Genomic DNA, 56,382 nt, shown 5'->3' on the forward strand with positions numbered 1-56,382 from the left:
GGAGCCCGTGCAGGCACATGCCGGTGCGCGGATCGTTGTCCCGACCCAACTGCTCGATCCCGAACCCGCCGTACCTGAGACGGTCTATCTTACGTCAATCGACAAATCCGACCTTTCGCGGGATGCGATCGCCCTGCCGGAGGTCGGCAGCTTTGACACAGACACCCCGTTTGAGCAGGTCGCAAACCCGACCAAGCCCGGCACGCGTTTCGATCTGGACGACCGGGGGCTTGTTGCGGCCACAGTGGACGGCACACTGAATCCCGATGGCATCGTGGTCTATTTAGGGCGTCCAGCGAAGGTGCCGCCAGACGTTCCGGTACGCTTTGAACAAGAACCCGTCGTCGAAGAGCTGACCTCGCGCTTGGCAGAGTTACGCCCGAAACCCCGGCCCAGTGACTTGATTGAGCGCTTCGAGCGTCAGCAATTGGGTGGACGAACGCGCGAAGAACTGGCCAGCGTCAGGCCCAAGCTACGTCCCAAATCTGTTCAAGAGCGGCCACAGGTTGATCACACGCCGACGGCGCTGGCGGTGGTGCGCGTACCGCGCCCCAAACCGCGCCCGGCAGGGCTTATTCAGAAACCGGAAACAAATACGGCCCGGTTGGGGTCAGCCGCAGCAATTCCACAGAATAACGATGAGGCGGGTTCTTTCCAGGCACGGGCCGTTGCTCCGAAAATTCCGTCTTCTGCATCGGTTGCCCGTCAGGCGACAATCGACAATGCGATCAACCTGCGCAAACTTAATCTGATTGGCGTCTACGGGTCCCCAGCAAACCGGCGCGCGCTGGTACGGCTTCCCAGTGGCCGCTACAAAAAGCTGAAAGTTGGGGATCGGCTGGATGGTGGAAATGTGGTCGCCATTAGTGACAGCGAGTTACGCTATCAAAAACGCGGCCAGAACGTGACCCTGCGAATGCCACGAAGCTGACGAAAAGGCTCAGAGGCTGGATCACACCCTCTGAGCATTACGTCGGCCAGCCTTTTTAAGCTGCGGAAATTTCTCCGCTTTCGATCTGCTCACGCTCGATGGATTCGAACAGGGCCTGGAAGTTACCTTCGCCAAATCCATCATCGCCTTTACGCTGAATGAACTCGAAGAAGATCGGACCGATGACGGTCTTTGAGAATATCTGAAGCAGAATGCGGGTCTCGCCCCCATCCAGAACACCTTCTCCGTCGATGAGGATTCCGTGTTTCATCATCTGGTCCAGTGGCTCTTCGTGGTCGGCGACCCGATCCGTAGACATCTTGTAATAGGCTTCGTTCGGACCGGGCATGAATTTCAAACCCTTTTCCGCAATTGCGTCGGTTGAGGCGTAGATATCTTCGCTGCCCACGGCGATATGCTGAATGCCTTCACCCTTGTACTTTTTCAGGTACGACACGATCTGGCCCGTTTCGCCACGATCTTCATTGATCGGAATGCGAATGCGTCCACAGGGCGACGTCAATGCGCGGCTGAAAAGGCCCGTGAACTTGCCCTGAATGTCAAAGAAACGAATTTCGCGGAAGTTGAACAAATCGCCGTAGAACTTGAACCATTTGTCCATGTTGCCCTTGTAGACATTGTGCGTCAGGTGATCGAGGTAATAAAACCCGTCACCGCGCGGCTTTGATTGCTTGGTCCACGTGAATTCTTCGTTATAGGGCGAGGTATCGTAATACTGATCAATAAAATAGATCAGCGACCCACCAATCCCCTTGATCGCCGGGACGTTCATTGTCTTGTCTTCAGCGTCATAAGGCTCTGCCCCTTTGGACACAGCGTGTTCATACGCTTTTTGGGCGTCCACCACCCGCCACCCCATCGAAGGGGCGCAGGGGCCGTGCTCGGCCACAAATTTCGCGGCATAGCTATCTTCGTCTGCATTCAGGATATATGTCACATCCCCCTGCTGCCACAGCTCAACCGCCGGTTTGTCCTTGTGATGCCCAACCAGTTCGAACCCCATCTTGGCGAACAGGTCACGCAGTTCCTGAGGGTCGGGGTGAGCAAACTCAACAAACTCGAACCCGTCGGTTCCGGCGGGATTTTCAGAGCTGATGACAGATTTCGGGGCGTTGTGCGGGAAAGGACCCATGGCGCATCTCCGTAAATAACAGGAATTTCTTTGCTGATTCCAAAATACGCCTTATCCAATGCTTTTTCTGCGCATTGTTTTCGTGTAACCTAATAAAGAACGCGCGATTTGCGCATGGTTTACGAATATTTTAGAGAATTTACGCATATGCTGGACTCCACCGACACACGCCTTTTGTCCGAGCTGCAGAAGAATGCGCATCTGACTGCGCATCAGTTGGGGGAAATGTTGAACCTGTCGCCCAGTCAGGCAGGGCGGCGACGACAAAGGCTTGAGGCTGAAGGCTATATCACAGGCTATGCTGCCCGGCTGGATCCGCTGAAATTGGGGCTACAGGTTCAGGGCTTCATTCAGGTTCATCTGGGCACCCACGGTCCCGAGCAATCCGAAAGCTTTTCCCGCATGGTCGACACCCGCCCAGAGATCACCAGCGCGTGGACGATGACTGGAGAAGCGGATTATTTGCTCCATGTTTATTGCGACGATCTTTCTGCCCTGAACCGCTTGCTTCACCAGGTGATACTGCCGCATCCTGCAGTAGCCAGAGTGCAAAGCCAGATTGTGATGGACCAGCTCAAGCGCGACGCGCCGCTGCCCACCTGACCCGAACGAAAGGACCAAAATGGACGACTTCCTTTATCAGGCGACAATCTATCTGGCCGCCGCGGTGATCGCCGTGCCTTTGTCGGCCCGTCTGGGTTTGGGATCTGTTCTTGGATACCTGGCAGCCGGGATTGTGATCGGCCCAATGTTCGGCCTTGTCGGGGCTGAAACAGAAAGCCTGCAGCATGTCGCTGAATTCGGCGTCGTCATGATGCTGTTCCTGATCGGGCTAGAGCTTGAGCCGCGCGCCCTTTGGGATATGCGGGACAGGCTGTTGGGCTTGGGCGGCCTGCAAGTCCTGCTATCGACGGCCGTGATCGCAGGCGTTGCTGTTTATGCAAATCATCCGTGGTCTGTCGCCTTGGCCGTGGGGCTGACTTTGTCCTTGTCTTCAACGGCGATCGTCTTGCAAACCCTTTCGGAAAAGGGGCTGATGCAAACGAACGGGGGGCGCGCCACCTTTTCCGTGCTTTTGACACAGGATATCGCGGTTATCCCAATTCTGGCGTTGCTGCCGCTTTTGGCCCTGCCTGCCATGCCCCATTTCGAAGATGACGGCTCTATCGACCGTGGGGTGAAGGACCTTCACGACACCGCGCATCACAGCTTGTCGCTGGTTGAAGGGCTACCGGGTTGGGCCGTGACGCTTGTCACCATCGGCGCGGTTGCATTTGTCATTCTTGCCGGGATCTACCTGACACGGCCCCTGTTCCGCTTTATCCACGCCACCCGTCTGCGCGAAATGTACACCGCGCTTGCGCTTATGATCGTCGTTGGCATTTCCTTCCTGATGGCCCTTGTGGGCCTATCCCCTGCCCTTGGCGCGTTTCTGGCCGGCGTTGTTCTGGCCAGTTCGGAATTCCGTCACGAGATGGAAAGCGATCTTGAGCCGTTCAAAGGCCTGTTTCTTGGCCTGTTCTTCATCACGGTCGGCGCCGGAATTGATATCGGTTATTTCTTCAATGACCCGTTTGATCTGATCGGGTTGGCCTTGCTGGTCATCCTGGCCAAAGGGATCATCCTGTATCTGGTTGGCCGCGCATTCAAACTGCGGGGACGGGATCACTGGCTGTTCACCTTAGGTCTGGCGCAAGCTGGTGAGTTCGGCTTTGTTCTTCTGGCCTTTTCGACCCAGCAGAATGTGATCCCCCCGGACCTGTCGCAAAAACTGTTGATGATCATCGCGTTGACGATGCTGATTACACCGCTTTTGTTTATCATCTTCGACCTGCTCTCGCGGCATATCGGCGAAGGAACACCAACCCCTGAACCCGACGAGATCGACGAGAAAGGCCCAGTGATCATTGCAGGCATCGGTCGCTTTGGTCAGATCGTGAACCGTTTGGTGCGCGCCAGCGGTTTCAAGACGATCGTTTTGGATCACGACATCGAAACGATCCAGCTTATGCGCCGCTTCGGGGTCAAGGGGTTCCTAGGCGACCCCACCCGACCCGAACTTTTGCGGGCCGCAGGGCTTGAGAAAGCTGCGGTTCTGGTTGCGGCGATGGACGATCCCAAGACGGTTACCCGTCTTGTCAGTTTTGCACGCCGCCAGCGCCCCGACCTGCACATCGTCGCGCGCGCGCATGATCGTACCCACGTTTACGAGCTGTACCAGGCCGGCGCAGACGATATTGTCCGCGAGATGTTCGACGGATCACTACGTGCGGGCCGGTATGTCCTAGAAAACATCGGACTTAGTGAGTACGAAGCGGCCCACGCCGAACAGACCTTTTACCACCACGACCGGATGTCCGTCCGCGAGCTTGCTGAACTTTGGGTTCCCGGAATGCCGACGGCAGAAAACAAGAAATACATTGAACGCGCACAGCAACTGGAAAAAGACCTTGAGACCGAATTGCTGGAGCTTTCGGAAAAGCACGCGAAAAAGTCTGCCTGATCCGTCATGGATCAGGCTGCTTTGATCAACCGTCGGATACGCCCGCTTCGGCAAATGTCGCCATTCCGGAATGGCAGGCCACCGCGCTTTTCAGAATATTGATTGCCAGCGCCCCTCCGGAGCCTTCGCCAAGACGCAGGCCAAGATTCAAGAGCGGCTCTTTACCCAGCTTTGCCAAAACGGCCCCATGCGCGCCTTCGGCACTTTGATGGCCTGCTACGGTGTGGTCCAAGGCGCCTTTGGCTGTCTCAGCCAGACAAGCTGCGGCAGCAGAACAGATGAACCCATCCAATATGACAGGAACACGCAATACTCGGGCGGCAGCAATAGCTCCGGCCATTGCCGCGATTTCCCGCCCCCCAAGTCGGCGCAGAATTTCCAGACCATCGCCCGTGCCTGCATGCAAGGACACACCTTCGGCAACGACCCGCGTCTTGTTTGCCAGACCCGCATCGTCAACGCCGGTTCCACGCCCGGTCCAATCGGACGCCTCGCCGCCGAACAACGCACACGCAATCGCAGCCGCCGGGGTGGTATTTCCTATCCCCATCTCACCAACAACCAAAAGGTCAGCATTGGGGCTCACAGAGTTCCACCCGGCCTGCAACGCCTGCAGCAGCTCATCTTCGGACATGGCTGGTCCGGTTGTGAAATCCGTTGTTGGGACATCCAGATTCAGCGCGTGCACGTCCATGGTGGCACCTGCGGCCTTAGCCAATTGGTTGATCGCCGCTCCGCCATGTTCAAAATTCGCAACCATCTGAACGGTCACTTCGGGCGGAAAAGCTGATACACCCTGCGCGGTGACCCCGTGATTGCCAGCAAATACGATGACCTGGGGCGCGGCGATCTGAGGGCGCGAATCCTGACGCCATCCGGCATACCAGATCGCCAGATCTTCCAGCCGCCCCAACGCTCCCGGTGGTTTTGTCAATTGACCGTTTCGTTCAGCCGCACCTTGCGCGGCATCACCGTCAGGACCGGGGGCCCCGCTCAGAGCTTGACGAAAGGAATTCAGATCGGTCAGTTCGGGCAGCATTCAAAGCCTCGTTGCATCAGAGTGGTCCTGCGTGTTTAACCAAAGCGATCAATCCGGCAAGACCCAGAAAGGCATAGGAGTGCAAAAAACCGACACCAACCTCATTTCCAGATGGGATATTCCTGTGGCGCTGGTTCTTTTGACACGCCTGCCGCTTCCCCGACTGCCTGAACACGTTTTTGAACGCCAGGCAGATGCGGCTTGGGCCTTCCCTGTTATTGGACTGCTCGTCGGCCTACTTGCCAGCGCTATCGGGTGGGCCTGCGTTGCAGTAAACCTTCCGCCCTTGGCAGGTGCGATACTCGTCGTTGCCGTTCTGATACTTTGCACGGGTGCCATGCACGAAGATGGGCTAGCGGACACGGTAGATGGGTTTTGGGGAGGGTTCACCCCCGAACGCCGGCTTGAAATCATGAAAGACAGCCAAATAGGGACCTATGGCGTCCTCGCTCTGTTGATATCGCAAAGCCTGCGCGTCGTTTTGATAGCGGCACTGCTGTCCCAAGGTGGCTTTGGAGGCATCTTAGCCGCATGCATCGTTTCCCGCGCAGCGATGCCGGTTTTGATGGCCTCACTTCCAAATGCACGGCCCGCGGGCCTCAGTCACTCGGTCGGGGCACCCAGTGCTGGTTCAGTCGCTTTGGGCGCGTTGGTTGCACTGGTATGCGCAATGGTTTTGGTCGGTGCCCCAGCATTGGCCGCGATACTGGTTATTGCCATATGCCTGTTTGTTGTCGCTGTTGTCGCAAAAGCCAAGATCGGAGGCCAAACCGGAGATGTTCTGGGCGCGACGCAACAAGTGTCCGAAATCGCATTCCTTCTGGTTCTGGTCACAGCGTCCTAAGAAACGCCTCCGGTTTCGATTTTCAGAACGTCGCCGCAATGCTTGCAATGCACTGCGTCGGGATCATGGCGAAACAGACCACAGCTTGGGCACTTGTGACGAACTTTCTGCGGCATAAAAATCGCTTGCGCCAATCGAACGAACAGCGCGACGCCAACGACCATAATGAACACTGAGAACAGCTTCCCCCCCGGTGTCACCAAGGTGATGTCACCAAACCCGGTGGTCGTCAGCGTTGCCATCGTAAAATACAACGCGTCGATATAGGCCGTCTGACTGTCCTCGGGGATAAAAAAGACCAAAACGGCAGTAGAGGTCACGAACACAAACACCAACAGGTTAATGGCCGCTATCACGGCGTCTTCGTGGGTTCGGAAGAACTCAACATCTCGGCGCAAATCCCTGAGCAGGTGATAGGAGTGAATCAACCGCAACGCGCGCAGAATACGCAGGAACGCCAGATTGCCGGAAACGAATGGATCCAGCATCAGCGAAATGATCACGACCAGATCGGCAAGCGTGTAGACCTTGAAGAAAAGTTTCCACCGGTCTTTTGATATCCATAGCCGCGCCGAGAAATCGCACAGGATCAACAGACCGATGAACAGGCTCAGAACCGTCAGCCCCGGCCCGTGCGGAACATGGGCCGTAGCGACAAAGAACACGATCGTCACCAGATCAAACAGGATCAGCCCATAGCGGAACCAGACGGAAATCGGATCGCGCCCGATATAGAGATACTTGAGGGTCTGCTTTACCTTGGCCATGTACCCGCCTCTGTTTACAGAGAAATTACCCGCAATCAGGCAATTCACCAAGCGCTCGGGCACGAAAAAGGCCGCCCAGTTACCAGAGCGGCCTAAAATCGACATTCTGCGAGGTCAGGCGGCGGCTGCGCGCGAGGTCAGAACCTCATCCACTTGTTTGGCGGCAGACACTTCGCCGGCGCCAGAAACAGCAGCAACTTCGCGGGTCAGACGCTCCAGCGCGGCTTCGTAAAGCTGACGCTCGGAATAGCTCTGCTCACGCTGGTCGTCTGTGCGGTGCAGGTCACGGACCACTTCGGCGATCGAGATCAGATCACCCGAATTGATCTTTTGTTCGTATTCCTGCGCACGACGCGACCACATGGCCCGCTTTACCTTGGCCTTACCCTTTAGGGTCTTCATCGCCTGACTGATCACATCGGGCGAACTCAGCGAGCGCAAGCCGGATTCAGTGACCTTATTGGTTGGGACCCGCAGGGTCATTTTGTCTTTTTCAAACGAGATGACGAACAGCTCAAGCGAGTATCCCGCGACTTCCTGTTCTTCGATCGAGATGATCTGACCCACGCCATGGGCAGGGTAAACAACGTAATCGTTCGGGCGGAACTCAAGCTTTTTCGACTTAGACATACAGGTTCATCCTTGTTTCCAGAGCGAAGGACAGACAAAACAACACACCAGCCCGCGCCATCTTCGGCCCGGTCAGGCGGTGTATTTGTCAATAAATCAGAACTCCAAAGCGCACATACTTACGGAGCACATCCCCAACTCAGTCATCATTCAGCTTTCGAGTATATCACAAAACTGAGACATACGAAAGCAGCACAATTCAGGTGCCTTACAAAACTATTTGTATCCAATAGTTTAGGTGGCAATTCCGATATTGACTGACCGGTTGATAAAAACGAATCGGTTAGCCGCCCTCACCCGGAGCTTCAGAGAAATACTTCTCCATCTTACCTTCTTCGCCATCACGTTCTTCGGCCTCGGGCAGCGGGTCTTTCTTGGTCACGATCACCGGCCACATTTCCGAGTATTTCCGGTTGAACTCGACCCATTGATCCATCCCCGGCTCGGTATCGGGACGGATGGCGTCTGCAGGGCATTCGGGTTCACACACGCCGCAGTCGATGCATTCATCGGGATGAATGACCAACGTGTTCTCACCTTCATAGAAACAATCCACCGGGCATACCTCGACACAGTCGGTGTATTTGCAGCCAATGCAGTTTTCAGTGACAACGTAGGTCATGGTCGGATTCCCGTTTGCGCTTTGGGCGTCTAGCTAAATCAGTCTGGCGTCAGCTTCAAGATAGGATCAGCTATCTTGGGTGCGAGAAAGATCAAGAGCACGCCGATCTTTCTTAGTTGGACGACCTTTTCCCTCGAACCCGGGATTTCGTGGAGGTGTGTCCTGTTTTTCGGTCAAATCAGCATAAAGCGTTTGGGCTTCGGTCGCAGGTCCGCGACGATCACCCAGCTTTTCCACGCGGACAACCCGAACGATGCGGCCCTGCGGGAAGGTCAGAACGTCACCGGGGCTGATGGCTGTCGCCGGTTTCAGCACCCGGTTGCCGTTCACGCGAACATGGCCGCCGCTGACCTGTTTGGCAGACAGGCTGCGGGTCTTGAAGAACCGCGCCTGCCACAACCATTTGTCGATCCGCAGCTTGCCCTCGGACATCCGCGCTTAGTTGCCGTCCTTCAACCCCATCAGCGCAGCGGCGAAGGGGTTGTCGGGATCAATGGCTTTTTCTTTCTTGGGCGGACGGGCCGAGAAGGATTTCGCGCCCTGCGGCTTGCCACCCTTCTTGCCGTGGGGCTTGCCACGACCGTCCTGAGGTTTGCCACGTGGCTTGCCCTTACCCTGCCCCTGCTCGCGGCGCGGACCACGGTTCGGCTGGCGCTGGCGACCCCATGTGAAGGTGTAGAACACCTCGACCTCGGGCTCATCGCTCGCGGGTTCTGCGGCCGAAGCTTCGGTTGTCGCCTCAGTGCTGTCGGTGGCCTCAGCTGGTGCCTCGGCGGGTACGGTTGCATCGTCTGTCGCGCCCACATCTGCCGGGGTTTCTTCGGCGGCAGGTTGCTCGGACGCATCTACCGTAGATTGTTCCGCAGGCGTAACTTTGATCTTTTCACGCTCGCCACGCTCGGCCTTGTAGCCAAGACCCTGCATCAAGTCCGCGAACTGATCCAGCGTCATGCCGGTGATCGAGAGCATGTCGGGCTTGGCTTCAAAGCCGCCCCGGCTGTCCTCAGAGCGCAGCATATCGGCCAGACGCTCCAGCATGTCGATGCGGATCGAGCGTTCACCTGCGTCACGATAGCCGCACATGGTGTCATAGCCCTGCGGCGCATCCTTGGCGACGGGTACAGTGACCAAGCCCGGAGGCGGCGCTTCGGGGAATTCCTGCAAGCCGCTGGACAGCGCCCACAGAACCAGACGCAGGCGCGTCGGGGCGGGTTTCAGCAGCAGCGGCATAAAGATGGTGAATTGCCCGAACCGGATACCGTGTTTACGCAGCGCGCCGCGGGCATCCTGATCCAGATCCTTCACCTCTTGCGCAACCTGCGCGCGGGGCAGCACGCCCAGCGCCTCGACCATGCGGAAGGCAAAGCCTTTGGCCAGACCGGACAGTTCTTCATCCCGCGATAGGTTCAGCAGCGGCTCGAACAGCGCGGCCACCTTGCGGTCGATGAAATGCTGCAACCGGCGCTGCACCTTTTGTTCGACATCGGGGCCTGCGGCTTCGTCCACGAAAACCTCGACCATGGGCTTGAGCGGTTCAGCCCCGGCAACCAGTTTGCCGACGGCGTATTCGCCCCACATCAGGCCACCTTGTTCGGTGAAATCAATTTCGGTATCGGGCGCGTTGTAGAAGCGGTCGGCACGCAGATGGAATTGCGGCGCGAGAGCCTGCAAGGACGCCGATTTCAAGGCTTTCGCCTCGGTCCCCTGCGCGGCTTTGTCCGGAATAAACCGGAACCCTTCCAGACGACCGACGAATTCGCCTTCGACGGTCACTTCACCCTTGTCATTTACTTCGGCCAAAAGGGCCTCCTTCTGTTTGAGCCGCCGCAGCAAAACGGATGTGCGCCGGTCCACAAATCGTTGGGTCAGACGGTCATGCAGAGCGTCCGACAGCCTGTCTTCTACAGTGCGCGTTTCCTCACGCCAATGGGATTCGTCACGCACCCATCCGTTTCGTTGCGCAACATATGTCCAGGTGCGAATATATGCTAGCCGTTTGGACAGTGCATCAATATCTCCGTCTGTCCGGTCAATCCGGCGGATTTGCCGCGCCATGAAGTCGTCGGGGACCGAGCCGCGTTCGTGCAGATGGCCGTAGATCACCTCGAGTAGGCTGGCATGTTCGGCATGGCTGATGCCGCGAAAATCGGGGATTCGGCAGACATCCCACAGCAGACGGATAGATTGCGGATCGCTGGCGCGGGCCATGACCTCGGTCACTTGTGACAGCGATTTCAGCGCGTTCAGGTCGTCGGCCGGGCGCGCCTTGAGCAGGTTTTCATTGTCCGGGCCAACCTCAAGCGATGTGATCAGCGCCTCGATCGAGCCAAACCGCAGGGCGGCATTCCGCCAGTTCAGCTTTTTCATCGGCGTAAAGCGGCTGTCCATGATCGCCTGCACCACACCTTCATCCAGCGGCGGGGCCTCGCCTGTGACGCCGAACGTACCGTCCGACATGCCACGCCCTGCCCGGCCAGCGATCTGGGCCAGTTCGTTGGGGGCCAAGGGCCGCATCCGCCGACCGTCGAATTTGGTCAGCGAGGAAAACGCCACATGATTTACATCCAGATTCAGCCCCATGCCGATGGCGTCGGTGGCGACCAGATAATCGACCTCGCCATTCTGATAGAGGTCCACCTGTGCATTCCGCGTGCGCGGGCTAAGCGCGCCCATGACGACCGCCGCCCCACCCTTTTGACGGCGCAGAAGTTCCGCAATGGCATAAACGTTATCGACCGAGAACCCGACGATGGCGCTGCGTGGGGGCATCCGGCTGATTTTTTTCGACCCGGCATAATCAAGCTGAGACATGCGTTCGCGCCGCACAAACTGCACCTCGGGGACCAACGCCGCGATGGGACCGCGCATTGTGTCCGAGCCCAGAAACAGAGTCTCGCTTGTGCCACGCGACCGCAGCAAACGGTCGGTGAAAACATGGCCGCGCTCGGGGTCGCTGCAGAGCTGGATTTCGTCGATGGCAACAAAATCAGCACCCATGCCCTCGGGCATCGCCTCAACCGTACAGACCCAATACTGGGTGCGCGGCGGCACAATCCGTTCCTCGCCCGTGACCAGCGCCACGACGGACGGCCCGCGAATGGCGACGATCTTATCATAGACCTCGCGCGCCAGCAGGCGTAGCGGCAGACCGATCACACCTGTCCGGTGACCCAGCATCCGCTCGATCGCGTAGTGGGTTTTACCTGTGTTCGTCGGGCCAAGTACGGCCACAATTCGGGATGACCCGCTCACTCTTGCCCCCCGCCCCTTAGAGGGCCGAGCCCTCGACCTGAGGCTTCAGTCGATTCACGGCATTGGTTACTTCTTCGTGATGGGGATGTATAGCCAGAGCGCGCTCATAAGCCGCAAGTGCCTTATCAGGCTGGCCGACAATCTCGAAAATCAGACCCAAGCCGTAAATCGCCTCGTAATTGTTGGGATTCAAAGTCAGGGCCTGCTCCAGATCGGCCGCAGCCATTCCAAAACGCTCGATCCCGAAAAACGCCGAGGCACGGACATGCCAGCCCTCTGCGAACTCGGGCGCGTGGTCGGTCAAAGCCGTCAAGTGATCAATTGCTGCCTTTGTGTCACCGTCATCCAATGCCTCACGCCCGCGTTCCAGCAACAGGTCCGCCGACGCAGACCCGGACAAAGCCCACAGCGCCTTAAGCTGCCGGTCTAACCCTAGCGCCTGTTCCGGCGTCGACTGCGCCAGTTGTTCAAGCAATTCGGTTTCATCCCGGGAATCGGCGGTCTGAGCGACACAAGGAATGGAAAACGTGACTAGCATTGCGGTTGCCGCAACGATACCTTTGAGATTTGTGTAATTAGTGCCCATAACAACGTTCAGTGTAGCGTAGCGCAGAAGGATGTCCATTCCTCGCGCTCAAATCAAAGTGAGGAGAATCATGAGCGACACTCTGGAGAAAGCCGCAGCAGCGCTGAACGAAAAACTGGACGGCAGCGGTTTTGGCGCATCGGCCAAATTTGCCATCGAAGGTCTTGGTTCGATTGTTCTGGACGGCAGCGGTGCACGCGTTGGCGATGAAGAAACCGACGTAACCATGAGCGCGGATGTCGACACGTTCGAACAAATTCTCAGCGGTGAGCTGAACCCGACCGGCGCGTTCATGGCCGGAAAACTCAGCGTAGATGGCGACATGAGCATCGCCATGCAGCTGGCATCGGCTCTGGCCTGATGAAAATGTCGCCGGCCCCTTTGTTTGAAGACGTGGCCGGCGCACCCTCCGGCGGTGTGGCACACTGGCTGGACACCGAAGATGGCGTACGCATTCGCGCCGCTCACTGGTCGCCCAAAGACGAAGCCCGCGGAACGGTAATGATCTTTCCTGGGCGAACAGAATATGTCGAAAAATATGGTGAAGCCGCATCCGAGTTTGTGGGCCGTGGGTTTGCCGTTCTTTCGGTTGACTGGCGCGGTCAGGGGCTGGCGGATCGCCTGCTGGATGACAATCGTGTTGGACATGTGGACAAGTTCACCGATTACCAACACGACGTAAGGGCCGTTCTTGATCTGGCCCAGCATCAGAACCTGCCAAAACCCTGGTATGTCATCGGCCACTCGATGGGCGGCGCAATCGGTTTGCGGGCAGTAGTGGAAAACGACAGCTTTGCCGCCTGCGCCTTTACCGGACCGATGTGGGGGATTTTCTTTACGCCCCTGATGAAACCTCTTGGCCGATTGACGGCTTATTGGGGACCTCGTTTTGGCCTTGGTGAAAAGACACCTCCAACCACGTCGCTGGAAAGCTATGTTCTGTCCCAACCCTTTGACGGCAATGTACTGACCCGCGATCCTGACATGTACAAGATGATGCAGGATCAACTGGTCGCGCATCCTGAGCTGACCTTGGGCGCGCCGTCGACCATCTGGCTGCGCGAGGCGCTGGATGAGTGCTCGTGGCTGATGGCGCAGACCGCCCCTGCCACCCCTTGCCTGACCTTCCTTGGCTCGCATGAGCAGATCGTCGACCGCAAGGCGATCCGTGCGCGTATGGCGAATTGGCCAAATGGAACTCTGGTCGAAATTCCAGACGGTGAACACGAAGTGATGATGGAAGCGCCGGATGTCCGCGGCCCCGTATTTGACCAGCTTGCAGCCCATTTCAGCGCAGCCGGCACCGACCCTGAGGCAAAAGCCGCCCTGTCGAGCTAAGACCCTGCTTGTGATCCTTGAGCGTCGCGCCTAGATGTTTGCAGATGCAGATTTTCGAGGTGATCCATGCGCGACCTTCCCTTTCCCGTCCGTGACGCAAATGCAGTCGGAGGAGCTGACAATCTTGGCGACCTGCCGGAATGGGACCTGACGGACCTTTACAGCTCTGAGGACGCGCCTGAACTGGCCGCCGATCTGGAATGGCTGGAAGGGGAATGTACTTCTTTCGCCGTCGATTACGAAGGTAAGCTGGCTGATCTGGATGCCGATGGCCTGCTGCAATGCGTGCTGCGCAACGAAAAGATCAACGCGATAGCCGGACGGATCATGTCCTTTGCCGGGCTTCGCTATTACCAACTGACCACAGATGCCGAACGTGCAAAGTTCCTGTCGGACATGCAGGAAAAGATCACGATCTTCACCACCCCGCTGGTCTTCTTCACCTTGGAAATCAACCGCATCGACGACGATGCGCTGAAGACGCATTTCGCGGGGAATGCTGATCTTGCCCGGTATGAGCCTGTTTTCCGCCGTATCCGAGCGATGAAACCCTACCAACTGTCTGATGAAATGGAAAAGTTTCTGCATGACCTCGGTGTGGTTGGCGATGCGTGGGAACGGCTTTTCGACGAAACCATCGCCGGGCTGATCTTTACGGTCGACGGCGAAGAACTGAACATCGAAGGGACGCTGAACTTCCTGACCGAGCAGGACCGCAACAAGCGCGAAGCCGCAGCGCGAGAGCTGGCCTCGGTCTTTCAGGACAACATCAAGACCTTTGCTCGCGTTCACAACACGCAGGCCAAGGAAAAAGAAATCGTGGACCGCTGGCGCAACATGCCAACTGCCCAAACTGGACGCCATCTGTCAAACGACGTCGAGCCCGAGGTGGTCGAAGCGCTGCGCGAAGCGGTTGTGGCCGCTTATCCCAAGCTGAGCCATCGCTACTACGAGCTAAAACGCAAATGGCTGGGGCTGGACGTGATGCAGGTCTGGGACCGCAACGCACCGCTGCCGATGGAAGACACACGTGTCGTAGGCTGGGACGAGGCCGAGAAAACGGTGATGGACGCCTATAACGCATTCGATCCCCGCATGGGTGAGATCGCGGCCCCCTTCTTTTCTAAGGGCTGGATCGACGCGGCGGTTAAACCGGGCAAGGCACCGGGCGCGTTCGCGCATCCGACCGTAACCGACGTGCACCCCTATGTGATGCTGAACTATCTGGGCAAACCGCGCGATGTGATGACGCTCGCGCATGAGCTGGGCCACGGTGTTCATCAGGTACTGGCCGCAGATCAGGGTGAGATGCTGTCTTCGACCCCGCTAACTCTGGCCGAGACAGCGTCGGTGTTTGGCGAAATGCTGACCTTCCGCAAGATGCTGGATCAGGCCGAGACGCCAGAACAGCGCAAGGTGCTGCTGGCTGGAAAAGTCGAGGATATGATCAACACGGTCGTCCGCCAAATCGCGTTTTATGACTTTGAATGCAAACTCCACGCAGCCCGCCGCAAAGGTGAGCTGACGCCCGACGACATCAACGCCCTTTGGATGAGCGTTCAGGCCGAAAGCCTTGGGCCCGCATTCGAGTTCATGGAAGGGTACGAGACCTTCTGGGCCTATATTCCGCACTTCGTCCACTCACCCTTCTACGTTTACGCCTATGCGTTTGGCGATGGTTTGGTGAACGCTCTCTACTCGGTCTACGAAAACGGCTCGGACGGATTTGAGGACAAGTATTTCGAGATGTTGCGCGCAGGGGGATCAAAGCACCACAAAGACTTGCTGGCCCCCTTCGGGCTGGATGCAAGCGATCCAAAGTTCTGGGATAAAGGTCTAAGCATGATCTCGGGCTTCATCGACGAACTGGAAGCGATGGAAGACTGATCACGTCTGTTTCTTGGTCGTCAAAAAGACGGCGACCACAATCAGCACAGCACCTGTGGCCGCGATTGGCGTGATCGCGGCCCCCAAGAATATCGCCGCATTGATGAATGTGAACACAACCGAGGCCGCGAACATAAGTGTCGCGGTCAGGGTAGAGACACGCGCAGCAGCCTCGTACCATAGGTAATAAGCCAACGCCGTCGGTAGAACGCCAAGAAGGATCAGGAACAGCAGATCCGTTGCTGTCGGTACTTGCAAAGACAAAGCCGCCAACGGCAGCAACAGAACACCCGAGCACAGAAAAATTCCAAACAGAAAGTTCAGACGCTCGCCAGTGGAGTTCGAGTTTCGCATTGCCCGGCTGCTTGTGATGAGGAATACCGCCCAGCTCAGGCCCGCGCCGATTTCAAGGAGATCGCCGAACAACGGTTCGCCACCGCCCTGGAAGTCTTGAAAAACCGTTAGAAACACGCCCAAAATCGCGAGGCCCGTCGCCAGAACATCGGTTCGGGTAACCGGTGTTTCGGCGAAAAAGTACAAAAATACCAACACGAAGAACGGCGCCGTGTTCTCGAGCACCATGGCATTTGCGGCCCCGGTATGTTCCAGACCTATGTGAAAGAGGATGTAGTTGATAACGGTCGACAAGACAGCAAGCTGAAAATAACGGTCGCGCCATCGGACCGACACCGGAACGTTCAAAACACGAAGCAGGCCATAGATCGCCAGCGCAGCAATAAACAGGCGTGACACGGCGATCTGCATTCCACTAAGATCGTTGGTCAGAAACCGGACGATGACACTGTGCGTGCCCCAGAGGAACGCCGCCATGAACCCCAGACACAGCCCGTTTTGCCAAATCGACTGCTGGGTACGGATGTCGGACAAGCGGTACCTCCGCCGTTATTTAAGCTGGCTGTCTTTCGACCCGCGCCGATTGATCCCGGCGCGCGACTTGTAGGTCCCGTCGCGATCTTGCTGACAGTCCAGACACAGTTTCACGCCCGGTATGGCGACCCGCCGCTTTTCAGGGATCGGTTCTTCGCACTCGGCGCAATGGGTCAGGCTTTGCCCCGCAGGGCGCTTTTGGGCCTGCATACGGGCGAGCTCGTCTGAAATTGACGCCTCGATCTGTTCACTAACAGCGCCATCGCGCGCCCAGCCGCCAGCCATTTGCACCCTCCTGACCCGGTACCTGTCAGGTTAGTCCAGTTGGGCGGCGGCGTGCAAGTCAGAGGGGTTCCGCGCCCTCGAAAACACGGTCGATAACCTCTTGCGTGCCGCGTGAAAACTCAAGTGGGCAAGGGTAATCCGCCTCGTCACGGACTGAGCGGCAGAACGCTTCGACCTGCAGCTTGTAGTGATCATCGCCGGGGAAACGCGTGACTTGCACTTCCAGACCGGGGCGATGCAATTCCACGCGCGCCTCGCCGAAAACCCGCGCGTTAAACGGTGCCGTAAGGCGGATTACACCCCCTTCGCCGTGAAACACCATTTCCTGATGCGGGTGCATTCGGATGGAGACATAGCTGGAATAGGTGAAATCCGGGAACTGCGCACGAATTTCGGTAAAGGCATCAATGCCGTCTTCCCAGCGGATCGCGGACTGCACCGAAACGGGTTCCTGCCCCGTCGCAAACCGGGCACTTCCAATCACGTAAACGCCGATATCGCGGAGGCCACCGCCGCCAGTCTCGGCCCGATTTCGGATATTTCCGGTGTCGGTTCGATTGTCGAAACTGAATGCGCCGGTCACATGCGCTAGCTTCCCGATCGCTCCATCCGCAATGAGCTTTCGCGTGAACTGCCACTGGGGGTGGTGCACGATCATATACGCTTCGGCCGCGAGCAGCCCAGTTTGGTCACGTTTCGCAATCAACGCATCGAATTCAGCGGCCTGCATCGTCATCGGCTTTTCGCACAATACGTGCTTGCCAGCTTCAAGTGCCTTCAGGCTCCAATCCACGTGCAGATGATTGGGCAGCGGTATATAGACGGCCTCGATGTTCGGATCCTCCAGCAGGTCTTCATAGTCGTCATAGATCTTCAGATCGGGGCAAAACGCCTGAAACGGTTCGGCCTTTTCTGCGCTGGACGTGGCAAGCCCGGCTAAACGCGAACCGTTTGCCGCATGGATCGCCGGAGCCATATAGCGACGTGCGAAATTGGCAGCGCCCAGAACGCCCCATTGAACAGGTTTTTGCATGTGTCTCCTCCCAATCCAGTCTCAGCCGGTCAGTACCGCCGTGACCTCTTTATCAACCAGTGGACGCTAAGTCAGGCTTTTCTCGGCAGGCATTCTCCGTAACCTAGCCGCCAATAAGGAGAGGGAGAGCAAATGCGCAGGTTTTTCAAATGGGTTGGTATTCTGATCACCGTCACGGTGATTGTCGGGGCGTTGGTTTTCTTCGTGTTTCTACCGCCTTACATCGAAGCGGAACGCAACAATGTCATCGCGCACGCCCCCTATGACGTTACGAATGATGCCGCCGCCTTGCACGAGACCCTCATCGTCGGTGATCTTCACGCCGACCCTTTGCTGTGGAGCCGGGACCTGACCGAGCGTGGGACACGCGGACAGGTCGATATCCCGCGTCTTATCGAAGGAAACGTGGCCCTGCAGGTTTTCACCGCTGTAACGAAATCTCCGGCGGGCCAGAACTATGAAGCCAATTCCTCGGACTCGTTTGACAACATCACCCTTTTGGCCGTCGGCCAGTTATGGCCGCTGCGTACATGGGGCAGCCTGAAGGAACGCGCGATATATCAGGCAGAAAAGCTCCACCAGTTCGAGGCCGCGTCCAATGGCCAGCTTAAAGTCGTTAAGACACGAGATGATCTGGAACAGGTGCTTGAAGCGCGCGCCGCGGGCAAGCCAATCGTAGGCGGAATTCTGGGCATCGAAGGTAGTCATCCACTGGAAGGTGATTTGACCAATCTGAATGACATTTTCGACGCCGGGCATCGGGTGTTCGGGCTTCACCACTTTTTCGACAATGAACTGGGTGCCTCGCTTCACGGGCAGGCAAATACCGGACTGTCGGATTTCGGGCGTGAGGTCGTAGCAGAGTTGGCGGCGATGCCAGTTGTGATCGACCTTGCGCATTCCAGCCCGCAGGTCGCGCGGGACGTGATCGCGATGACAGACGTCCCCCTGATCGTCAGCCACGGTGGGTTGCATGGGTTCTGCCCTGTCAAACGGAACTATCCTGACGATCTGATGCTGGATATCGCCGAAACCGGGGGCGTCGTTGGCATGGGATATTGGGCGGATGTCACCTGTGGGGACATCACGCCAACCGGTATCGCCAAGATGATCAAGGCCGCCGTTGAAACACTTGGCGAAAACCATGTTTCGCTTGGGTCAGATTATGACGGGTCGGTCGAGACCGCATTTGACACCTCCGAACTGGCGGCTCTGACCTCTGCCCTTCTGACCGAAGGGTTGACCGAGGATCAAGTCCGCAAGGTGATGGGCGGAAACATGGTGCGCGTGTTCAGGCAACAGCTTGCCCAGTAACAAAAAAAGCCCGCCAACTTCGGCGGGCTTTTACAGAATTAGGATGGCTTAAACCGTTCCCAGCATTCCCTTTTCACGCGCGAGATCACGCATCTTTTTCTGCAGCTTTTCAAACGCGCGCACCTCAATCTGACGAATGCGTTCACGGCTGACATTGTACTGCGTGCTCAACTCTTCCAGCGTGACGGCCTGATCCATCAGACGGCGCTGAGTCAGAATGTCCTTCTCACGGTCATTCAGAACCTCCAAAGCAGCAGCCAGTAGCTCGCGCCGTGCGTCCAATTCATCACGCGCCTCATAGTCACCAGCTTGGTCGGCATCTTCGTCCTCAAGCCAGTCCTGCCACTGCATGGTGCCTTCGCCTTCGGACCCAACCGTCGCGTTGAGCGAAGCATCGCCACCGGACATCCGGCGGTTCATGCTGATCACTTCCTCTTCGGTCACGCCCAGATCGTTGGCGATCTGTGTCACGTTTTCGGGACGCAAGTCGCCCTCTTCCAACGCGCCGATACGGGCTTTGGCCTTGCGTAGGTTAAAGAACAGCTTTTTCTGCGCCGAAGTCGTACCCAGCTTTACCAGCGACCACGACCGCAGGATATACTCCTGAATCGAGGCACGAATCCACCACATCGCATAGGTCGCCAGGCGGAAGCCCTTTTCAGGGTCAAACCGTTTCACGGCCTGCATCAGACCCACATTGGCCTCTGAGATCACCTCGGCCTGTGGCAATCCATAGCCGCGATAGCCCATGGCGATCTTTGCCGCCAACCGCAGGTGCGATGTGACCATTTTATGCGCGGATTCAGTATCTTGCTCCTCCACCCAACGCTTGGCGAGCATATATTCTTCTTCCGGCTCCAGCAGGGGAAACTTGCGAATTTCCTGCATATAGCGGTTCAGTCCGCCTTCCGGCGTCGGCGCGGGGAGATTTGCGTAATTTGCCATGTTTCATGTCCCTCCGACAAATGTTTAGTTCGTTAACATAGGATATGGGAGGTCATCCCGATCCATTCAAGAGGTACCGTTAACAGTTTGGAATTAACGATCTATAAAGGAAAGATAAGAACGCGTTACTCACAATGGTTTGCACATTATGACAGTGGCGCGCGAAGCCGATCAATCAGATTCTCCATGTCTTCGGGAAGTTTTGCCTCAAACCGCAAAGATTCGCCTGTGACCGGGTGCTCAAAACCCAATACAGCCGCGTGCAAGGCCTGTCTGGGAAAGGCGCGCACCGCCTCGGCAGTTGCGGGATCAAAGGCTTTGGCGGCCAGCTTTCGCTTGCCTCCATAGACCGGATCACCGACCAAACCATGCCCCACATGCGCCATATGGACTCGGATTTGATGCGTGCGTCCCGTTTCCAGCCAGCATTCGATAAGAGCCAACCCAGCAGGAGCGCCAAAGGTCTCAACGACCCGCGCCCGCGTCACCGCGTGCCTGCCGCCATGAAACAGAACGGCCTGCCTTTGACGATCCGTCTTGTGGCGGGCCAGTTGCGTGGTCAAACGCATGACATTGCCGGGCTCAAAACTGACACCCTTGACCCCGCGCAATCTGGGATCGTTCGCATCCGGCACCCCGTAGCAGATGGCGCGGTAGTATCTTTCGACCGTATGCGCCTCAAACTGGGCGGCCAAACCGTGATGCGCGGCATCTGATTTAGCGACGACCAGCAAGCCACTGGTTTCTTTATCAATTCTATGGACGATGCCGGGGCGTTTTACACCACCAACGCCGGACAATTCTGATCCGCAATGATGCAGCAGCGCGTTTACCAGCGTCCCGTTCGGAGACCCCGGCGCTGGATGAACCACCATCCCTGCCGGTTTGTTGATAACGATCAAATCATCGTCTTCAAACACGACATCCAAAGGAATATCTTCGGGGCCGATATGGCTGTCCTCGGCTTCTGCAACGGTGACTATGACCATGGCCCCTTCTGTGACCTTGGCCTTAGGATCCGTGACCTGAGAACCGTCAACCAGAACAGCGCCGCTTTCGATCAGACGCCCCAATCGGGTACGCGAAAGGTTTTCCTCGGCTGGCACATCACGCGAAAGCGCCTTATCAAGGCGTGACGGCGGATCAGCCGCGATGTGAAATTCAATCTGGCGAGTGCCCATGACTGTCCCTTCCGAACCCCAAGAACCGCTGGAAACGCCGCAGATCAGATTGTTGCGGCGAATGGTCATGCTGCTGACCGCGGTGATGATTGGCGGCGTTCTAGTGACATTCGCCCTGATTGTCATCCGGCTATCGGACAGAACCCCCACCCTGCCCGACCAGATCGAACTGCCGGGCGGCGCAAAGGCACAGGCTGTGACAATTGGCAACAATTGGTACGCGGTCGTGACCGATGACAATCGTATTTTGATATTTGACAAAACAACCGGAAAGCTGCGCAGCGAGGTTCAGGTCAAGTAACGCCTTAGAAAGACGGGATGTGTTCTGCTTGCCCGACGTCACCAGATCGAGCAATTGGACATCCTTTCCAGTCTGCGGTGCAACTTGAACCATCAGGTTCCTTTTGGAAGTTCAAAAATATCCGTTTCCTCCCGATTGTGGAATTTAACTTGAAGATTGAATTTGCTACAAAATAACCGTGACCTTCACCATGCCTGAAATGCCTCGAACGTCCTGGATTGCGGAAAACCCTCGTAAGACCTGATAATCGCCGAAACAAAAGGCGCGGAGAACTAATGCCCAAACACCGCTTCACGATCATGTCCATGATGAAGGATGAAGGTCATTCGTTGGTGGAATGGGTCGCCTATCATAAGCACATAGGTTTCGATAATATTGTTGTTTACACAAACGACTGCACCGACGGCACAGACGACATGCTGATCCGTCTGCAAGAGCTGGGATGGGTACAACACTTCCGCAACGACGTACCCGAGGGGCGCAAACCGCAGCCAAATGCCCTTGCGCTTGGAACCAGAAATCCGGAAGTGACCGACAGCGAATGGATTCTGACGATGGACGCGGACGAATTCCTTTCGATCAAAGTTGGGCGCGGCTGGATCACAGACCTTGTAGAGAACATTGACCCCAAGGCGGACGGGATTGCCATTACTTGGCGCTTCTTTGGATCGAATAATCTGACTCGATGGGATCCGGGGTTGGCGATCGAAGCCTATACGCGATCTGCGCCGGATAAGTTTCCAAAAGGCTGGGGGGTGAAAACCCTCTTTAAGCCATATCGGGACATGAAGCTTGGCATCCACCGACCGCACATAAAGAAAGCCAAGAAACTTCCCGCCAATGCCAAACTGCTGTTGGACCAGTTCTGGTTAAACGGATCAGGCGATCCCATGCCGCACGAGTTTTCTTTGTCAGGCTGGCGCTCTACGAAACCGACCTTGGGCTACGACTTGGTCGAAATGAACCACTATGCGGTCAAGTCCTACGAGTCATATTTGCTCAGGCGCATTCGCGGCAATGTGAACAATAAACCTGATAAATATAACGCCGCCTATTTTGCGTTGTTTGACCGAAACGAGTCAGAAGCCACCAACGTGAAGCGCCATGTTCGTGCAACCAAACGAAAAATCGAAGCAATCCTGGCCGATCCGATCATGCGGGAACTGCAGGATAAAGCGATCCACCACCATGAAAACCGCGTTCGACAACTGCGCGAAACCGAAGAATACGAAGGATGGCTGGAAGAATTGAAGGCAGCAGGTCAGGTTCCATTGAACAAGCTTGACGAAGTTCTCTTTGTTCAACACCTGCCAAAAGAATGGCAGTTGAAGGTCAAAGAACTGCAGGCACAAGGAGTATCCGACGGCGAGATTGCCAAAATGATCGCTCAGACCCAGACGGCGAAGAAAGGTCAAACACGCAAAGAGTTGCTTGAGCTTTCAGGCAAGGCCCCGGCAAACAACCTTGAAGGCGAAGAACCGGGGAGCAATAACCGAATGGATGACGAAAACGGCCCGGACAATCCATTTATGAACACTGAGGCTGCCGCAGGTTTGGGTGTACCATTGTCTAAGGACCGCACTCTTAAAATGGCGTTGGCCGCTCAAGCGGCAGATGAGACCGACAACCGCGTTTCTGACGTGGTAGGAAAGGCCCAATCCGTGAAACACGCAGTTGGCAGATGCAGTGCCAAGCAGGCATTGATACGACCGACCAACGGGGATGAGGATGAAAACTGAAGACACCCCCCCGAAGGCAGGCCGCAAGCTGTTGCTTTCTACGGTAAAAAACGAAGGAATATACCTGCTGGAATGGCTTGCCTATCACAAGTCAATAGGCATTGACGATTTCTGCATCTTTTCCAACGACTGCAGCGATGGCACCAATCTAATGCTCAACCGCCTTGATCAGCTGGGGGTGGTCCGTCACTTTGATAACCCCATCGGCCCGAGGATGGACCCACAGCGCGCTGCCTACTCACGAGCGAACCGAATGGACTGGGTGCGGGATGCCGATTGGGTGCTCATACTTGACGCAGATGAATTCCTGAACGTCCACGTAGGTGATCGCAGCATAGATGCACTGATCGACAATTGTGGCGCGCCAGACGCGATATCTGTCAACTGGCGCCTTATGGGATCATGCGGGCTGGAACAGTGGGATCCAGAAGCCCTGGTCACGGAACGCTTCACGCGCGGATCAACTTTCGAGGCCCCTGAAAACGGTTTGGTTTGGGGCTTTAAAACGCTGTTTCGCCCTGCAACGTTCGACTATTTCGGAGTGCACCGCCCCCGCTTTTTCAAACACCGTGAGATCGAACCTGACATGGCGCGCTGGACAAACGCGGACGGAAAGCCAATGGGCGGGAATATTCTTCAAAAAGGATGGCGCGGCAGCCGAGACAACGTCACAGGTAAATCGGCTCAAGTAAATCACTATGCGGTCAAAAGCCGGGAAGAGTTTTTGCTCAAGCGGTTACGTGGAACCGCCAATTCCAAAAACAAAGACCGCATCGACATGGAGTATTTTGGGAAATACGACATCAACACAAACCATGACGATTCAATCGACACGGCCGCTATTCGTTCGATTGTGTCAGATTGGCTGACAGATGGAGATTTGGCGGCACTGCTTCGATCCTGCCACGACTGCGCGCGCCGTGTTCTGGATTATCAACTTGAGGCTTCCGAGTTTCGTCAGTTTGTTGACACCGGGCACTATCCTTCCACCGACGCAAAGTATTAGTGAATTTCTTTAATCCCCCAAGGGAAGTATCATCAAGCTCTGAAGGTTGCGTTTGTTATTTTTTCGGGGCTGTTAGCATTTAGAAACTTCCATGTGGGTCATTTGCGCTCAACGGGATTGCGCCAGGTCTGCAGCTTTCGCTTGTTTGACAGAACACAAGACGCTGCCGTCTATCCTATTTCTGGGAACAATCGTATTTTCGAAGAAAGCCTCGAACATATAGCTTTCAACCTTCACCGAAACGACAAGCAGAGACCGGTCTTTCTGAAAGTACTGGAACAGGCTATTGTAACATTGAAAAGACGAACTTACCCACTGTCTTACCTGTTCCCCCCCTTAGTCTGAGGTTTCAAATGAAGTATCACCAATTTCGCGAGAGGATGGTCTCAAAACTTGTGGCAAAAGGGGGCGTCATAGCTGAAATTGGTGTGTTTCGCGGGCGTTTCAGCGAGCGGCTTCTTGAAATCGCTGAACCAAAAAAGATTTATCTTGTGGATCCTTGGAACAATAAGGACGACCCTGACCTAGAAGAAAGCTGGTATCATTCATCCTCTCCTAATGACATGAATTTAATTTTTTCTAGTGTCTGCGAACGATTTTCCGAACGCATTGACAACGGGCAAGTAGAAATTCTTCGAGGCACCTCTAACGACCTTGCAGCCCTTGCGGTTGAAGAAAGCCTCGATTTTGCATACATCGACGGGGACCACAGGTTCGAGGGCGTACTCAAAGACCTAAACACACTAGCAAGTCTCGTCAAAGTTGGCGGCATTTTGATGCTGGACGACTACAATACGGGTAAATGGTGGGGTGACGGCGTCGTACGTGCTTTGAACTGTTTTCTTGGCGAACATCCCGCCAATTGGAGAATAGTCCGCGTAGCAGGCACACAGATTGCAATTCGGAGGCTGCAATAAGGCTTTACGGCTAAATTGGCTACTTATGTGGAGCCAAAAGGAAGTGGTTAAACTATTCGCAGCGGACACTGTGAAAGTACATTTGCGAACTTGTTCGTAACACCTTGTTTCCAAATTTTCCCGTTTTTAGCTTTCGGCGACAGGCGTAGCCTTCGGTGAACGCAGTTTTGACCCACATTGTGTCCTGTTGACCGTTTCGTCGTTAGCTTTACCGAGCTTATCATGGCACCTTGTTCAGGGTCTGCAGCCCTGGGTTGCGTGCGACGTATCGTTTAATTCGTGCCAGTAGAGATTTGACAGCTTTTTGTTCTCTTAGTTCATTTATTAGTTTATGCGCTCCGTTGACGGCCGCGTAGTGAAGCTGTCTCAATTCCGAATCCCGCAGCAAGTCTGCTCTTGCAGCTCGTAGATCGTCAACATGCCGCGAAATCGAACTGTCGTAGTAGTCGTTATGGTCGTATCTACGCCAATACTTCATACCGTACGATGTGTCCGGATGAGCTGAAGAACCTCTGGCCACTTTGAGAAGAAAACTTTCAACGGAGCGCAGTGCATAGTGGTTTAGCTGTACCAAATCAAAGCCGTAATCCGGCCTGACCAGAGCTTTTACAGTCTTCGTCATGTCTACATTAGACAGATCAAAACCCGAACCGTTGACAGGGTGCAATTTGTTCAATTTTTCGGCTGCAAACAGGGGCGAATGGTTCGACCAGGAAATTGGTTCCGACGATTTGTGCGTTAAAGTCTTAGTGCCTCGCTTGTTTAATTCTCTAGTGTAAACCGAAGTTTGATCCCAACCATGATCAAACAAGGAAGTTTGGAGTTCGTCGGCGTAAATCCAATTGCCGCTATGCCCAAAGTTCTGTTGCGACAGGGAAATCAAGTTGGCGTAAGGCAAGGCGTCAAACAGGTCTTTCAACATTCCGTTACCAACTTTGACATTTATGAACTCGTCTACATCAAGGGAAGCCACCCAATCGGACCGAGCAAGTCGATTGCCAGAGTTTAGATACTTTAGCGCCGCGATAATGTGCATTTTACCGCCAGTCAAAGCCGTTGGGTTTGGCAAGTGACGAACCAAACCAAGTTCATCCAGTCTCTCTAGCATTAGGTCCGTGCCATCTGTGCAAGAATTGGAGAATACAATTGGATCATTGATTCCGATCATCCTATGGTAAGCGACCCATTCCAGAATGAACGGAGCTTCATTTCGCATGCAGGTGACCGAAGTAATTCGCATCAGTTATATCTTTCAATTTTAGGAGCTCAGATGTAACGCTCTGGATATCATCCGTCAAAAATGCAGACTGTTTTCATCTGCCTTGCGGTTCGCGTGCTACGTACAAAAGTGATGTTAAACGTCCAAATGAAAGGTTCATCTGAACGCTGCAGATCGCCAAACCTCTCGCCAATCTGGGGGCTGGTACAAAGGCGCACTCGCAGTTGACGAAGTATAGCCAAAATTGGCAATCTCGCGTGCAAAACGTAATCGAACTGCGTTATCCATCTCATTGTCGAAGGTTAGGTTGACGTTAGTTTTCTGGGGGCGAATCCCAGACTTGCTCCGCACATCACTCAACTTCACTGAAACGGGCAATCCAAGACTCTTTGCCACGCGGCTCAAGTCTTCCTCAATGCACTCGTACCGAATAAGGTTGTCAATAAGTGGGACCCATTGATGGGAATACATATGAAATGCTTCGCAAGGATCTTTCACTGGAGAAAGTACAAACTTTCTAAACAAACCCTGCATCTCTGTCGGTCCCAGAGCTTCCAAAGTCTGGTCAGGCTCCAGCACCTGCTCAGGCGTTTGATGCAGCTTCCAATAAAAACTGGAAACCATTTTTTCCCAAGGATTCCTTTCGCTTGTAATGATTCGGTAGTCGCGAATTTTGCTCCCCAAAATACTGATTGCGCTTTTCAATCCAGAGTGCTGTCGAATGACCCGGGGTTTACCAGATCGCCTATCAGGAATCTTTGCATTCCGAAAATTCAACCACGGCATCTGATTTAGCTCTGGTTCGGGAGGAACAATCCGAGAAATTATGTCTTCGGGCCCACAAGCCCGGGCCAGCGCCACTTCTAGGCTTGTACCAGCCGTTTTCATCGTTTTTATGAAAACAAACTTGTAGCTGTGACAAATAATCATGCCCAAACCTTGCCTTATTCACTGACCTCGCTTCAAATGCGAAACGTCTATTCCGAGTTTGCTTTGCATCCGCCCAACAAAACTGTTCGGATGGGGTCTGCGAGTTTTGTGAAAGTTAGACAACGCGTGCGACCATAGGTGCACAGCTTCGGTGTCGGCCGACATCCAGCCCTCGGCTCCCCCATAAGGGTTAAACAAGACATCCGAGTATTGCCATGGAACCGAGAAGAAGGCTTCCCGCCGTCGTACTTCCGAGATTTCGTCAGTTTGTCTTAGAGCATATGACAAGGCCATCGGCCCCATGGATGACCGTTTGACCTTGTAGAGGCCACTTAGCAGCTGCTGCTCCGGAAAGTCTGCCAACTTGGCGCGGAGAGCAGGTCTTAGCCAGGGAGGTTGATGGTGGGGTTTAGCAATGAAATCGAGTAGCAACTTTAGTGATCCACTATCTGCTGGCGTACGCAAAACGGCGTTGCAGATCTTGTGGTTTGGACTTTCGTAGCCGACTGCGAAACCATTCTCATTGAGAGTGATTGGTTTCACAGCAACCATATCGGCATCAATCCAAATCTCGTCTCTTTTCTCCATGAGATGTAAGCGGAATATATCCGCCACCATGGACGGGCCGACGTCTTGCAGAAATTCTTGGTCCGGTGCAAAAATATCTGAGGCATCAGCCACTTCAACCCCGTCCGGCACACCGCTGATTGCTGAATATGTGTAGAGCTTCACGCTATGACCAACCGCCAGAAAGGACGTCAGACTAAGTTGTTCGATCCATGACAAGGGTCGGCCAACCCACAATGTGGCCACGGCCGGAAAACTCTTTGTTATCATTTACTTTTCCCTACCGAGACTTTACGAAGAACAACTCTGCTCCCTAAAATACAGTTCAGCGCACTATTACTCATACTACACAGTTTGGGGTGCGCAACGGGCTTAATCTCTATCCGACCCGATTTGATGGGATAATATTAATTTCCGGTCGTTATATTGATTTTTTCCCCTATACCTCAATCCAGCCATATCCACTATGTGCGTAAAGTTTGGGGCTAATTTTTGATTTTTGAAGCAGGCAAACACTCCTTTACCCACTTTCGATCTGTAGCGTATCCAAGTTCGATCAAAGCATCTCCAAATTTTTGAACGTAAACCTCTGCTACCTCTCGAGAGAGCTTACTACGCCATTGTTGTGTAGCGCCGCTGGAGATATGAGATTTAACTCTACCAGTCCGATCAGACCGGTCTGAAATTCCCCCAAACAGGCTGTTTGCCCAATACGATTTAACTAGGCCGTCTGCGTCAAAACCATCGACACTCATATGAACAAGAGCGCCCCTAAAGCGCTCGCAATCTCTGTCTTCGATCAAATCCTCGTACCGTAGATCCACCACTTGTTCGTGCCCGTATGGCCAAGCAAGCATATCGCGTACCGTGCTCGCATGCTTTCCGTCCATCTCAAAAACCATTTGAGAAATAAGGTCAGGTTGTGAGGCAAGTTTCTGATGATATGAAAGCCCTCCCAGCCCGGGATCAGGACGATGGAGCCAACTTTCGTGAGAGTGTTTGGGCTTGAGGTGGTAGCGATGCCCAGAAATCAAGACATCTCGCGGATCCCTAATAACATGGAAGAAACGAGCGCGAGAATCGTTAAATAACTGCTTTGGAAACCGAGAGTCCCAGTTTACACAAAGCGCAGGGCCCTCTTCCGGTAGAACATCTTCAATTTTCGTTCTTGCTGACATCCGTACTGTAGGAATGCTGTTGGCATCCGTGTACTTCCGGAAAGTTCGGCGCATCCAAACGGTACCTGTTTTATGATGCGTTCCGAGGCAAAGAAAACGTGGCACAACGGACCTATTATTGTTCTTGCAACTCAGAGAAACCCCGGGAATCACAGCTACTTCCACCGATCGAATGTCAACTCAACGAACAGACAAGTCTCAACCTACATTCAGTAACCAGCTAGATTGTTTTCAGAAGCGTGGTCAAGAGTCGCAATACAACAAAACTAATTCAGATATCACTACTTGCACAGGCGAAAAACACTTCTCATTCCGGACGCACAGAATAGCTCCTTCGCCTTCAAACCTTTCATAGTCAGCGATGAGTTCTGATTGTAGAGTGGATTCTCAACAGGGCTTCTTGCATCGCTGCTCGGAACTACACAGTGCACTAAAGCTTAAGTTGAGCATACAAGATGAGGCTGCCATTATTGGGATTAGCTTTCCGAAGCCTTTTTCAAAAAACAACCAAGAGAAGAACACCAGTGGAGCAGCCGGTAAAAAAACCTTCCCATGCTGATCAGCGACGAAAAGTACTGACATCACAACTTAAACCATCAAGACTTGTTCGGATTTGCGACGTGGGGGCAAATCCACTATCTGAACCACCCTACAGCGGTCTGTTAATGGATGGAGTAGCAGAGATAATTGGTTTTGAACCAAACCCGGACGCGTTTGCAAAGCTTCAGCAGACCAAAAGTGAGTATGAAACTTATTTTCAGCAAGCTGTAGGAACACAGGGGCATCGGACTTTATATCTGCATCCTCTTTCAGGTTTTTCTTCCCTGTTTCCCATGGATAAGACCGCGCTGGCACAAATCGGTAAAGAAAAGTGGTTGCGAGAAGGAAAAGTGCGCCAAATGGACGTGCAAACTGCACCTTTGGATGCAATAGAAGGTCTAGAGAAAGTTGATGTCCTAAAGATGGACCTTCAGGGTGCAGAACTAGAAGTCATCCAAGGCGGCGCACGGACTCTTGAGGATTGCGTTACTATCGTGACCGAAGTTCGTTTTCACCGTATCTACGAGAACGAACCACTATTTGGCGACGTCGATTTGGCGCTACGAGAACGAGGCTTCAAACTACATAAGTTCTTATTCACCAAATCCGTGATGATGCCCCACGCTCATGAGCATGACGTACGTCGCCCTCAACTAACAAGCCAACTACTTGATGGTGATGCAGTTTATATTCGCGAGGGCGATCTAAAGGTAATTCTAAACTCAGACCAACTAATCTATTTATCCTTCGCGGCGGACTCGATTTTTGACAGTCCCGACTTAGCATTGATGTGCCTGGATGTTTTGGTTGCTCGTAAGAATATCGACGCTTCTTTGCCCAGAGAGTACATAAGCCATTTTCGAACAAAGCAGCGTAATTTTTAGGTCCTTTGACAAATGAATGGATCGAGGCGCGACATGGCCCTGAATAGCGGTTTGTGCAAACCAAATCAGATCTAGCGCTTACGCAGAAATTGAACAGTCATTCCATCGCGAACCCAATCTAAGTATCTGGAACAAATTTTCTTACGGGATTGAATGGTGCGGTCGAGAAGACTCGAACTTCCACGGGTGTTACCCCACAGCGACCTCAACGCTGCGCGTCTACCAATTCCGCCACGACCGCACTGTATGTGACTTGGTAGAGGCGCATATAGACGGTGCGGAACGGGATGTGAAGAGGCAAAAAACAAGCCGGATTGAATTCCTTTTCGACCTTCATATCTGTATCACAGATTTCACTTTGCCACCTGATCCGGAGATGCATCATGACTTCATCAGACACGCGCCCGATCATCCAGATCGACATTGTCTCGGATGTGGTATGCCCGTGGTGTATTGTTGGCTTCCGGCAGCTTGATCTGGCGCTGCAGCAACAGGGGGTGCTTGCGCAACTCCGATGGCACCCGTTTGAATTGAACCCTGCCATGGGGGCCAAAGGGCAAAACCTGCGCGAGCACATGGCTGAGAAATACGGGTCTACAGCCGAGCAAAGTCAGCAGGCGCGTGATCGGTTGACGCAGATCGGCGCAGAGTTGGATTTCTCGTTCAATTTCGACGATGAGTCTCGGATCTACAATACCTTTGCCGCGCACCAGCTTTTGGACTGGGCCGAATCCCAAGGGCGTCAACACCCGCTGAAGATGGCTCTGTTTGAGGCATATTTCATTGACCAGAAGGATGTTTCCGATCCCAAAGTGCTTCTCGAAGCTGCTGAAGCCGTCGGATTGGACAGGGTCGCCGGACAGCAGGCTCTTTCCTCTGGTGCCCACGTCCAACCAGTGCGACAGAAGCAGGAGTTCTGGACCAGTCGCGGCATCTCGGGCGTGCCTTCGATGGTGTTTGGCGGCAAGTACCTTGTAACGGGGGCGCAGGGTCAAGATACCTATGCGCAAATCCTTAGGCGCTGTTTGGCAGAGGCGGCGTAACCCCTTTTCCTGCCTGATACCGCGCGGTAAGAGACCTCATGGAATGGAAAATCACTGACGGCTTGACCGACTATGACGATGCCGTCGCCTTTATGGAGGCGCGGGTAGCCGCTATCGCCGCCGGTGAAGCAGATGAATGCGTCTGGCTGCTCGAGCACCCCCCGCTTTATACCGCAGGAACATCCGCACGGATCGAAGATTTGACCGACCCTGATCGGTTTCCCGTCTACGAAAGCAAGCGCGGCGGTGAATACACGTATCACGGCCCAGGCCAGCGGGTTGCCTATGTCATGCTTGATCTGAACAAACGCGGGAAAGACGTACGGCGCTTTGTAAAACAGCTGGAAGCCTGGGTGATCGCGTCACTTGCGGAATTCAATGTCAAAGGTGAAATCCGGGATGGCCGCGTCGGTGTATGGGTGCGCCGGGATGACAAGCCGTTGACGGCTTCGGGCGCGCCGGCCGAGGACAAGGTCGCAGCGATTGGGTTGCGCCTGCGAAAATGGATCAGCTTTCACGGAATCTCGATCAACGTGGAACCTGATCTTGATCATTTCTCAGGGATCGTGCCCTGCGGGATTTCCGAACATGGTGTAACGTCTTTGGTTGATTTGGGGCTGCCTGTCACGATGGCAGACATGGATGCCGCACTACAGAAAACGTTTTCCCAAGCATTCGAAACGATCGGGACGTGATGTCATAGACCGAATCGCCTCATGACTCCAAATGGTTTACAATTCGCAAATCAGAATGCGCACTGTTTCCAATTGAGGCCTAAAACTCGCGCAAAAGCCGAGTGAATCATAACATTTGGCGGTTCAACCCCACTCAAACAAATACAGAACTGAGATTTGCGGGTACACTGATTGCACCGTTCTAGAGTGAGTGGTGTGTTAAACCGGTAATCGTAGGATTTCTGCGAAAACGGAAAAGTTCTTTATACGAGTCTGCCGTTCCGACCCCAAATCGGAACGGCAATTTTTTTCTGGGCCTTTCACCTTTCGGACTTTGCGCATCCGGCTTTCCCAAACTTTCTCACTTTGGCCGAAGCCGCATCAACTGCCCAAGGCCCGCAAGAAGTTTCGGCTACTCGGTGATCAAGTGCGTAACGTTCAGCCAACAGCAGTTCTGATTTTTTCGGCGTGCTCCGCGATCAGGTCGAAATCCCCCATTGTTCCGGGCGCACGCAAAGCAACATCTTCGTGACGGGGAAGAACGTGGAAATGCAGATGGAACACCTCCTGCCCCCCGGCCGTTTCGTTGAATTGCTGGATCGTTACTCCGTCAGCGTCAAAAGCCTTCACCACCGCCTTGGCCAATTTCTGAACAGTGGCCATCACTGATGCCAGTTGCTGCGGAGATGCATCCAGCATATTGCGGCACGGCGTTTTGGGTATCACCAACAGGTGACCGTCCGATCGGGGCATGATGTCCATGAACGCAAGTGTATCGTCATCCTCGTAAACGCGGTTCGCGGGGATTTCCCCCTTCAGGATCTTGGCAAAGATGTTTTCTGGATCGTAGGCGGTCATGTCAAATCTCCGATTTCGGCGTTACGCCCAGTTCTGCGTTTCGTCCGCACCAGGGTCAAGCGAAGAAACCTCTGTCACGCGCAGCGCTTGAAAATTGGCAGCCAATACCCAACTGAAAGGTGAATTTAGCCGACAATGCGCGTTTCGGGCCCCTGCCCGCGACAATTAATCTTGATCCAGATCAAACTCGACCATTGAAGGCGTCCTCTTCGCATTCTAAAACCAGCAGGAATCCCGCGCGCCGGAGAGGTCCGGCTGCGCGGTAGAATTGTAACAGGAGGCACCTAATGGCAGACGCAGCCATTCATGGTCACGATCATGAAGACCAGCGAGGGTTCTTTACCCGCTGGTTCATGTCGACCAACCACAAGGACATCGGGATTCTGTACCTGATTTTCTCGGCGCTGGCCGGGTTTATCTCGGTGGCGATGACCGTCTATATGCGGCTCGAGCTGATGCACCCCGGTGTTCAGTACATGTGCCTCGAAGGGTTCATGGCCGATCCATGTACACCGAATGGGCACCTGTGGAACGTGATGATCACCTATCACGGTGTTCTGATGATGTTCTTCGTTGTCATCCCGGCGCTTTTCGGCGGTTTTGGCAACTATTTCATGCCGTTGCAGATCGGTGCGCCGGATATGGCGTTCCCGCGGATGAACAACCTGTCCTTCTGGCTGTATGTCGCTGGTACCTCGCTGGGCGTGGCCTCGTTGCTGAGCCCCGGTGGCAATGACCAGCTCGGTTCAGGCGTTGGCTGGGTGCTTTACCCGCCGCTGTCCACGACAGAGGGCGGCATGTCCATGGACCTTGCGATCTTTGCCGTACACGTATCGGGCGCCTCCTCGATCCTCGGCGCGATCAACATGATCACCACGTTCCTGAACATGCGTGCCCCGGGCATGACCCTGTTCAAGGTGCCGCTGTTCAGTTGGTCGATCTTCATCACTTCGTGGCTGATTCTTCTGTCGCTGCCGGTTCTGGCGGGCGCAATCACCATGCTGCTGATGGATCGCAACTTTGGCTTCACCTTCTTTGATCCGGCCGGTGGCGGTGACCCGATCCTGTATCAGCACATCCTGTGGTTCTTTGGCCACCCGGAAGTGTACATCGTGATCCTGCCCGGTTTCGGCATCATCAGCCACGTGATCGCCACCTTCTCGCGCAAGCCGATCTTCGGCTACCTGCCAATGGTCTGGGCAATTATCGCGATTGGTGTTCTGGGCTTCGTCGTATGGGCGCACCACATGTACACCGTTGGCATGTCGCTGCGTCAGCAGGCCTACTTTATGCTGGCAACGATGGTCATCGCGGTTCCAACCGGCGTTAAGGTCTTCTCGTGGATTGCGACCATGTGGGGCGGATCCATCGAGTTCAAGACACCGATGCTGTTCGCTTTCGGCTTCCTATTCCTGTTCACCGTTGGTGGTGTAACCGGTGTGGTTCTGTCGCAGGCCGGTATCGACCGAGCTTATCACGACACCTATTACGTCGTGGCGCACTTCCACTACGTGATGAGCCTGGGTGCCGTCTTTGCGATCTTTGCGGGCGTATACTTCTACTTCTCGAAGATGACGGGCCGTCAGTACTCCGAGTTCTGGGGCAAGGTTCACTTCTGGCTGTTCTTTATCGGCGCCAACCTGACCTTCTTCCCGCAGCACTTCCTGGGCCGTCAGGGGATGCCGCGTCGCTATATCGACTACCCCGAGGCATTCGCTCAGTGGAACTTTGTCTCTTCGATTGGCGCGTTCATCTCGTTCGCTTCGTTCCTGCTGTTCTTCGGCATCGTGATCTACGCCCTGCTGCGCGGCGCGAAGGAAACACGTCCGAACCCGTGGAACGAATACGCAGACACGCTGGAATGGACCCTGCCCACCCCGCCGCCCGAACACACGTTCGAGCAGCTTCCCAAGCAGGAAGACTGGGACAAAGGCCACGCGCACTGATCCCTTCCATTAAGAAACAAATAGAGCCCCGCCTCGTGCGGGGCTTTTTCATTACCCCCTTACGATGCTCTTCCGAGTTCCGTGGACAGGTGTGCCAAGATGTCGATATTATTCAAAAATTGAATTTCATGACGTTTCAACGGAAACACAAAAGACATGTTACTTCACGATAGCATCTCGGTCCGCAAACTGCTCAGGGGATCGGTCGGCTTTATCTCAATTGTCCTTGCCTGGATTTTGTTGGTTCAGGTGGTTGATGAACTCACGCCTGTAGATCTGATTTCGAACCCCAGCCCTCCGGTGGCAATGCTGGGGATCGCGGTCGCGTTCTTTCTGGGTTTCAAAAACACCTCGGCTTATGGACGTTGGACCGAGGCAAGGCGGGTCTGGGGGGATATCGCCAACGCAAGCCGAGACTGGGGAAATACGGTTGCCACGCTGGTTCAAACCAATGGCTCTCCTCTCGACGCCAACTTGCGCACCGAACTGATTGAAAGACACATCGCCTGGGTGACCCTATTGGCCTACCAGTTGCGACAACCTTCGGCCAATGGGCGTTCGGTCAAGCCGTGGATGTTTGGACACACACTTTCACCAAGCCACACACCCAATTCGCCTGGCGACTGGAAGACCAGCCAATTAGAGGCAGACCTGCCCCGGCTTGACGGAAAAGCCAACAAGGCCGCATATCTTTTAAACCTACAGGCGCGGAAACTGTCCGAGATGGCCCAACAGGGTAAGATCGACCCATTCTGGCATGTCGCCCTGATGGACAGGTTAGCCCGTCTGACGGCGGCCCAAGGCCAGTGCGAGCGGATCAAGAACACTCCGTTCCCCCGACAGGTGGCTGAAGTCGGTCGCCTGTTCAGCTGGATTTTCATCTTCATGCTGCCACTTGCCTTCAATGATGAGCGTTCGATCGTGGCCGGGACCAACACTGCAATGATCCAAACAGTTCTGACGGATTGGCTGACCTTCGCTCCGGTCGGGGCACTGGTCTGCTGGATTTTCTTTGTAACCGAGCGGGTAAGCGCTTCGATGGAAGACCCATTCGAAGGAGATGTCACCGACGTGCCGATCTTGGCGCTGTGCAGAACGATTGAAATCGACATGCGTCAGGCGACAGATTGCGGGGTCGTTCCCGACCCCGTTCGGCCCGTGAACAAGACGCTATTCTGATCGCGGCGGTGCTTCGCCAAACGGCAGAGATCGAAAAAATCAAAAAATTAGGCTAGAATGGAAACTGAAACTCTGAGATCGGGGTGATCCAATGCCCGAAATTGATTTTTGGTATTCCATTGGCAGTACGTACAGCTTCCTGACGATCATGCGCCTGGATGACTGGTGCGCTGAGAATGACGTCGCAGTTGCGTGGCGCCCTTTCAATGTCCGCAGCGTCATGTCCGAACAGAAGAACATCCCATTTGCAGGTAAGCCTGTTAAATCAGCGTATATGTGGCGCGATATCGAGCGGCGAGCTGCCAAGTATCATATCCACGCCCATCTGCCCGCGCCCTATCCGATTTCCGACCTAGAACTTGCCAATCAGGTCGCCTTGATGGGAATACAGGATGGATGGGGCAAGAGTTTTACACAAAACCTCTACCGGATCTGGTTCGAAGACGGCATCGAAGCTGGCAGCGAGGCGGCAATTTCCGAGGCCCTTTTACGGTGTCAGCAAGACCCTCGCCTGACTCTGGCACGTGCCCGCAGCCCTGATGCGGTTTCAGCTCTGGAATTCGAAACTGACCGCGCCTCACGCCTTGGCGTATTCGGTGCACCCAGCCTTGTCGTACGGGGCGAGGTTTTTTGGGGCGACGACCGTCTGGACGATGCCTTGTCATGGTCGCGCGTAGGTCACGTTGTGTGATCAATTGGCGTCGACTTTGCATTGCAAGACGTTATTTTTTGACCATGCCCTATCGATGGAATCAAACCTCTGGATCGGATCTGGAATTGCGACTGTGGCCGCATAACTCACTGCCGCCAAAATGGGCCATGCGTGTTGTTCTGGCGGTCTTTTTGTTCGGTCTCATCCCCCTGATGGCGGTTTTGGGTTCCGTGCTGCTATGGGGTTTGCTGCCATTCCTGCTGCTGACAGTGGTGGGATTGTGGTTGGCGATCCAGTCGAACTACCGTTCCCGCAGTGTTTTTGAGGTGTTCACTCTGACAGGGACTCAGGCCCGGCTTGTCCATCACCATCCCGGCCGAGGGTCACAGGAATGGACCTGCAACCGATACTGGGCGCGCCCTGAGATGCACAAGCATGGCGGCCCCGTACCCAACTATGTCACTCTGAAGGGCGACGGGCGCGAAGTGGAAATCGGGTCTTTCCTGACCGAAGAAGAACGGATCGCCCTGTATGACGATCTTACACAAAAACTGCGCGACCCGGTCGCGCAGTAATATCGTGTTTGAGGCGAAAGCGGTCAGCAGCCGCCGCTTGCAGCCGCGCAGAGCTGATCTTTGACCATCGGTCCCACTTTGCCGAAATCCATTTGGCCAGTGTAGCGCGACTTCAGCTCGCCCATCACTTTGCCCATATCCCGGATCGAACCAGCGCCCGTTGACGAGATGGCCGTCTGGATGGCCTGAGAGACCTCATCTTCATCCAGTTGTTTGGGCAAAAATTCCTCGATCACTTCGACTTCGCGAAGCTCACGCTCGGCAAGGTCCAACCGTCCGCCCTCTTCATAGGCGCGCGCGCTTTCCTTGCGCTGCTTGGTCATTTTGCCAAGGATTTCAAGGACCTCGGCATCGCCGCAGCCCTTCGCCTCTTCGTTGTCAGAGGCACGTGACGCGATGTCGCGATCCTTGATCGCGGCATTAATAAGCCGCAGCGTCGACAGACGCTCGGCCTCCTTATCTTTCATTGCCTGCTTCAGGGCTGAGTTCACCCTTGATCGCATATCCATATGATCTGTCCATCCCCATGGAAAAGGAACCACGACCATATCTAAACAAAAAGCGTGATACAACAGGGAAGCAATATGGCTAACCTATTGATTTTTAACAATAGCACAAAATTTGAACAGACTTGACCCAAGCGCTCAAGCCCCTTAGGTATGCGCCGATTTACCCTGCAAGAGAGTCGCCCCATGTCGCAGAACGCCCCGACCAAGCCCACCGCATGTCTGGCATTGGCCGACGGCACATTGTTCTACGGGATGGGCTTTGGCGCCACCGGACAGACCGTGGCCGAACTGTGCTTTAACACGGCCATGACCGGATATCAGGAAATTATGACTGACCCGTCCTATGCCGGTCAGATCGTCACCTTCACCTTCCCCCATATCGGCAATGTCGGGGTGAACCCCGAGGATGACGAAACCGCTGACCCTGTTGCAGCCGGGATGGTGGTCAAATGGGACCCGACCGAGCCGTCGAACTGGCGCGCGGCGGAAGAACTGAAAACCTGGCTGGCCCGTCGCGGACGTATTGCCATAGGAGGCGTGGACACACGCCGTCTGACCCGCGCGATCCGTCAGCAGGGTGCGCCGCATGTCGCGCTGGCTCATGACCCCGAGGGGAATTTCGATATCGAGGCTCTGGTGGCGGCCGCGCGCGGATTTGCCGGACTTGAAGGTATGGACCTGGCCAAGGAAGTGACCTGCGCCCAGAGCTATCGGTGGGACGAGATGCGTTGGGCCTGGCCCGATGGCTACGCCCGTCAGAACGCCCCTGTGCACAAGGTAGTTGCCCTGGACTTCGGTGCCAAGCGCAACATCCTGCGCTGCCTTGCCACCGCAGGATGCGACGTCACAGTTTTGCCGGCCACGGCAACAGCAGCCGAAGTGCTTGCGCATGAACCCGACGGGGTGTTCCTGTCGAACGGTCCGGGCGATCCTGCGGCGACCGGCGAATACGCCGTGCCGATGATCAAAGAGGTTCTAGAGACCACCGACCTGCCCGTCTTTGGAATCTGTCTCGGTCATCAGATGCTGGCGCTGGCGCTGGGTGGTCAGACCGTCAAGATGAACCACGGCCACCACGGCGCAAACCACCCAGTCAAGGACCTGGATACTGGTAAGGTTGAGATTACCTCGATGAACCACGGTTTTGCTGTCGACGCGCAATCGCTGCCCGAAGGTGTCGTGGAAACCCATCGCTCGCTGTTTGACGGGTCGAACTGCGGTATTCGCATGAAGGATCGCCCTGTTTACTCGGTGCAACACCACCCCGAGGCATCGCCTGGTCCACAGGACAGTTTCTACCTGTTCGAGCGGTTCGCCGAGGCGATGGCGAACAAAAAAGAAAAGGTATAGCGGCTGCTTTAGTCAGCATTAACCCGCTGTTAACCTTAATAGAACAACCCTGACACCGGTTTCACGTGTCAGGGTTTTTTTATGGTTGAACTGAACCTGCAACACTTTGCGCGGGCGGCGCCTATTCCTGTGCAGGTCAGAAAACCTCTAGGCATCTGCCTGCTTGAAAGTGGCCTGATTACACAGGCGCAGTTGGAAAAAGCGCTGCATCTCAGATCCCGGCAGGACGTACCACTGGGTGAGATTCTTGTGGCCGAAGGCTGGGTCGACCGCCGGGACGTCATGAACGCGCTTGCAGACCAAAACCATCTTCAATTCGCTGATCTGATCGCATCCCCGCCATCTCTAGAGCTTTGCCAGCTAAAACCCGTTCGCTTCTGGCTTGAACACAACGTGATCCCTTGGAAACGGGTGGGTCCTTTCCTATTGGTGGCGACTGCCCGGCCGGATTGCTTTGAAACGGTTCGAGCGCAATTGGGTAAGGTCGGCCTTACTGTCCTGCCCGTTCTTGCGGCGTCTGATGAAATTGACAGCGCGATCGCTGCCACGTTTGCGTCCCAACTGGCAGCGGACGCCGAGACCCGAGTGGACGTAAAGCATAGCTGTCGATCCTGGGCACCCCGTGCACGGGTTAAACCACTTGCAGCCCTGATCGCTGTGGTGGCGGTTTTCGCAGCGTTACCAAAATTAGGGCTGATGTTCTTCGTAACACTCGCGGTCAGCTCACTGATCTTGTTTTTTGCGCTACGGTTAAGCGGCTTGCTGAGTTTTCTGCACCAGAGTTTTCAGCCCCCTAAAGGCGCCCCGAAGCCTTTACCGCAGCCCCTTCCCCGCGTGTCGATCATGGTGCCGCTGTATAAGGAAGAAGAAATAGCAGACGCCCTGATACGACGGTTGCAACGCCTCACATACCCCAAGGCCCTATTGGACGTCATTTTGGTTCTTGAAGCATCCGACGATGTTACACGCGCGGCGCTTGCGCATGTCGACCTGCCGTCTTGGATCAGGTCCGTCGAAGTTCCGACATCAAGCGGGCTGACAACAAAACCCCGGGCAATGAACTATGCGCTCGATTTTTGCAGGGGTGAAATTCTGGGCGTCTGGGACGCCGAGGATGCTCCACAACCCGATCAGATCGAACGTGTGGTCACGCATTTTACGCATGCAGACGACAGCGTCGTCTGTCTGCAAGGGGGATTGGACTATTACAACCCGCGCACCAACTGGAGGTCGCGCTGTTTTACAATCGAATACAATAGCTGGTTCCGCATTCTGTTGCAGGGTATCGCGCGCTTGGGTCTTGTGGTTCCGCTGGGCGGCACGACCTTCTTCTTCCGCCGGGAGAAGCTTTTGGAAATGGGCGGATGGGACGCCCACAATGTCACTGAGGACGCAGATCTGGGTGTGCGGTTAAGCCGTGCGGGTTATAGAACCGAGATGGTCGACACCACTACCTTTGAAGAGGCTAATTTCCGCGCTTGGCCTTGGGTGAAACAGCGTTCGCGCTGGCTAAAGGGTTTCATGGTCACCTATCTCGTTCACATGCGTGACCCTGTCCAGCTTTGGAACGACCTCGGAGCCTTGAAATTCCTGGGCTTTCAAGCGTTCTTTCTTGGAACGGTAGGGCAATTTCTGTTGGCACCCGCTCTTTGGGTGTTCTGGCTGACTGCGCTGGGGATGCTTAGCCCGATGGAGGCACTGGTGCCGCGTTGGGCGCTGCTTTCGTTATTTGCCCTCTTCCTTGCCGCAGAACTCACAAACCTTTTCGCCGGAGTCCTGTCGGTCTGGGCGCGGGAAAGAAGGTTTCTAATACCTTGGGTGCCAACTATGCCCTTGTACTTTCCGCTTGGGGTTGTCGCAGCTTACAAAGCGGTGTGGGAATTGACCGGAAACCCATTCTTCTGGGATAAAACCCAACACGGGCAAGCCTGCGAAGAGATTCCGCCGGAATAAACGTCAGTTTTCGCGGCGCACTGCATCCTGTTTCAGACGCGTCATGAAGGCGACGGAAATATGTTCTTTGAGCGCTCGGGCGGCGGCGGCTTCGTCACGGGCGGCGATGGCCTCGACAATGCCTTTATGTTCGCTTTGGGCGATCTCGCCCCGGCCCTGCACCGCCAAAGAAGTGGTTGCCATCAAAGCCATCGTTCGATGCACCAAATCCAATTGCTGAACCAAATAGCGGTTGTGCGAGGCCAGATGGATCTGTTCGTGGAAACGGCGGTTGGCACGGGACAAAGCGGTCGGGTCATCGACCAATGCATCGTCGGCGGCAACCATATCCTGCAGCACCTTGATCTCTTCCTCGGTCGCGTGTTTCGCCGCCAGACTTGCGGCCAATCCCTCTAGTTCGCGACGCACCACGTACAGCTCGGCCATCTGGTTATGATCCAGCGAGGCCACGATCAGCGACCGCCCGTCCCGCTCTAGCAGAGACTGGGTTTCAAGCCGCTGCAACGCTTCGCGAATGGGGGTACGCGATACGCCGAACCGCTCGGCCAGTTCGCTCTCGACCAGCCGATCACCGGGTTTGTAGACGCCCACGTCAATCGCTTCGAGTATCAGGCTGTAGGCGTCCTTGTTGGACTGTTTAGACTGGGGCATGGGATGGTTCGTCTCCTCGTTCGAACCTGTGTATCCGCCTCAGACCCCCGCAATCAAGTCCGGCATTGAAAACCGGGACATAGCGGCCTAAACCCAAGCCATGGTCAAACCTGCATTTGCTCACGTCACCCAATGGGTGTTCGACCTCGACAACACGCTTTATCCGCCGCATATGCGCCTGTTCGATCAGATCGAGGTGCTGATGACGGACTACGTGGTTCAGGCCATCGGCGTCGACCGCGCCGAGGCGGATCGGCTTAGGTCGCATTACTGGCGCGAATACGGCACCACTCTGGCCGGGCTGATGGCCGAGCACGATCTTGACCCGGAGCCATATCTTCATGCCGTGCATCAGGTCGACATGAGCCATATGGACCCGGACGCCGATCTGGCCGATCACATCCGTGCCCTGCCGGGCCGCCGGATCGTCTATACGAACGGCAGCGCTCCTTATGCCGAACGCGTATTGCAGGCGCGTGGCCTGAGCGGATTGTTCGATGCAATTTATGGCATCGAGCACGCGGAGTATCGCCCAAAGCCGCAGAAAGCTGCGTTCGAAGCAATCTTTGAGCGCGACGGAATTGACGCTGAAAAGGCCGCGATGTTCGAAGATGACCCGCGCAATCTGGCTGCCCCGCACGCGATGGGAATGCGGACGGTTCACGTCGCACCCGAGCCGCACGAGGCCGATCATATCCACCATCATACCGACGACCTAACGTCATTTCTGTCCCGCCTGCGGTAGGCTGTCACACTACGACTTTCCGCGTATTTCGCATACGCAGCATCGTCCCTATATGCGCCTCAGCGACGAATAGAAACGGAGACACCCATGACCGCGATCGAGGCCCCTCGGCGCCTGCCAATCTGGCAGCGCCTGTTGTTTGCAATTCCCCTGTTTGGCTGGATGGCCAAAGACGTTGCCCATGGCGAGGCCGAGGATTGGGGCTATGCCGCCCTTGCGATCTTCAGCATGTGGGGCTGTTCGACCCTGTTGTTCGGCCTGCCGGGCCTTTATATCCCCGCCGTGATGATGGTACCGGTGATGTTCCTGATCCTTTTGCTGATTACCCGAGGTTAAGACACGGGACAGGATGTCACTTGGCACGCGCCTTGGAACCGCACTAGGGTCTGCCCAAGATACGGAGACCAAGGCCATGACTGAAAGCTGTGACATCCTGATTTCTGGTGGCGGGATTGCCGGTTTGACTGCTGCGGCAGCCTTTGGGACAGCCGGGTTTGACGTCGTGTGCGTCGATCCTGCCCCACCTGTTACCGAACGCGATGTCGACGGCTCGGACATGCGAACCACGGCGTTTTTGCAACCTGCACGCGGGTTGCTTGAACAGTGTGGGTTGTGGGAAAAGCTGGCCCCGCATGCCGCCCCTCTACAGATCATGCGTATCGTGGATGCAGGCGGCGACGTGCCTGAACCACGTGTGGTGCGGGACTTTAACGCCGCCGACATTTCGGATCAGCCTTTTGGCTGGAACCTGCCGAACTGGTTGCTTCGGCGCGAAATGGTGAACCATCTGGCTGAACTTCCGAATGTCGATTTCCGCCCGGGCACCGGAACCGCCAGCCTGTTCACCCGCACCGCCCACGCCCGCGTCGGGCTAAGTGATGGCAGTCGTGTTTCCTGCAAACTGGTTGTGGCTGCCGATGGGCGCAGCTCTCCGATGCGCGAAGCTGCTGGAATTTCCGTGCAAACAACGCGCTACGGGCAAAAGGCGCTGGCCTTTGCAGTTACGCACCCAATCCCGCACGACAATGTCTCGACCGAGATTCACCGGTCCGGTGGGCCCTTTACTCTGGTCCCTCTACCGGACTGGCAGGGTCAGCCTTCTTCCGCAGTTGTTTGGATGGAACGTGGACCGCGCGCGGTCGAATTGCTCAACACCGAACCGCAGGCGTTTGAGGCCGCCATGACCGAACGCTCTTGCGGGTTGTTCGGCCCGCTGAAACTTGTCTCGCAGCGAACCATTTGGCCGATCATCAGCCAGTCGGCTGAACGTCTGTCCGGGGAACGGATCGCATTGATGGCCGAGGCTGCGCATGTCGTTCCGCCCATTGGCGCACAGGGCCTGAATATGTCACTAGGTGATCTTCGCAGCCTGCTGGACCTTGCCACTGCACGGCCCGAGGGCCTTGGTGACGTACAGATGCTGGATGCTTATCACAAAGCCCGACACACCGAGATCGCGATGAGGGTAAAAGGAATCGACCTTCTCAACCGCGCCTCGATGATCGAAACGCGGGCATTGCGTGACGCTCGGGCGATGGGGCTGAACGCCCTCTATTCGCTGCCGACGGTGCGAAAGACTCTGATGCAGATGGGCCTTGGCGTCCGTTGAGCACCGACGCTCAGAGAACCTGATCCAAGACGCGTTTCAACCGTGCGATGGTCCTATCTACATCATACAACTTATCCAGTCCGAACAAACCCAGGCGGAATGTGCTGAACCCTTCCGGTTCATCGCATTGAAGGGGCACACCAGCCGCGATCTGCATGCCCAAAGCGGCGAATTTCTTACCGTTTTGCACGTCCGGATCCGATGTATAGCTTACCACCACCCCGGGAGCGCCAAAGCCATCTGCCGCAACAGAGATCACACCCTTTTCCTTCAACATCGCGCGGACACCGTCACCCAGCGCCCATTGCGCGCGGCGTAGCTTGTCAAACCCATAGTCGCGGGTTTCAAGCATCGTGTCACGAAAGGCGCGTAAAGCATCCGTCGGCATCGTCGCGTGATACGCGTGGCCACCGTTTTCGTATGCGGCCATGATCTGACGCCACTTTTTCAAGTCTATCGCAAAGCTGTCCGAGGTGGTTTCTTCCAACCGTGCTTCTGCGCGCTCGGACAACATGACCAAACCAGCGCAGGGCGACGCGCTCCACCCTTTCTGAGGGGCCGAGATCAGAACATCGACACCTGTAGCCTTCATGTCGACCCACGCGCATCCCGACGCGATGCAATCCAGCACCATCAGCGCACCAACCTCATGAGCGGCCCTAGCCATTTCTGTCACGTAGTCGTCGGGCAGAATAACACCCGCCGACGTTTCCACATGCGGGGCGAACACCACATCCGGGCGCTGATCGTGTATGGTCGCAACGACGTCTTCGATTGGAGCTGGTTCGAAAGGCGATGGACTGGAGTTCCCGACCTGCCGCGCCTTGAGCACCGTTGTCGAGGCTGTCAGACCGCCGGTTTCAATGATCTGACTCCAACGATAAGAAAACCATCCGTTGCGAACGACCAGAACATTTCGGTTCCGGGCAAACTGACGCGCGACGGCTTCCATACCATAGGTGCCGCCTCCGGGGATAACCGCGACGCCGTCCGCGTTGTAGACATCTTTCAGCATCGCCGAAATGTCCCGCATGACCTGCTGAAACTGTACCGACATGTGATTTAGAGAACGGTCCGTAAAGACGACCGAAAATTCTTCAAGCCCATTTGGGTCAACGGTATCCAATAGTGCTGGCATGACGGGTCCTTTCACTTTGCATTGACGGCCCCAAATATGGGCACTTGGCGGCAAGTGATACCTGCCGAACGCAATTGACGTCAGGGAAGCCCATAAGTTCAATAGAAAACTTGATTTTTTTGGCGAAAAACACTCGAAAATGTGACGCCAAACAGTGTCAGCGCCCTTTACACCGATACGTGTTTCTGACCAGATACACTCACTTTATGGAAGAAAGGTAATTCGGATCGTGACGGCGCAAAAACGGGTCAGCTTTCAGGTTGTTCGGGACGAGGTTAAAAGGCGAATCGAAACTCGAATTTGGCCACAGGGATCCTTGCTGCCGACGGAAACGCAACTCGCTGAAGAGTTCAATTGCGCGCGCGCAACCGTGAACCGGGCCTTGCGTGAACTGGCAGAACAAGGCTTTGTCGAACGAAAGCGCAAAAGCGGGACGCGCGTCAAAAAAGAACCCAGCAAGCACGCGAAGTTGGAATTTTCGCTGGCGCGTCAGTCGGTTGAAAGCCAAAACTCTACCTACCGGTATTCTCTGGTCGAACGGAACGTGGTTGCAAGTCCGGGTTGGCTGGCATCACAGCTAAGCGTTTCGCCGGACGTGCGAGTGCTGCACGTGATTTGCATGCATTACGCCGACAATCGCCCCTTCCAACTGGAAGAACGCTGGATCAACATAGATGCCGTCCCAGAAGTTGAGCACGCCGATCTGAACGCACATGGCCCGCACGAGTGGTTGTTGAATGCAGCTCCTTTCACCGAGGCCGAAGTCGCATTCTGCGCGGTGTCTGCGGATGGTCGTCTGGCTGAATTCATGGGGACCACAGCAGGGGCATCCATGATTCAACTTGAACGTACCACATGGAAGAACGGTCAGCCCATGACCTTTGCGCGGATGACCCATCATCCGGGGTACCGCATCCGCACAAAATACTGATTTAGCCGATTGGTCCGGGCAATCTCTCTTCGCTGAGAAGCACATTGGCCTCGACATCTCCGGCTCCGGGCAAGGTCATGATCCGCCGTCGCAGGACACGCTCAAAGTCAGCAAGGTCGCGCGCAACGACCCGCAACCGATAGTCATACAGACCTAGTACGTGCTCGACGGTTTGTACTTCGGGGATTGCACTGACGGCGCGTTCAAAGTCCTCAAGGCTCACCTGCCCTTTGCGGGCCAGTTTGACGCCAAGAAAAACCGTCACGCCAAAACCCAAAGCTTCGGCGTTCAAACGCAAGCGGCGACCCTTTATCACCCCAGCATCTTCCAGTCGCCGAATACGGCGCCAGGTGGCGGGTTGTGACAATCCCAGCTTGCGCCCCAACGCCCCTGCGCTTTGCGATGCCTCCTGCACCAAAGCGCGCAGGATATTGCGGTCGATCTCATCCAACTCGATCATACTGGAAGAGCCACTTCGCTTTTGACGCGCGCGATGTGCATCAGGGCCTCGATATCCGCGATATGCGGCAGAGTCAGAATCTGATCCCGATAGAGTTTCTGATAGTGTGACATATCCCGCGCCAAAATCGACAACCGAACATCCACACGGCCCAGAAAGGTTTGAATCTCTATCACTTCGGGCACCTGACGGGCGGCCGCTGTAAACTCGTCAAACGCGCGGGGTTGCGTTTTATCCAGTGTGACCCGAAGCGACACCTCCACGGCATATCCCAGCGCGGCCCAGTCGATGATAGCCTCCTGCCCCTCGATCACGCCAGATTCCTGCATCTTTTCAATGCGACGCCAGCACAGGCTTGCGCTGATGCGGCTACGCTCGGCCAATTCCGCAGTCGACAATGTGGGATCAGATTGAAAATGGCGCAGGATTCGCCGGTCGACGTCGTCGAGCATGATTTTTTCCAATTGCGGCAATTGAGAGAATAATTTCTCACAACCTACACGCAATAACAAGGAAAACGCTATCGCCATCCCGAAAGATCGCAAGTAGAACCGTCGCCAAGTCAAACAGAAAGGACCAGCGACATGCGCGTCTATTACGATCGCGATTGCGATATCAACCTGATCAAAGACAAGAAAGTAGCCATCCTGGGCTATGGTAGCCAAGGCCACGCCCACGCACTGAACCTGCGTGACTCGGGCGCCAAGAACCTGGTCGTCGCGCTGCGCGAAGGCTCGGCCTCGGCCAAGAAAGCCGAAGCCGAAGGTCTGACCGTGATGGGCATCGCCGAAGCAGCCGCATGGTGTGACCTGATCATGTTCACCATGCCCGACGAATTGCAGGCCGAAACCTACAAGAAATACGTGCATGACAACATCAAGCCCGGCTCGGCCATTGCCTTTGCCCACGGCCTGAACGTGCATTTCGGCCTGATTGAGCCGAAAGAGGGCGTCGACGTCATCATGATGGCCCCCAAAGGCCCTGGCCACACCGTGCGCGGCGAATACGTCAAAGGCGGCGGCGTGCCCTGTCTGGTTGCCGTTGATAAGGACGAAACCGGCAAGGCGCTGGAAATCGGCTTGTCCTATTGCTCGGCCATCGGTGGCGGCCGCTCGGGCATCATCGAAACCAACTTCCGTGAAGAGTGCGAGACCGACCTGTTCGGCGAACAGGCCGTTCTGTGCGGCGGTCTGGTCGAACTGATCCGCTGCGGCTTTGAAACGCTGGTCGAAGCAGGCTATGCGCCCGAGATGGCCTATTTCGAGTGTCTGCACGAAGTGAAGCTGATCGTGGACCTGATCTATGAAGGCGGCATCGCCAACATGGATTACTCGATCTCGAACACGGCTGAGTACGGCCAGTACGTGACCGGCCCGCGTATCCTGAAATACGACGAGACCAAAGCGCGCATGAAAGAGGTTCTGAACGACATCCAGCAGGGTAAATTCGTTCGCGACTTCATGCTGGAAAACGCTGTTGGCCAGCCGACCATCAAAGCATCGCGCCGTGCCAATGACGAGCACATGATCGAGGAAACCGGTGCAAAACTGCGCGCCATGATGCCCTGGATCTCGGCCGGCAAAATGGTCGACAAGGAAAAGAACTAATCCCTTTGGGATAGTGCGAAAGGGCGGCCCACGGGTCGCCCTTTTTGTCCGGGCCGGAGAGCATAAATGGTCGATCAACCCACATCCCGCGACTGGAGCGGTGTATTCTCTCTGGGCCTGATCTGGGGCGGCACATTCATGGTCGTCGCCATGGCGCTTGAGGGGTACGGACCGATCACAGTCGCAACCGCGCGCACCACTTTGGGCGCGGTAACATTGCTGGGGCTTATGGCCGTCACAAAACGTCGGATGCCGGGATTTTCTGCGGCACTGTGGTGGTCGATTGTGATCATCGGCATCCTGTCCTCGGCCCTGCCTTTCCTGTTGCTGAGCTGGGGGCAGCAATTTGTACCATCGGCTTTTGCAGGTCTGTCGATGGCTGCAATTCCGCTGATGGTTCTGCCGCTGGCGCATTTCTTCTCGGATGAGCCTCTGAATACGCGCCGTCTTGTTGGAGTCTGCCTTGGATTTTCGGGCGCGCTTGTGCTCATCGGACCGGGCTTGGCGCAGATCGGGCAAGGCACGGAACCTTTGGCGCAATTGGCCTGCGTCAGCGCCGCGCTTTGCTACGCCTGCGCATCTATCTTCACACGACGGTGCCCACCGATTGACCCAGTGGTTCTGGCCGCCCTGACCCTTTTGGTCGGCGCGATCATCTTGCTTCCGATCATGTTGATGACCGAAGGGCTGCCGACATGGGAAGGCACGCGGCCAAGCCTAGCCATCATCGCACTTGGCCTCGTGCCAACTGCGCTTGCCACATTGCTGCGCGTTTCGATCATTCGCAGCGCAGGATCGGTTTTTCTGACGCTGGTGAATTACCAAGTGCCAATCTGGTCAATGGTTTTTGGCGCATGGATTTTGTCCGAAGCGCTGCCCCTTAGGTTCTTCGTCGCCCTTGCCATGATCCTGACCGGCTTGGCGATCAGCCAATGGTTTAGCCTGCGCAAGATGCTGTTCGGTTATTAACCGGTAACAGCCTCGACTTCGGCCACGATACCGTCGACGACCTGACCCAACAGGGCGTCGTCCTCGCATTCTGCCATGACACGGATCAGCGGCTCGGTCCCGGACTTGCGGATAAGAAGACGCCCCTGCCCGTTCAAACGCGCCTCGGCATCCGCGATTGCGGCCTGAACGCTTGCGGATTCCAACGGCGTCTGCCCGTCTGCATAACGCACGTTCTTCAACAACTGAGGCACGGTTTCGAACTGCGACGAAAGCTCGGACGCCTTGCGGCCAGAATGGACCATCTCGGCCAGGAAATGCAGTCCCGCCATAAGACCATCGCCGGTCGTCGCGAAATCGCTCATGACGATATGGCCGGATTGCTCGCCACCCAGATTGAACCCGCCTTCACGCATCCGCTCAACTACATAGCGGTCGCCGACCGCCGTTCGCTCAAGCCGCAACCCCTGAGCGGTGAGATACCGCTCCAACCCAAGGTTTGACATGACCGTAGCAACCAAAGCGCCGCCATTGAGCCTGTCGGCCTTAGCCCACGAGGTTGCCAGCAATGCCATCAACTGATCACCGTCGGCCACTTGCCCGTGTTCGTCGATCATGACGACGCGATCCGCATCACCGTCGAGGCATATCCCAACATCGGCACCATGCGCCACAACCGTTTCTGCAGCCAATTGCGGTTTGGTCGAACCACAGTTCAAATTGATGTTCTTGCCGTTGGGTGCAACGCCAACGGGAACGACCTCGGCCCCTAGCTCCCAAAGAACCTCGGGCGCGGTCCGGTGCGCGGCACCGTTTGCGCAGTCCACCACAACCTTCAACCCGTCCAATCGTAAATCGCGTGACAATGACGACTTTATACGCTCACCATAGCGGAAACGCGCATCGTCAACTCGCCGTGCGCGCCCGATGTTCTGCGCTTGGGCTGGGCGCACACCTTCTTCGATCAGTTTCTCAATCTCGATCTCGGCCTGATCAGACAGCTTGTACCCGTCAGGACCAAAGAACTTGATTCCGTTATCTTCTGCCGGGTTGTGGCTGGCCGAGATCATGACCCCCAGATCAGCACGCATCGACCGTGTCATCAGACCCACCGCCGGAGTCGGCACCGGCCCAAGCAACAGCACGTTCATACCTGTCGACGTCAAACCGGCCGTCAGAGCACTTTCCAGCATATAGCCTGACAGACGCGTATCCTTACCGATTACCACCCGGTGTGCTCCGGATTGACTACGGCGGAAATACCGCCCAACCGCCGCACCGATGCGAAGGGCCATCTCAGCCGTTATCGGATGCGTGTTCGCAGTGCCCCGCACCCCGTCGGTTCCGAACAGCTTGCGCATAGATGTCACTCCGTAAATTCTTGCCTGTAGATGGCTTACCGGACGGCAGCCCAAAGACGCAAGGCTTGAGCCGTCTCGGCGACGTCATGTACCCGCAGGATCTGCACCCCTTGTGCCAGACCAGCCAACCCAACTGCAATCGACCCCGGCGCTCGGGCATCCTTGCGCGTCTCTTTGCCGATCCGACCGATAAAGCCTTTGCGCGATACACCCACCAGAATAGGGCAGCCCAGCCCGTGAAACAGGCTGAGGTTCTGAAGCAGTGTCAGGTTATGGGCCTCGGACTTGCCAAAGCCAATTCCCGGATCGACCAGAACCTTGCTGCGGTCCAGCCCCAATCCCTCCAGATACGTCACTTGGCTATCCAGAAAATCATACACATCCAGTAGCACGTCGTCATAAGTGGGATTATCCTGCATCGTGGCCGGATCACCCTGCATATGCATAACGCAGACCGGCGCACCGACCTCGGCACAAAACGGCGCCAATTGCGGATCAAAAGTGAAGCCCGAAACATCATTGATCAGCCCCGCGCCCGCCTTCCACGCGGCCTTTGCAACCGAAGATTTGCGCGTATCTATGGAAATGAGCGCGCTCGTTTCAGCCCGAATTGCCCTGATCAGCGGTTCGGTCCGCGCGATTTCTTCGGCTTCAGGCACAAAAGAGGCACCGGGCCGCGTGGACTCACCGCCGATGTCCAGAATGCTTGCATCATGGTCAACCATAGTCCGCGCAGCCGCCTGTGCCGCATGGACCGAGTTGTGAAGCCCACCGTCCGAAAAACTGTCGGGCGTGGCGTTCAGGATACCCATGATCTGAGGGCGGTCCATCGCCAGACCAGCAACCGGCTGCCGTGGTCTCGTCAAGCGATCCAAGTCCTGATCCGGTACTTCGCCTACCGGAAGAACCACAGGGGCAACCACGCGGCTAAGTCGCTCTACGTGAGAAAACCAAAGCTGCTGCCCAGCCAAGGCTACTGCCCCATCGGGACGAGCCGGGCCATGCTGAACCAAAGGGCGGTAGTATACTTTCACAGTCGTGCCTGATCCACGGGCACTGCACGCAACGGGGTTTTCGGCGCTTCGGGCAAGCCCCCGCCAATCACCATCATCTCGCTGGCCTCAAAAGTCGCGGCGAACCATGCCGCCAATGCAACTGCATCAGACGGAGCTGCAGACGGTCCATCCACCGCGTCCAAAACAATCTTGGACGGTGCCCATACGCAAATCTGGCCGTTCTTCATCGCCCAATCCAGTTCCGTTCGGGTCGACACAACGACACAGCGATGATCCCGCGCAGCCAGAACCCACGCATTTTGTTCGATGGCCAGCAAGTCAATCCGACGCTGTGTCATCGCATGCCCTGTTTGCGAAACCGCCATATCTGCGGCCCCGACACACAGGATCAGCGGGCGTTTTCGGTTTTCCAACTGATCAATCCAACCGGTCAGATTGTCGGACGCAATGGCCTCGTTCGACAAGAATACCAGCCGGGGGTGCGGACGCTCTTCCTCGACCAGATCATGATGGGCCATATCCCGACCACGCACGATCTCAACACCTAAGGCACCTGGACCACGGTCCAGTTTTTCTATTCTTACAAAGGCCCTTACAGCCTGAGGCTCAAGTAAAATCCGTTCCGCAATCCGGTTGGCAAGTGTTTCCAGCAGGTTCAGACGCTCGGCGGCCAGTTCATATGCGATTGCTTCGGTCACCCGGTCATAGGACAGAATCCGGTCAACATCATCATCGATAGGATCGGTCAGCGGGCGCACCTCGACTACAATGTTAAAGCAGATGCGCTGCGTCGTACCGCGTTCCGCCTGAAACGCGCCGATCTCAACCTCGACAATATGGTCGCGCAGAGAAATGCGATCCAACGGCCCCAGAGTGGCAGTTGCCTCGGACCGCTCAGAGGGGTGCGCAAAGGCAAGGCGGATTTCGGAACTCATGCAGCGGACCTTTTCGGGCTTTTGGGACAGGCTTACCCAAATTAAACGATGCGGGCGCGTATAACACCGCAACAAACGCCTTTCTAGTCGTCGAATGCGGCGTCAGGTGACACGGAACCAGCTCATCATACCCGAAGCAGCATGTCCCAGCATATGACAATGCAGCAGCCAATCGCCCGGATTATCCGCCACAAGTGCGATTTGACGGGTTTGACCACGCTCAACCAAAACTGTATCGCGCCACGGACCCAAAGTCCCGTCCTCAAGGATCAGGCGAAAATGGTGACCGTGTAAGTGCATCGCGTGTGGAAACGCAGTCTCGTTAACGAACTCGATCCTATAGGTCGTCCCCTTTTGGACATCCAAAAACGGCTCTGCCGGTCGCTCGGCATTGCCGTTCAATGCCCAAAACCGCCCGAGCTGTGCCAGTTCCTGCCCCGAAAGCACGTTTTCGCCGATCTTTGCCGACTCCAGCCACCGCATCGCACCGCCCTGCATCGCCATCTGCTTCAATGGTACATCCTCAAGCAAGACCTCAGGCATTTGGTTTGGGACCAATGGCGTAATTCCGGTTCGCGCGGTTTTCGACTTGCCGGAAACGTCGAACCGAACCAGCCCATAGCTACCGTCCCTTTCAAAACTCACGAGGTTCGCAATACCAGAAGGTGCTGCCCGGACATCCACGATCAGATCTACCCTTTGCGCCGGAGCCAAAGGAAATCTGTCGCTGACCTCTAGCGGAACCTCTAAGGGCATACCGTCAAGTGCAACGATCCAACCGGTCAGGCCATCCAGCCCAAGATCAAATATCCTGGCATTGGACGCATTGATCAGACGCAAACGCAACCTCTCGCCACCACCCACCGAATAGGCAGGATCAAACCGGCCATTGACGGAAACAAGGTTTCCCAGCCGTCCCGCATGGCTCAGGTCATGACCATTCCCAAAATCGTCCATGATTTGCGCGGTTTCAGAGTCGAGCCGCCAATCATCCAACATCAATGTCAGATCGCGATCGACATCCGGCGCGACGGCTTCTTCAACGATCAGCGGCCCGTAGAGCCCCCGCGCGATCTGTTCCATCGAGCGATTATGCGCGTGATACCAATATGTTCCGGCATCTGGGACCTCAAAGTCATAGTCAAAGGAAGACCCCGGTTGAACAACATCCTGAGTCAGACCCGGTACACCGTCCATTGCATTGTCAATACGAATCCCGTGCCAGTGCACAGTCGTCGGCTGCGGCAGAGTGTTCGACAATCGACGCTGGACGCGCGCACCTTGAGGCACCCGAATTTCCGGACCGGGCACCTGACCGCCATAGGTCCAGACGCGTGTCTCAGAAAACCCTTCCGGGGCAATCTGTTGCATAGCTTCCTGTGCCACAAGCGCGGGGTAAGAAGCCCACCCAAGTTTGGGCAACACGACCGCCGCAGCGGTCGTTTGCATAAATTGTCTGCGGTTCAAAGTCATTGCGGGCCTCCCGGCCCGCAACATAAGGCAAAAAACATCCCGCGCCAGCAAGCTTCCAGCGCGGGTGCGTCAGTTAGTTGCTCGCCGTCCGATAGTTGTGACGGTAGAAAATGTGCACGCCAATGCGTGCCGTTTCCTTGTACACACGCGACCAGGACGGGCGAACCGCAGTGGTGTGGTAATGCGTGGCACCTTCGGTCATTTCACCGACAACACCGTCAATGGCCGCCCGCGCGACTTTCGACACACGCTCGTAGGCCTTCTTCTCGTGGATCACTTCCTTGCGCCCATCACAGGTATAAGTGAACTGGCATTGGTATTTTTTGCCTGTCCCCTGCTTGATCACACCGCACAGCGAGTCCGGAAACCGGCTGCTTTTGACACGGTTCAGAATGACTTCGGCCACGGCAAACTGGCCGCGAACGCTTTCACCGCGGGCCTCAAAGTACAGCGCCTCGGCCAAACACTTGAAGTGTTCATCACCCGCAGCCGCAGGCTGTTCGTCCAGCCATGACTTTGAGTAAGACATTTTTTGTGGTTCAACCGTTTTTCGCGGTTTGAACAAACTCAGATATTCACGGAAATTCTGACCGGGCAATTCGCTCCGCGTCACAAGTTCCCGCTTGGCAGTATCAGTGGTTTCCCTCTCAGCGACGGAAACACTCGGCAGCACGGTTGCTGCCAATGTGGCAACAGCCAGTATGTATCGTAGCATCAGATAACCTCGCACAGGCACATTCCGCGCCATACCCTCCCCCGGCGGGCGCGACGAGGCTCATACCGAATTGAAACGGAAACGTCCAGTTTTGGCGGAAAAGCAAGTGGAAAATCGCCGTAACGTCAAAAATGATCGACGACGGCGCTTTCTGTTTCCTACTAATCCTAGCGGAATGGGTAAGTGTCAACCCCCAAGTCTGGACGAAATTGCCAGTTGAGCGGCAGCCAGCCGAGCCACCGGAACGCGGAACGGCGAACAGGACACATAATCGAATCCAAGCTCTCGGCAGATAGCAATTGATTCGGGATTGCCCCCGTGCTCGCCGCAGACGGACAAAGTCACGTCTGGTTGGGCCTGTCTGCCGCGCTCGGCTCCCAATCTTAGCAACTCGCCCACACCGTCCGGATCAAGCACGTGGAACGGGTCTTCGGCGAAAACACCTTGCCGAACGTAAGCTGACATAAAGCGCCCTGCGTCATCTCGGGAAAGCCCATAGGTCATCTGGGTCAGGTCGTTCGTTCCAAAGCTGAGAAACGAGGTCTGGGGCGCGATCTCGTCCGCTCGCAGACATGCACGAGGCGTTTCGACCATGACCCCCAAACGGTACTCGAACTCCTGCCCCTGTTCGGATGCAACCGAGGCTGCGACGGAGTCAATACGGGATTTCACAAGCTCGACTTCACGCTTGGCCGAAACCAGCGGGATCATCACCTCGGGCACAACGGGCGCACCGTTCTTGCTGGCCTCAAGCGTTGCTTCGAAGATCGCTCGCGCCTGCATGTCATAGATTTCGGGAACAGTGACACCCAGCCGAACCCCGCGCAGACCCAGCATCGGGTTATACTCTGTCATGGCGGCAACGCGGCGCTCGACATCCGAGACTGGAAGGTCCAACGCCTCGGCCAGCTCGCGTTGCCCGCTGCGGGTGGTGGGCAGAAACTCGTGCAGAGGCGGATCGAACAGTCGGATACAGACGGGTTGCCCCTCCATGATCCGGAAAAGCTGCACGAAATCGTCGCGCTGCATCGGCAATAGCCGTTCCAGCACCGCCTCTCGGCCAGACGAGGTTTGTGCAAAGATCATCTCGCGCATCACGATCAGGCGGCCGGGGTCAAAGAACATATGCTCGGTCCGGCACAGGCCGATCCCCTGCGCCAGAAAATTTCGCGCCGTTTGCGCGTCGGCGGGTGTATCGGCATTGGCGCGTATGGCGATGTCGCGTTCGGCATCGGCCCAACTCATCAGCGTTTGAAAACAGTCATCCAGCGCAGCCTCTAGCATCGCGGGCTGCCCGGCCAGAACCTGGCCGGAGGTCCCATCAATGGTCAGCGTGTCGCCAGTCTGGAACACACGCCCGTCAGATGCCGTCAGCAGTTTCTTTTTCGTCTGAAATCGCATCTCGGACGCGCCGACAATACAGGGCAGGCCCAGACCGCGCCCGATAACGGCTGCGTGGCTGGTCATTCCGCCCTTCTCGGTCAAAACCGCGACAGCCGCATGCATCCCGCGCACATCTTCAGGCGCGGTTTCGCGGCGGACCAGAATACACGGCTCGCCCCGGGCGGCGCTGGC

At 55.7% G+C, this 56,382-nt stretch carries 56 protein-coding genes and 1 tRNA gene (2 of these 57 only partly in view); 27 read left to right on the forward strand and 30 right to left on the reverse strand.

Features of this window, described 5'->3' with window-relative positions; translation table 11 throughout:
• A protein-coding gene (locus tag RUESEDTHA_RS00790) for a hypothetical protein (protein ID WP_180883573.1) crosses the window boundary here: on the forward strand, positions 1-931 show its 3' end. 995 nt of this gene lie to the left of the window's left edge; only the last 931 of its 1,926 coding nucleotides appear in the window; the start codon falls outside the window, past its left edge; its stop codon occupies positions 929-931.
• Between the two features lie 55 nt (positions 932-986).
• Here RUESEDTHA_RS00790 and hppD read toward each other — a convergent pair whose 3' ends face one another.
• Entirely contained in the window at positions 987-2,084 is a 1,098-nt protein-coding gene (hppD, locus tag RUESEDTHA_RS00795) for a 4-hydroxyphenylpyruvate dioxygenase (RefSeq protein WP_180883574.1), read from the reverse strand.
• A gap of 147 nt (positions 2,085-2,231) precedes the next feature.
• Between hppD and RUESEDTHA_RS00800 the strand changes: the two genes are divergently transcribed.
• Positions 2,232-2,687: an Lrp/AsnC family transcriptional regulator gene (locus RUESEDTHA_RS00800; protein WP_171121128.1), complete on the forward strand. Its 456-nt coding sequence runs from the start codon at positions 2,232-2,234 to the stop codon at positions 2,685-2,687.
• A 19-nt stretch (positions 2,688-2,706) separates the two neighbouring features.
• A complete protein-coding gene (locus RUESEDTHA_RS00805; protein ID WP_180883575.1) occupies positions 2,707-4,587 on the forward strand; it encodes a monovalent cation:proton antiporter-2 (CPA2) family protein in 1,881 nt (626 codons plus the stop codon).
• Between the two features lie 25 nt (positions 4,588-4,612).
• Here the strand turns inward: RUESEDTHA_RS00805 and cobT are convergent, their stop codons facing one another.
• On the reverse strand, positions 4,613-5,626 hold the full coding sequence (gene cobT / locus RUESEDTHA_RS00810; protein WP_180883576.1) for a nicotinate-nucleotide--dimethylbenzimidazole phosphoribosyltransferase: 1,014 nt from the start codon (positions 5,624-5,626) through the stop codon (positions 4,613-4,615).
• Positions 5,627-5,750: 124 nt separating this feature from the next.
• Here cobT and cobS point away from each other — a divergent pair, with 124 nt between their 5' ends.
• A complete protein-coding gene (gene cobS, locus RUESEDTHA_RS00815) occupies positions 5,751-6,470 on the forward strand; it encodes an adenosylcobinamide-GDP ribazoletransferase (RefSeq protein ID WP_255431570.1) in 720 nt (239 codons plus the stop codon).
• Here cobS and RUESEDTHA_RS00820 read toward each other — a convergent pair.
• The 6 genes from RUESEDTHA_RS00820 to RUESEDTHA_RS00845 all read right to left on the reverse strand — a co-directional run bounded on the left by RUESEDTHA_RS00820 (position 6,467) and on the right by RUESEDTHA_RS00845 (position 12,366).
• A complete protein-coding gene (locus RUESEDTHA_RS00820) occupies positions 6,467-7,237 on the reverse strand; it encodes a potassium channel family protein (protein WP_180883578.1) in 771 nt (256 codons plus the stop codon). The genes cobS and RUESEDTHA_RS00820 overlap by 4 nt on opposite strands.
• A gap of 114 nt (positions 7,238-7,351) precedes the next feature.
• On the reverse strand, positions 7,352-7,867 hold the full coding sequence (locus RUESEDTHA_RS00825) for a CarD family transcriptional regulator (protein ID WP_170348382.1): 516 nt from the start codon (positions 7,865-7,867) through the stop codon (positions 7,352-7,354).
• A 283-nt stretch (positions 7,868-8,150) separates the two neighbouring features.
• Positions 8,151-8,489, reverse strand: a complete 339-nt coding sequence (fdxA, locus tag RUESEDTHA_RS00830; RefSeq protein ID WP_171121124.1) for a ferredoxin FdxA — start codon at positions 8,487-8,489, stop codon at positions 8,151-8,153.
• Positions 8,490-8,555: 66 nt separating this feature from the next.
• On the reverse strand, positions 8,556-8,921 hold the full coding sequence (locus tag RUESEDTHA_RS00835; protein WP_180883579.1) for an RNA-binding S4 domain-containing protein: 366 nt from the start codon (positions 8,919-8,921) through the stop codon (positions 8,556-8,558).
• Positions 8,922-8,927: 6 nt separating this feature from the next.
• A complete protein-coding gene (locus RUESEDTHA_RS00840) occupies positions 8,928-11,741 on the reverse strand; it encodes a helicase-related protein (RefSeq protein ID WP_180883580.1) in 2,814 nt (937 codons plus the stop codon).
• Positions 11,742-11,757: 16 nt separating this feature from the next.
• On the reverse strand, positions 11,758-12,366 hold the full coding sequence (locus RUESEDTHA_RS00845) for a tetratricopeptide repeat protein (RefSeq protein WP_171121121.1): 609 nt from the start codon (positions 12,364-12,366) through the stop codon (positions 11,758-11,760).
• A 31-nt stretch (positions 12,367-12,397) separates the two neighbouring features.
• Here RUESEDTHA_RS00845 and RUESEDTHA_RS00850 point away from each other — a divergent pair, with 31 nt between their 5' ends.
• The 3 genes from RUESEDTHA_RS00850 to RUESEDTHA_RS00860 all read left to right on the forward strand — a co-directional run bounded on the left by RUESEDTHA_RS00850 (position 12,398) and on the right by RUESEDTHA_RS00860 (position 15,552).
• Positions 12,398-12,688, forward strand: a complete 291-nt coding sequence (locus RUESEDTHA_RS00850; RefSeq protein ID WP_171121120.1) for an SCP2 sterol-binding domain-containing protein — start codon at positions 12,398-12,400, stop codon at positions 12,686-12,688.
• Positions 12,688-13,665 carry an alpha/beta fold hydrolase gene (locus tag RUESEDTHA_RS00855; protein WP_180883581.1) on the forward strand — a complete coding sequence of 326 codons (978 nt, stop codon included), beginning with the start codon at positions 12,688-12,690 and terminating at the stop codon, positions 13,663-13,665. Before RUESEDTHA_RS00850 ends, RUESEDTHA_RS00855 begins: the two co-directional genes overlap by 1 nt.
• A 66-nt stretch (positions 13,666-13,731) precedes the next feature.
• Complete coding sequence (locus tag RUESEDTHA_RS00860; protein WP_180883582.1) at positions 13,732-15,552, forward strand: M3 family oligoendopeptidase; 1,821 nt, start codon at positions 13,732-13,734, stop codon at positions 15,550-15,552.
• Here the strand turns inward: RUESEDTHA_RS00860 and RUESEDTHA_RS00865 are convergent, their stop codons facing one another.
• The 3 genes from RUESEDTHA_RS00865 to RUESEDTHA_RS00875 are packed head-to-tail and all read right to left on the reverse strand — an operon-like array spanning position 15,553 to position 17,758.
• Positions 15,553-16,440, reverse strand: a complete 888-nt coding sequence (locus tag RUESEDTHA_RS00865; RefSeq protein ID WP_180883583.1) for a DMT family transporter — start codon at positions 16,438-16,440, stop codon at positions 15,553-15,555.
• A gap of 15 nt (positions 16,441-16,455) precedes the next feature.
• On the reverse strand, positions 16,456-16,725 hold the full coding sequence (locus RUESEDTHA_RS00870) for a DksA/TraR family C4-type zinc finger protein (RefSeq protein ID WP_180883584.1): 270 nt from the start codon (positions 16,723-16,725) through the stop codon (positions 16,456-16,458).
• Positions 16,726-16,783: 58 nt separating this feature from the next.
• On the reverse strand, positions 16,784-17,758 hold the full coding sequence (locus RUESEDTHA_RS00875; RefSeq protein WP_180883585.1) for a Gfo/Idh/MocA family protein: 975 nt from the start codon (positions 17,756-17,758) through the stop codon (positions 16,784-16,786).
• Between the two features lie 132 nt (positions 17,759-17,890).
• On the opposite strand from RUESEDTHA_RS00875, the gene RUESEDTHA_RS00880 reads away from it, so the two are divergent.
• Entirely contained in the window at positions 17,891-19,072 is a 1,182-nt protein-coding gene (locus tag RUESEDTHA_RS00880; protein WP_180883586.1) for a dipeptidase, read from the forward strand.
• Between the two features lie 48 nt (positions 19,073-19,120).
• Here the strand turns inward: RUESEDTHA_RS00880 and rpoH are convergent, their stop codons facing one another.
• On the reverse strand, positions 19,121-20,017 hold the full coding sequence (gene rpoH, locus RUESEDTHA_RS00885; RefSeq protein ID WP_170383778.1) for an RNA polymerase sigma factor RpoH: 897 nt from the start codon (positions 20,015-20,017) through the stop codon (positions 19,121-19,123).
• A gap of 146 nt (positions 20,018-20,163) precedes the next feature.
• Positions 20,164-21,198: an RluA family pseudouridine synthase gene (locus RUESEDTHA_RS00890; protein ID WP_180883587.1), complete on the reverse strand. Its 1,035-nt coding sequence runs from the start codon at positions 21,196-21,198 to the stop codon at positions 20,164-20,166.
• Between RUESEDTHA_RS00890 and RUESEDTHA_RS00895 the strand changes: the two genes are divergently transcribed.
• The 4 genes from RUESEDTHA_RS00895 to RUESEDTHA_RS00910 all read left to right on the forward strand — a co-directional run bounded on the left by RUESEDTHA_RS00895 (position 21,197) and on the right by RUESEDTHA_RS00910 (position 25,161).
• Positions 21,197-21,499: a DUF6476 family protein gene (locus RUESEDTHA_RS00895; RefSeq protein ID WP_180883588.1), complete on the forward strand. Its 303-nt coding sequence runs from the start codon at positions 21,197-21,199 to the stop codon at positions 21,497-21,499. The genes RUESEDTHA_RS00890 and RUESEDTHA_RS00895 overlap by 2 nt on opposite strands.
• Positions 21,500-21,774: 275 nt before the next feature.
• Complete coding sequence (locus RUESEDTHA_RS00900; RefSeq protein WP_255431571.1) at positions 21,775-23,238, forward strand: glycosyltransferase family 2 protein; 1,464 nt, start codon at positions 21,775-21,777, stop codon at positions 23,236-23,238.
• Entirely contained in the window at positions 23,228-24,244 is a 1,017-nt protein-coding gene (locus RUESEDTHA_RS00905; protein WP_180883589.1) for a glycosyltransferase family 2 protein, read from the forward strand. The genes RUESEDTHA_RS00900 and RUESEDTHA_RS00905 overlap by 11 nt, the downstream gene beginning before the upstream one ends.
• Positions 24,245-24,597: 353 nt before the next feature.
• On the forward strand, positions 24,598-25,161 hold the full coding sequence (locus RUESEDTHA_RS00910) for a class I SAM-dependent methyltransferase (protein ID WP_180883590.1): 564 nt from the start codon (positions 24,598-24,600) through the stop codon (positions 25,159-25,161).
• A 220-nt stretch (positions 25,162-25,381) separates the two neighbouring features.
• Here RUESEDTHA_RS00910 and RUESEDTHA_RS00915 read toward each other — a convergent pair whose 3' ends face one another.
• The 4 genes from RUESEDTHA_RS00915 to RUESEDTHA_RS00930 form a co-directional block, all read right to left on the reverse strand.
• Positions 25,382-26,401 carry a glycosyltransferase family 2 protein gene (locus RUESEDTHA_RS00915; RefSeq protein ID WP_180883591.1) on the reverse strand — a complete coding sequence of 340 codons (1,020 nt, stop codon included), beginning with the start codon at positions 26,399-26,401 and terminating at the stop codon, positions 25,382-25,384.
• 135 nt (positions 26,402-26,536) lie between these two features.
• Positions 26,537-27,310: a sulfotransferase family 2 domain-containing protein gene (locus RUESEDTHA_RS00920; RefSeq protein ID WP_255431614.1), complete on the reverse strand. Its 774-nt coding sequence runs from the start codon at positions 27,308-27,310 to the stop codon at positions 26,537-26,539.
• A gap of 18 nt (positions 27,311-27,328) precedes the next feature.
• Positions 27,329-28,147: a hypothetical protein gene (locus tag RUESEDTHA_RS00925; RefSeq protein WP_180883593.1), complete on the reverse strand. Its 819-nt coding sequence runs from the start codon at positions 28,145-28,147 to the stop codon at positions 27,329-27,331.
• 215 nt (positions 28,148-28,362) lie between these two features.
• A complete protein-coding gene (locus RUESEDTHA_RS00930; protein WP_180883594.1) occupies positions 28,363-29,109 on the reverse strand; it encodes a sulfotransferase domain-containing protein in 747 nt (248 codons plus the stop codon).
• A gap of 470 nt (positions 29,110-29,579) precedes the next feature.
• Between RUESEDTHA_RS00930 and RUESEDTHA_RS00935 the strand changes: the two genes are divergently transcribed.
• On the forward strand, positions 29,580-30,479 hold the full coding sequence (locus tag RUESEDTHA_RS00935) for an FkbM family methyltransferase (RefSeq protein ID WP_180883595.1): 900 nt from the start codon (positions 29,580-29,582) through the stop codon (positions 30,477-30,479).
• A gap of 154 nt (positions 30,480-30,633) precedes the next feature.
• Here the strand turns inward: RUESEDTHA_RS00935 and RUESEDTHA_RS00940 are convergent.
• A tRNA-Leu gene (locus tag RUESEDTHA_RS00940) sits at positions 30,634-30,720 on the reverse strand.
• 142 nt (positions 30,721-30,862) lie between these two features.
• On the opposite strand from RUESEDTHA_RS00940, the gene RUESEDTHA_RS00945 reads away from it, so the two are divergent.
• A complete protein-coding gene (locus tag RUESEDTHA_RS00945; protein WP_180883596.1) occupies positions 30,863-31,522 on the forward strand; it encodes a DsbA family oxidoreductase in 660 nt (219 codons plus the stop codon).
• Positions 31,523-31,560: 38 nt separating this feature from the next.
• Positions 31,561-32,217, forward strand: coding sequence for a lipoyl(octanoyl) transferase LipB (lipB, locus tag RUESEDTHA_RS00950; RefSeq protein WP_180883597.1), 657 nt, complete (start codon positions 31,561-31,563; stop codon positions 32,215-32,217).
• A 417-nt stretch (positions 32,218-32,634) separates the two neighbouring features.
• Here the strand turns inward: lipB and RUESEDTHA_RS00955 are convergent, their stop codons facing one another.
• A complete protein-coding gene (locus tag RUESEDTHA_RS00955) occupies positions 32,635-33,054 on the reverse strand; it encodes an HIT family protein (protein ID WP_171122878.1) in 420 nt (139 codons plus the stop codon).
• A gap of 287 nt (positions 33,055-33,341) precedes the next feature.
• On the opposite strand from RUESEDTHA_RS00955, the gene ctaD reads away from it, so the two are divergent.
• From ctaD to RUESEDTHA_RS00975, 4 genes are all read left to right on the forward strand, one after another.
• Positions 33,342-35,000, forward strand: coding sequence for a cytochrome c oxidase subunit I (ctaD, locus tag RUESEDTHA_RS00960; protein ID WP_171121106.1), 1,659 nt, complete (start codon positions 33,342-33,344; stop codon positions 34,998-35,000).
• A 156-nt stretch (positions 35,001-35,156) separates the two neighbouring features.
• Positions 35,157-36,179 carry a bestrophin family protein gene (locus RUESEDTHA_RS00965; protein WP_180883598.1) on the forward strand — a complete coding sequence of 341 codons (1,023 nt, stop codon included), beginning with the start codon at positions 35,157-35,159 and terminating at the stop codon, positions 36,177-36,179.
• 91 nt (positions 36,180-36,270) lie between these two features.
• Complete coding sequence (locus tag RUESEDTHA_RS00970) at positions 36,271-36,870, forward strand: 2-hydroxychromene-2-carboxylate isomerase (protein ID WP_180883599.1); 600 nt, start codon at positions 36,271-36,273, stop codon at positions 36,868-36,870.
• Between the two features lie 44 nt (positions 36,871-36,914).
• Entirely contained in the window at positions 36,915-37,406 is a 492-nt protein-coding gene (locus RUESEDTHA_RS00975) for a DUF2244 domain-containing protein (RefSeq protein ID WP_180883600.1), read from the forward strand.
• Positions 37,407-37,429: 23 nt separating this feature from the next.
• Here RUESEDTHA_RS00975 and RUESEDTHA_RS00980 read toward each other — a convergent pair whose 3' ends face one another.
• Positions 37,430-37,915: a GatB/YqeY domain-containing protein gene (locus RUESEDTHA_RS00980; protein WP_171121103.1), complete on the reverse strand. Its 486-nt coding sequence runs from the start codon at positions 37,913-37,915 to the stop codon at positions 37,430-37,432.
• A 183-nt stretch (positions 37,916-38,098) separates the two neighbouring features.
• Here RUESEDTHA_RS00980 and carA point away from each other — a divergent pair, with 183 nt between their 5' ends.
• Both carA and RUESEDTHA_RS00990 read left to right on the forward strand, forming a co-directional pair.
• Positions 38,099-39,265: a glutamine-hydrolyzing carbamoyl-phosphate synthase small subunit gene (gene carA / locus RUESEDTHA_RS00985; RefSeq protein WP_180883601.1), complete on the forward strand. Its 1,167-nt coding sequence runs from the start codon at positions 38,099-38,101 to the stop codon at positions 39,263-39,265.
• 81 nt (positions 39,266-39,346) lie between these two features.
• Complete coding sequence (locus RUESEDTHA_RS00990) at positions 39,347-41,218, forward strand: glycosyltransferase (RefSeq protein ID WP_180883602.1); 1,872 nt, start codon at positions 39,347-39,349, stop codon at positions 41,216-41,218.
• Positions 41,219-41,221: 3 nt separating this feature from the next.
• Here the strand turns inward: RUESEDTHA_RS00990 and RUESEDTHA_RS00995 are convergent, their stop codons facing one another.
• The gene (locus tag RUESEDTHA_RS00995) at positions 41,222-41,869 is read right to left on the reverse strand and encodes a GntR family transcriptional regulator (RefSeq protein WP_171121100.1); all 648 of its coding nucleotides are present in this window, start codon (positions 41,867-41,869) and stop codon (positions 41,222-41,224) included.
• A gap of 100 nt (positions 41,870-41,969) precedes the next feature.
• On the opposite strand from RUESEDTHA_RS00995, the gene RUESEDTHA_RS01000 reads away from it, so the two are divergent.
• The 3 genes from RUESEDTHA_RS01000 to RUESEDTHA_RS01010 all read left to right on the forward strand — a co-directional run bounded on the left by RUESEDTHA_RS01000 (position 41,970) and on the right by RUESEDTHA_RS01010 (position 44,223).
• Complete coding sequence (locus RUESEDTHA_RS01000; protein WP_180883603.1) at positions 41,970-42,614, forward strand: pyrimidine 5'-nucleotidase; 645 nt, start codon at positions 41,970-41,972, stop codon at positions 42,612-42,614.
• 87 nt (positions 42,615-42,701) lie between these two features.
• The gene (locus tag RUESEDTHA_RS01005; RefSeq protein ID WP_171121098.1) at positions 42,702-42,950 is read left to right on the forward strand and encodes a hypothetical protein; all 249 of its coding nucleotides are present in this window, start codon (positions 42,702-42,704) and stop codon (positions 42,948-42,950) included.
• A gap of 76 nt (positions 42,951-43,026) precedes the next feature.
• Positions 43,027-44,223, forward strand: coding sequence for a UbiH/UbiF family hydroxylase (locus tag RUESEDTHA_RS01010; RefSeq protein WP_180883604.1), 1,197 nt, complete (start codon positions 43,027-43,029; stop codon positions 44,221-44,223).
• 10 nt (positions 44,224-44,233) lie between these two features.
• Here the strand turns inward: RUESEDTHA_RS01010 and RUESEDTHA_RS01015 are convergent, their stop codons facing one another.
• Positions 44,234-45,361 (reverse strand): aminotransferase class V-fold PLP-dependent enzyme, encoded by a 1,128-nt coding sequence (locus tag RUESEDTHA_RS01015; RefSeq protein ID WP_180883605.1) that lies wholly within the window; start codon positions 45,359-45,361, stop codon positions 44,234-44,236.
• Positions 45,362-45,590: 229 nt separating this feature from the next.
• Here RUESEDTHA_RS01015 and RUESEDTHA_RS01020 point away from each other — a divergent pair, with 229 nt between their 5' ends.
• Positions 45,591-46,292 (forward strand): GntR family transcriptional regulator, encoded by a 702-nt coding sequence (locus RUESEDTHA_RS01020; RefSeq protein ID WP_180883606.1) that lies wholly within the window; start codon positions 45,591-45,593, stop codon positions 46,290-46,292.
• Position 46,293: 1 nt separating this feature from the next.
• Here RUESEDTHA_RS01020 and RUESEDTHA_RS01025 read toward each other — a convergent pair whose 3' ends face one another.
• Together RUESEDTHA_RS01025 and RUESEDTHA_RS01030 are read right to left on the reverse strand one after the other, a co-directional pair.
• Positions 46,294-46,752, reverse strand: a complete 459-nt coding sequence (locus RUESEDTHA_RS01025) for an Lrp/AsnC family transcriptional regulator (RefSeq protein WP_171122861.1) — start codon at positions 46,750-46,752, stop codon at positions 46,294-46,296.
• The gene (locus RUESEDTHA_RS01030) at positions 46,749-47,204 is read right to left on the reverse strand and encodes an Lrp/AsnC family transcriptional regulator (protein WP_180883607.1); all 456 of its coding nucleotides are present in this window, start codon (positions 47,202-47,204) and stop codon (positions 46,749-46,751) included. The genes RUESEDTHA_RS01025 and RUESEDTHA_RS01030 overlap by 4 nt, the downstream gene beginning before the upstream one ends.
• A 132-nt stretch (positions 47,205-47,336) precedes the next feature.
• Between RUESEDTHA_RS01030 and ilvC the strand changes: the two genes are divergently transcribed.
• Both ilvC and RUESEDTHA_RS01040 read left to right on the forward strand, forming a co-directional pair.
• Entirely contained in the window at positions 47,337-48,359 is a 1,023-nt protein-coding gene (ilvC, locus tag RUESEDTHA_RS01035) for a ketol-acid reductoisomerase (RefSeq protein WP_171121092.1), read from the forward strand.
• Positions 48,360-48,425: 66 nt separating this feature from the next.
• A complete protein-coding gene (locus RUESEDTHA_RS01040; RefSeq protein WP_180883608.1) occupies positions 48,426-49,328 on the forward strand; it encodes a DMT family transporter in 903 nt (300 codons plus the stop codon).
• Here the strand turns inward: RUESEDTHA_RS01040 and glmM are convergent.
• The 6 genes from glmM to RUESEDTHA_RS01070 all read right to left on the reverse strand — a co-directional run.
• Complete coding sequence (gene glmM, locus RUESEDTHA_RS01045) at positions 49,325-50,668, reverse strand: phosphoglucosamine mutase (protein ID WP_180883609.1); 1,344 nt, start codon at positions 50,666-50,668, stop codon at positions 49,325-49,327. The two genes, RUESEDTHA_RS01040 and glmM, sit on opposite strands and share 4 nt — an antisense overlap.
• 35 nt (positions 50,669-50,703) lie before the next feature.
• Positions 50,704-51,702 (reverse strand): dihydropteroate synthase, encoded by a 999-nt coding sequence (folP, locus tag RUESEDTHA_RS01050; protein ID WP_180883610.1) that lies wholly within the window; start codon positions 51,700-51,702, stop codon positions 50,704-50,706.
• Positions 51,699-52,619, reverse strand: coding sequence for a dihydroneopterin aldolase (locus RUESEDTHA_RS01055; RefSeq protein WP_180883611.1), 921 nt, complete (start codon positions 52,617-52,619; stop codon positions 51,699-51,701). Before RUESEDTHA_RS01055 ends, folP begins: the two co-directional genes overlap by 4 nt.
• 102 nt (positions 52,620-52,721) lie before the next feature.
• Complete coding sequence (locus RUESEDTHA_RS01060) at positions 52,722-54,092, reverse strand: multicopper oxidase family protein (RefSeq protein ID WP_180883612.1); 1,371 nt, start codon at positions 54,090-54,092, stop codon at positions 52,722-52,724.
• Positions 54,093-54,165: 73 nt separating this feature from the next.
• Positions 54,166-54,807, reverse strand: a complete 642-nt coding sequence (locus tag RUESEDTHA_RS01065; RefSeq protein ID WP_171210581.1) for a cell wall hydrolase — start codon at positions 54,805-54,807, stop codon at positions 54,166-54,168.
• Positions 54,808-54,993: 186 nt separating this feature from the next.
• Positions 54,994-56,382, reverse strand: partial view of a putative PEP-binding protein gene (locus RUESEDTHA_RS01070; protein ID WP_180883613.1) — the 3' portion only. It continues 1,173 nt past the right edge of the window; the window shows 1,389 of its 2,562 coding nt (coding positions 1,174-2,562); its start codon lies beyond the right edge, outside the window; it ends in the stop codon at positions 54,994-54,996.

The organism is Ruegeria sp. THAF57, assembly GCF_903914075.1.
Lineage (GTDB): Bacteria > Pseudomonadota > Alphaproteobacteria > Rhodobacterales > Rhodobacteraceae > Ruegeria.

Coding starts and splice junctions, on each gene's coding strand:
- hppD (WP_180883574.1), bottom strand. CDS start 2,084: ATGGGTCCTTTCCCGCACAACGCCCCGAAATCTGTCATCAGCTCTGAA.
- RUESEDTHA_RS00800 (WP_171121128.1), top strand. CDS start 2,232: ATGCTGGACTCCACCGACACACGCCTTTTGTCCGAGCTGCAGAAGAAT.
- RUESEDTHA_RS00805 (WP_180883575.1), top strand. CDS start 2,707: ATGGACGACTTCCTTTATCAGGCGACAATCTATCTGGCCGCCGCGGTG.
- cobT (WP_180883576.1), bottom strand. CDS start 5,626: ATGCTGCCCGAACTGACCGATCTGAATTCCTTTCGTCAAGCTCTGAGC.
- RUESEDTHA_RS00820 (WP_180883578.1), bottom strand. CDS start 7,237: ATGGCCAAGGTAAAGCAGACCCTCAAGTATCTCTATATCGGGCGCGAT.
- RUESEDTHA_RS00825 (WP_170348382.1), bottom strand. CDS start 7,867: ATGTCTAAGTCGAAAAAGCTTGAGTTCCGCCCGAACGATTACGTTGTT.
- fdxA (WP_171121124.1), bottom strand. CDS start 8,489: ATGACCTACGTTGTCACTGAAAACTGCATTGGCTGCAAATACACCGAC.
- RUESEDTHA_RS00835 (WP_180883579.1), bottom strand. CDS start 8,921: ATGTCCGAGGGCAAGCTGCGGATCGACAAATGGTTGTGGCAGGCGCGG.
- RUESEDTHA_RS00845 (WP_171121121.1), bottom strand. CDS start 12,366: ATGGACATCCTTCTGCGCTACGCTACACTGAACGTTGTTATGGGCACT.
- RUESEDTHA_RS00850 (WP_171121120.1), top strand. CDS start 12,398: ATGAGCGACACTCTGGAGAAAGCCGCAGCAGCGCTGAACGAAAAACTG.
- RUESEDTHA_RS00855 (WP_180883581.1), top strand. CDS start 12,688: ATGAAAATGTCGCCGGCCCCTTTGTTTGAAGACGTGGCCGGCGCACCC.
- RUESEDTHA_RS00860 (WP_180883582.1), top strand. CDS start 13,732: ATGCGCGACCTTCCCTTTCCCGTCCGTGACGCAAATGCAGTCGGAGGA.
- RUESEDTHA_RS00870 (WP_180883584.1), bottom strand. CDS start 16,725: ATGGCTGGCGGCTGGGCGCGCGATGGCGCTGTTAGTGAACAGATCGAG.
- RUESEDTHA_RS00875 (WP_180883585.1), bottom strand. CDS start 17,758: ATGCAAAAACCTGTTCAATGGGGCGTTCTGGGCGCTGCCAATTTCGCA.
- RUESEDTHA_RS00880 (WP_180883586.1), top strand. CDS start 17,891: ATGCGCAGGTTTTTCAAATGGGTTGGTATTCTGATCACCGTCACGGTG.
- rpoH (WP_170383778.1), bottom strand. CDS start 20,017: ATGGCAAATTACGCAAATCTCCCCGCGCCGACGCCGGAAGGCGGACTG.
- RUESEDTHA_RS00895 (WP_180883588.1), top strand. CDS start 21,197: ATGACTGTCCCTTCCGAACCCCAAGAACCGCTGGAAACGCCGCAGATC.
- RUESEDTHA_RS00890 (WP_180883587.1), bottom strand. CDS start 21,198: ATGGGCACTCGCCAGATTGAATTTCACATCGCGGCTGATCCGCCGTCA.
- RUESEDTHA_RS00900 (WP_255431571.1), top strand. CDS start 21,775: ATGCCCAAACACCGCTTCACGATCATGTCCATGATGAAGGATGAAGGT.
- RUESEDTHA_RS00905 (WP_180883589.1), top strand. CDS start 23,228: ATGAAAACTGAAGACACCCCCCCGAAGGCAGGCCGCAAGCTGTTGCTT.
- RUESEDTHA_RS00910 (WP_180883590.1), top strand. CDS start 24,598: ATGAAGTATCACCAATTTCGCGAGAGGATGGTCTCAAAACTTGTGGCA.
- RUESEDTHA_RS00915 (WP_180883591.1), bottom strand. CDS start 26,401: ATGCGAATTACTTCGGTCACCTGCATGCGAAATGAAGCTCCGTTCATT.
- RUESEDTHA_RS00920 (WP_255431614.1), bottom strand. CDS start 27,310: ATGATTATTTGTCACAGCTACAAGTTTGTTTTCATAAAAACGATGAAA.
- RUESEDTHA_RS00925 (WP_180883593.1), bottom strand. CDS start 28,147: ATGATAACAAAGAGTTTTCCGGCCGTGGCCACATTGTGGGTTGGCCGA.
- RUESEDTHA_RS00930 (WP_180883594.1), bottom strand. CDS start 29,109: ATGCGCCGAACTTTCCGGAAGTACACGGATGCCAACAGCATTCCTACA.
- RUESEDTHA_RS00945 (WP_180883596.1), top strand. CDS start 30,863: ATGACTTCATCAGACACGCGCCCGATCATCCAGATCGACATTGTCTCG.
- lipB (WP_180883597.1), top strand. CDS start 31,561: ATGGAATGGAAAATCACTGACGGCTTGACCGACTATGACGATGCCGTC.
- RUESEDTHA_RS00955 (WP_171122878.1), bottom strand. CDS start 33,054: ATGACCGCCTACGATCCAGAAAACATCTTTGCCAAGATCCTGAAGGGG.
- ctaD (WP_171121106.1), top strand. CDS start 33,342: ATGGCAGACGCAGCCATTCATGGTCACGATCATGAAGACCAGCGAGGG.
- RUESEDTHA_RS00965 (WP_180883598.1), top strand. CDS start 35,157: ATGTTACTTCACGATAGCATCTCGGTCCGCAAACTGCTCAGGGGATCG.
- RUESEDTHA_RS00970 (WP_180883599.1), top strand. CDS start 36,271: ATGCCCGAAATTGATTTTTGGTATTCCATTGGCAGTACGTACAGCTTC.
- RUESEDTHA_RS00975 (WP_180883600.1), top strand. CDS start 36,915: ATGCCCTATCGATGGAATCAAACCTCTGGATCGGATCTGGAATTGCGA.
- RUESEDTHA_RS00980 (WP_171121103.1), bottom strand. CDS start 37,915: ATGGATATGCGATCAAGGGTGAACTCAGCCCTGAAGCAGGCAATGAAA.
- carA (WP_180883601.1), top strand. CDS start 38,099: ATGTCGCAGAACGCCCCGACCAAGCCCACCGCATGTCTGGCATTGGCC.
- RUESEDTHA_RS00990 (WP_180883602.1), top strand. CDS start 39,347: ATGGTTGAACTGAACCTGCAACACTTTGCGCGGGCGGCGCCTATTCCT.
- RUESEDTHA_RS00995 (WP_171121100.1), bottom strand. CDS start 41,869: ATGCCCCAGTCTAAACAGTCCAACAAGGACGCCTACAGCCTGATACTC.
- RUESEDTHA_RS01000 (WP_180883603.1), top strand. CDS start 41,970: ATGGTCAAACCTGCATTTGCTCACGTCACCCAATGGGTGTTCGACCTC.
- RUESEDTHA_RS01005 (WP_171121098.1), top strand. CDS start 42,702: ATGACCGCGATCGAGGCCCCTCGGCGCCTGCCAATCTGGCAGCGCCTG.
- RUESEDTHA_RS01010 (WP_180883604.1), top strand. CDS start 43,027: ATGACTGAAAGCTGTGACATCCTGATTTCTGGTGGCGGGATTGCCGGT.
- RUESEDTHA_RS01015 (WP_180883605.1), bottom strand. CDS start 45,361: ATGCCAGCACTATTGGATACCGTTGACCCAAATGGGCTTGAAGAATTT.
- RUESEDTHA_RS01025 (WP_171122861.1), bottom strand. CDS start 46,752: ATGATCGAGTTGGATGAGATCGACCGCAATATCCTGCGCGCTTTGGTG.
- RUESEDTHA_RS01030 (WP_180883607.1), bottom strand. CDS start 47,204: ATGCTCGACGACGTCGACCGGCGAATCCTGCGCCATTTTCAATCTGAT.
- ilvC (WP_171121092.1), top strand. CDS start 47,337: ATGCGCGTCTATTACGATCGCGATTGCGATATCAACCTGATCAAAGAC.
- RUESEDTHA_RS01040 (WP_180883608.1), top strand. CDS start 48,426: ATGGTCGATCAACCCACATCCCGCGACTGGAGCGGTGTATTCTCTCTG.
- glmM (WP_180883609.1), bottom strand. CDS start 50,668: ATGCGCAAGCTGTTCGGAACCGACGGGGTGCGGGGCACTGCGAACACG.
- RUESEDTHA_RS01055 (WP_180883611.1), bottom strand. CDS start 52,619: ATGAGTTCCGAAATCCGCCTTGCCTTTGCGCACCCCTCTGAGCGGTCC.
- RUESEDTHA_RS01060 (WP_180883612.1), bottom strand. CDS start 54,092: ATGACTTTGAACCGCAGACAATTTATGCAAACGACCGCTGCGGCGGTC.
- RUESEDTHA_RS01065 (WP_171210581.1), bottom strand. CDS start 54,807: ATGCTACGATACATACTGGCTGTTGCCACATTGGCAGCAACCGTGCTG.